The 57671-nt window shown below is 60.0% G+C and carries 52 protein-coding genes (1 of these 52 running past the window's edge); 39 read left to right on the plus strand and 13 right to left on the minus strand.

What is annotated here, in order from left to right; translation table 11 throughout:
- The first annotated feature begins 78 nt into the window (after nucleotides 1-78).
- Entirely contained in the window at nucleotides 79-1647 is a 1569-nt protein-coding gene (locus J5M72_RS09600; RefSeq protein WP_207865334.1) for a SulP family inorganic anion transporter, read from the plus strand.
- Nucleotides 1648-1654: 7 nt separating this feature from the next.
- Here the strand turns inward: J5M72_RS09600 and aroE are convergent, their stop codons facing one another.
- Both aroE and hemF read right to left on the minus strand, forming a co-directional pair.
- Nucleotides 1655-2476, minus strand: a complete 822-nt coding sequence (gene aroE, locus J5M72_RS09605) for a shikimate dehydrogenase (protein WP_207865335.1) — start codon at nucleotides 2474-2476, stop codon at nucleotides 1655-1657.
- 9 nt (nucleotides 2477-2485) lie between these two features.
- Nucleotides 2486-3400: an oxygen-dependent coproporphyrinogen oxidase gene (gene hemF / locus J5M72_RS09610; protein ID WP_169428228.1), complete on the minus strand. Its 915-nt coding sequence runs from the start codon at nucleotides 3398-3400 to the stop codon at nucleotides 2486-2488.
- A 153-nt stretch (nucleotides 3401-3553) separates the two neighbouring features.
- Between hemF and J5M72_RS09615 the strand changes: the two genes are divergently transcribed.
- Nucleotides 3554-4531, plus strand: coding sequence for a quinone oxidoreductase (locus tag J5M72_RS09615; protein ID WP_207865336.1), 978 nt, complete (start codon nucleotides 3554-3556; stop codon nucleotides 4529-4531).
- Nucleotides 4532-4580: 49 nt separating this feature from the next.
- On the opposite strand, the gene J5M72_RS09620 is transcribed toward J5M72_RS09615, so the two are convergent.
- From J5M72_RS09620 to J5M72_RS09630, 3 genes are all read right to left on the minus strand, one after another.
- On the minus strand, nucleotides 4581-5138 hold the full coding sequence (locus tag J5M72_RS09620; protein ID WP_169428226.1) for an L-threonylcarbamoyladenylate synthase: 558 nt from the start codon (nucleotides 5136-5138) through the stop codon (nucleotides 4581-4583).
- A 54-nt stretch (nucleotides 5139-5192) separates the two neighbouring features.
- Nucleotides 5193-6293, minus strand: a complete 1101-nt coding sequence (gene dprA, locus J5M72_RS09625) for a DNA-processing protein DprA (RefSeq protein ID WP_207865337.1) — start codon at nucleotides 6291-6293, stop codon at nucleotides 5193-5195.
- Between the two features lie 79 nt (nucleotides 6294-6372).
- A complete protein-coding gene (locus tag J5M72_RS09630) occupies nucleotides 6373-7398 on the minus strand; it encodes a LysM domain-containing protein (protein WP_207865338.1) in 1026 nt (341 codons plus the stop codon).
- Nucleotides 7399-7567: 169 nt separating this feature from the next.
- Here J5M72_RS09630 and def point away from each other — a divergent pair, with 169 nt between their 5' ends.
- From def to J5M72_RS09655, 5 genes are read left to right on the plus strand one after another with little or no spacing between them, the layout of a single operon-like run.
- On the plus strand, nucleotides 7568-8074 hold the full coding sequence (def, locus tag J5M72_RS09635; RefSeq protein ID WP_039764933.1) for a peptide deformylase: 507 nt from the start codon (nucleotides 7568-7570) through the stop codon (nucleotides 8072-8074).
- A 57-nt stretch (nucleotides 8075-8131) separates the two neighbouring features.
- Nucleotides 8132-9091: a methionyl-tRNA formyltransferase gene (fmt, locus tag J5M72_RS09640; protein ID WP_207865339.1), complete on the plus strand. Its 960-nt coding sequence runs from the start codon at nucleotides 8132-8134 to the stop codon at nucleotides 9089-9091.
- Nucleotides 9088-10398: a 16S rRNA (cytosine(967)-C(5))-methyltransferase RsmB gene (gene rsmB, locus J5M72_RS09645; RefSeq protein ID WP_207865340.1), complete on the plus strand. Its 1311-nt coding sequence runs from the start codon at nucleotides 9088-9090 to the stop codon at nucleotides 10396-10398. The genes fmt and rsmB overlap by 4 nt, the downstream gene beginning before the upstream one ends.
- A gap of 22 nt (nucleotides 10399-10420) precedes the next feature.
- Nucleotides 10421-11797 carry a Trk system potassium transporter TrkA gene (gene trkA / locus J5M72_RS09650; RefSeq protein WP_085713086.1) on the plus strand — a complete coding sequence of 459 codons (1377 nt, stop codon included), beginning with the start codon at nucleotides 10421-10423 and terminating at the stop codon, nucleotides 11795-11797.
- A gap of 20 nt (nucleotides 11798-11817) precedes the next feature.
- Complete coding sequence (locus tag J5M72_RS09655) at nucleotides 11818-12132, plus strand: tetratricopeptide repeat protein (RefSeq protein ID WP_169428222.1); 315 nt, start codon at nucleotides 11818-11820, stop codon at nucleotides 12130-12132.
- 50 nt (nucleotides 12133-12182) lie between these two features.
- Here J5M72_RS09655 and J5M72_RS09660 read toward each other — a convergent pair whose 3' ends face one another.
- Both J5M72_RS09660 and tag read right to left on the minus strand, forming a co-directional pair.
- Nucleotides 12183-13070 carry a lysophospholipid acyltransferase gene (locus J5M72_RS09660; protein ID WP_169428221.1) on the minus strand — a complete coding sequence of 296 codons (888 nt, stop codon included), beginning with the start codon at nucleotides 13068-13070 and terminating at the stop codon, nucleotides 12183-12185.
- Between the two features lie 40 nt (nucleotides 13071-13110).
- A complete protein-coding gene (gene tag, locus J5M72_RS09665; RefSeq protein ID WP_007954111.1) occupies nucleotides 13111-13668 on the minus strand; it encodes a DNA-3-methyladenine glycosylase I in 558 nt (185 codons plus the stop codon).
- A gap of 81 nt (nucleotides 13669-13749) precedes the next feature.
- Here tag and glyQ point away from each other — a divergent pair, with 81 nt between their 5' ends.
- From glyQ to J5M72_RS09685, 4 genes are all read left to right on the plus strand, one after another.
- Nucleotides 13750-14703 carry a glycine--tRNA ligase subunit alpha gene (gene glyQ, locus J5M72_RS09670; RefSeq protein WP_207865341.1) on the plus strand — a complete coding sequence of 318 codons (954 nt, stop codon included), beginning with the start codon at nucleotides 13750-13752 and terminating at the stop codon, nucleotides 14701-14703.
- Complete coding sequence (gene glyS, locus J5M72_RS09675) at nucleotides 14700-16754, plus strand: glycine--tRNA ligase subunit beta (RefSeq protein ID WP_207865342.1); 2055 nt, start codon at nucleotides 14700-14702, stop codon at nucleotides 16752-16754. The genes glyQ and glyS overlap by 4 nt, the downstream gene beginning before the upstream one ends.
- A 4-nt stretch (nucleotides 16755-16758) precedes the next feature.
- Nucleotides 16759-17298, plus strand: coding sequence for a D-glycero-beta-D-manno-heptose 1,7-bisphosphate 7-phosphatase (gene gmhB, locus J5M72_RS09680; protein WP_169428219.1), 540 nt, complete (start codon nucleotides 16759-16761; stop codon nucleotides 17296-17298).
- Nucleotides 17299-17380: 82 nt separating this feature from the next.
- Entirely contained in the window at nucleotides 17381-18160 is a 780-nt protein-coding gene (locus J5M72_RS09685) for a lysophospholipid acyltransferase family protein (RefSeq protein ID WP_169428218.1), read from the plus strand.
- A gap of 157 nt (nucleotides 18161-18317) precedes the next feature.
- Here the strand turns inward: J5M72_RS09685 and J5M72_RS09690 are convergent, their stop codons facing one another.
- Entirely contained in the window at nucleotides 18318-19859 is a 1542-nt protein-coding gene (locus tag J5M72_RS09690) for a PAS domain-containing sensor histidine kinase (protein WP_207865343.1), read from the minus strand.
- A 165-nt stretch (nucleotides 19860-20024) separates the two neighbouring features.
- Between J5M72_RS09690 and J5M72_RS09695 the strand changes: the two genes are divergently transcribed.
- A complete protein-coding gene (locus J5M72_RS09695; protein ID WP_169428216.1) occupies nucleotides 20025-20744 on the plus strand; it encodes a response regulator transcription factor in 720 nt (239 codons plus the stop codon).
- 62 nt (nucleotides 20745-20806) lie between these two features.
- On the opposite strand, the gene gyrB is transcribed toward J5M72_RS09695, so the two are convergent.
- The 4 genes from gyrB to dnaA are packed head-to-tail and all read right to left on the minus strand — an operon-like array spanning nucleotide 20807 to nucleotide 27014.
- The gene (gene gyrB, locus J5M72_RS09700) at nucleotides 20807-23224 is read right to left on the minus strand and encodes a DNA topoisomerase (ATP-hydrolyzing) subunit B (RefSeq protein WP_085686140.1); all 2418 of its coding nucleotides are present in this window, start codon (nucleotides 23222-23224) and stop codon (nucleotides 20807-20809) included.
- 5 nt (nucleotides 23225-23229) lie between these two features.
- Nucleotides 23230-24333, minus strand: a complete 1104-nt coding sequence (gene recF / locus J5M72_RS09705; RefSeq protein WP_007911886.1) for a DNA replication/repair protein RecF — start codon at nucleotides 24331-24333, stop codon at nucleotides 23230-23232.
- Between the two features lie 14 nt (nucleotides 24334-24347).
- Nucleotides 24348-25451 (minus strand): DNA polymerase III subunit beta, encoded by a 1104-nt coding sequence (dnaN, locus tag J5M72_RS09710; RefSeq protein ID WP_085733897.1) that lies wholly within the window; start codon nucleotides 25449-25451, stop codon nucleotides 24348-24350.
- 39 nt (nucleotides 25452-25490) lie between these two features.
- On the minus strand, nucleotides 25491-27014 hold the full coding sequence (gene dnaA, locus J5M72_RS09715) for a chromosomal replication initiator protein DnaA (protein WP_085713096.1): 1524 nt from the start codon (nucleotides 27012-27014) through the stop codon (nucleotides 25491-25493).
- A 565-nt stretch (nucleotides 27015-27579) separates the two neighbouring features.
- Here dnaA and rpmH point away from each other — a divergent pair.
- The 27 genes from rpmH (at nucleotide 27580) to J5M72_RS09850 (ending at nucleotide 56779) form a co-directional block, all read left to right on the plus strand.
- Nucleotides 27580-27714 (plus strand): 50S ribosomal protein L34, encoded by a 135-nt coding sequence (gene rpmH / locus J5M72_RS09720; RefSeq protein ID WP_003213577.1) that lies wholly within the window; start codon nucleotides 27580-27582, stop codon nucleotides 27712-27714.
- Nucleotides 27715-27730: 16 nt separating this feature from the next.
- Entirely contained in the window at nucleotides 27731-28132 is a 402-nt protein-coding gene (gene rnpA, locus J5M72_RS09725; protein WP_011336726.1) for a ribonuclease P protein component, read from the plus strand.
- A complete protein-coding gene (gene yidD, locus J5M72_RS09730; protein ID WP_010565858.1) occupies nucleotides 28125-28370 on the plus strand; it encodes a membrane protein insertion efficiency factor YidD in 246 nt (81 codons plus the stop codon). The genes rnpA and yidD overlap by 8 nt, the downstream gene beginning before the upstream one ends.
- A 2-nt stretch (nucleotides 28371-28372) precedes the next feature.
- Nucleotides 28373-30055: a membrane protein insertase YidC gene (gene yidC, locus J5M72_RS09735; RefSeq protein ID WP_207865344.1), complete on the plus strand. Its 1683-nt coding sequence runs from the start codon at nucleotides 28373-28375 to the stop codon at nucleotides 30053-30055.
- Nucleotides 30056-30136: 81 nt separating this feature from the next.
- Nucleotides 30137-31507, plus strand: coding sequence for a tRNA uridine-5-carboxymethylaminomethyl(34) synthesis GTPase MnmE (mnmE, locus tag J5M72_RS09740; protein ID WP_169432577.1), 1371 nt, complete (start codon nucleotides 30137-30139; stop codon nucleotides 31505-31507).
- 553 nt (nucleotides 31508-32060) lie between these two features.
- Entirely contained in the window at nucleotides 32061-33959 is a 1899-nt protein-coding gene (gene mnmG, locus J5M72_RS09745; RefSeq protein WP_207865345.1) for a tRNA uridine-5-carboxymethylaminomethyl(34) synthesis enzyme MnmG, read from the plus strand.
- Complete coding sequence (gene rsmG, locus J5M72_RS09750) at nucleotides 33956-34600, plus strand: 16S rRNA (guanine(527)-N(7))-methyltransferase RsmG (RefSeq protein ID WP_169432575.1); 645 nt, start codon at nucleotides 33956-33958, stop codon at nucleotides 34598-34600. Before mnmG ends, rsmG begins: the two co-directional genes overlap by 4 nt.
- 18 nt (nucleotides 34601-34618) lie before the next feature.
- Nucleotides 34619-35416 carry a ParA family protein gene (locus J5M72_RS09755; RefSeq protein WP_085713099.1) on the plus strand — a complete coding sequence of 266 codons (798 nt, stop codon included), beginning with the start codon at nucleotides 34619-34621 and terminating at the stop codon, nucleotides 35414-35416.
- A 9-nt stretch (nucleotides 35417-35425) separates the two neighbouring features.
- A complete protein-coding gene (locus J5M72_RS09760) occupies nucleotides 35426-36298 on the plus strand; it encodes a ParB/RepB/Spo0J family partition protein (protein ID WP_011336720.1) in 873 nt (290 codons plus the stop codon).
- A gap of 148 nt (nucleotides 36299-36446) precedes the next feature.
- Nucleotides 36447-36854: a F0F1 ATP synthase subunit I gene (locus J5M72_RS09765; RefSeq protein ID WP_003229783.1), complete on the plus strand. Its 408-nt coding sequence runs from the start codon at nucleotides 36447-36449 to the stop codon at nucleotides 36852-36854.
- Between the two features lie 16 nt (nucleotides 36855-36870).
- A complete protein-coding gene (atpB, locus tag J5M72_RS09770; RefSeq protein WP_007954148.1) occupies nucleotides 36871-37740 on the plus strand; it encodes a F0F1 ATP synthase subunit A in 870 nt (289 codons plus the stop codon).
- 134 nt (nucleotides 37741-37874) lie between these two features.
- Complete coding sequence (gene atpE / locus J5M72_RS09775; protein ID WP_003097235.1) at nucleotides 37875-38132, plus strand: F0F1 ATP synthase subunit C; 258 nt, start codon at nucleotides 37875-37877, stop codon at nucleotides 38130-38132.
- Nucleotides 38133-38191: 59 nt separating this feature from the next.
- Nucleotides 38192-38662: a F0F1 ATP synthase subunit B gene (locus tag J5M72_RS09780; RefSeq protein WP_007954149.1), complete on the plus strand. Its 471-nt coding sequence runs from the start codon at nucleotides 38192-38194 to the stop codon at nucleotides 38660-38662.
- Nucleotides 38663-38674: 12 nt separating this feature from the next.
- Entirely contained in the window at nucleotides 38675-39211 is a 537-nt protein-coding gene (locus J5M72_RS09785; RefSeq protein ID WP_007911956.1) for a F0F1 ATP synthase subunit delta, read from the plus strand.
- A gap of 21 nt (nucleotides 39212-39232) precedes the next feature.
- Nucleotides 39233-40777 carry a F0F1 ATP synthase subunit alpha gene (gene atpA / locus J5M72_RS09790; protein ID WP_041073579.1) on the plus strand — a complete coding sequence of 515 codons (1545 nt, stop codon included), beginning with the start codon at nucleotides 39233-39235 and terminating at the stop codon, nucleotides 40775-40777.
- Nucleotides 40778-40827: 50 nt separating this feature from the next.
- Nucleotides 40828-41688 (plus strand): F0F1 ATP synthase subunit gamma, encoded by an 861-nt coding sequence (atpG, locus tag J5M72_RS09795; protein ID WP_008084419.1) that lies wholly within the window; start codon nucleotides 40828-40830, stop codon nucleotides 41686-41688.
- Between the two features lie 27 nt (nucleotides 41689-41715).
- Nucleotides 41716-43092 carry a F0F1 ATP synthase subunit beta gene (gene atpD, locus J5M72_RS09800; RefSeq protein ID WP_007954162.1) on the plus strand — a complete coding sequence of 459 codons (1377 nt, stop codon included), beginning with the start codon at nucleotides 41716-41718 and terminating at the stop codon, nucleotides 43090-43092.
- Nucleotides 43093-43137: 45 nt separating this feature from the next.
- The gene (locus tag J5M72_RS09805; RefSeq protein ID WP_007954164.1) at nucleotides 43138-43563 is read left to right on the plus strand and encodes a F0F1 ATP synthase subunit epsilon; all 426 of its coding nucleotides are present in this window, start codon (nucleotides 43138-43140) and stop codon (nucleotides 43561-43563) included.
- Nucleotides 43564-43681: 118 nt separating this feature from the next.
- Nucleotides 43682-45049, plus strand: a complete 1368-nt coding sequence (glmU, locus tag J5M72_RS09810) for a bifunctional UDP-N-acetylglucosamine diphosphorylase/glucosamine-1-phosphate N-acetyltransferase GlmU (protein WP_207865346.1) — start codon at nucleotides 43682-43684, stop codon at nucleotides 45047-45049.
- 132 nt (nucleotides 45050-45181) lie between these two features.
- Nucleotides 45182-45958, plus strand: a complete 777-nt coding sequence (locus J5M72_RS09815; protein WP_169432572.1) for a DeoR family transcriptional regulator — start codon at nucleotides 45182-45184, stop codon at nucleotides 45956-45958.
- A 2-nt stretch (nucleotides 45959-45960) separates the two neighbouring features.
- Nucleotides 45961-47793: a glutamine--fructose-6-phosphate transaminase (isomerizing) gene (gene glmS, locus J5M72_RS09820; RefSeq protein WP_207865347.1), complete on the plus strand. Its 1833-nt coding sequence runs from the start codon at nucleotides 45961-45963 to the stop codon at nucleotides 47791-47793.
- Between the two features lie 404 nt (nucleotides 47794-48197).
- A complete protein-coding gene (gene hutU / locus J5M72_RS09825; protein WP_207865348.1) occupies nucleotides 48198-49889 on the plus strand; it encodes a urocanate hydratase in 1692 nt (563 codons plus the stop codon).
- A 2-nt stretch (nucleotides 49890-49891) separates the two neighbouring features.
- On the plus strand, nucleotides 49892-51424 hold the full coding sequence (gene hutH / locus J5M72_RS09830) for a histidine ammonia-lyase (RefSeq protein ID WP_207865349.1): 1533 nt from the start codon (nucleotides 49892-49894) through the stop codon (nucleotides 51422-51424).
- 111 nt (nucleotides 51425-51535) lie between these two features.
- Nucleotides 51536-52942, plus strand: a complete 1407-nt coding sequence (locus tag J5M72_RS09835) for an amino acid permease (protein ID WP_207865350.1) — start codon at nucleotides 51536-51538, stop codon at nucleotides 52940-52942.
- Nucleotides 52943-53045: 103 nt separating this feature from the next.
- Entirely contained in the window at nucleotides 53046-53972 is a 927-nt protein-coding gene (locus J5M72_RS09840) for a LysR family transcriptional regulator (protein WP_207865351.1), read from the plus strand.
- Nucleotides 53973-54076: 104 nt separating this feature from the next.
- A complete protein-coding gene (locus tag J5M72_RS09845; RefSeq protein ID WP_207865352.1) occupies nucleotides 54077-54703 on the plus strand; it encodes a glutathione S-transferase in 627 nt (208 codons plus the stop codon).
- Between the two features lie 45 nt (nucleotides 54704-54748).
- The gene (locus J5M72_RS09850; protein ID WP_207865353.1) at nucleotides 54749-56779 is read left to right on the plus strand and encodes a pyridoxamine 5'-phosphate oxidase family protein; all 2031 of its coding nucleotides are present in this window, start codon (nucleotides 54749-54751) and stop codon (nucleotides 56777-56779) included.
- A gap of 4 nt (nucleotides 56780-56783) precedes the next feature.
- Here the strand turns inward: J5M72_RS09850 and J5M72_RS09855 are convergent, their stop codons facing one another.
- Nucleotides 56784-57671: the 3' portion of a glycosyltransferase family 4 protein gene (locus J5M72_RS09855; protein ID WP_169432564.1), read on the minus strand. 243 nt of this gene lie beyond the right edge of the window; the window shows 888 of its 1131 coding nt (coding positions 244-1131); the start codon falls outside the window, past its right edge; its stop codon occupies nucleotides 56784-56786.

The following is a 57671-nucleotide window of genomic DNA, read 5'->3' on the forward strand; positions in this document are numbered from 1 at the left end:
GGGTTAGGGTGAGGGGGCTTTTCCTGACTGACACCCTGATACCCTTCACACACCACCAATCCCAAACCGAGAGGATCCATGGCCCTCCCCAGCCGCCGCTCACTTTTCCCCTTTCTGGCCTGGCTGCCCCGGCAGACCCGCGCCAGCGTCGGGCGAGACCTGGTCGTCGGTCTCAGCGGGGCGATTCTCGCGTTGCCCCAGTCGATTGCCTACGCACTGATCGCCGGTCTCCCACCGGAATACGGGCTCTACGCCGCCATCGTGCCGGTGTTGATCGCTTGTCTGTGGGGCTCGTCGTGGCATCTGATTTGCGGGCCGACGGCCGCGATTTCGATTGTGCTGTTCGCCAGTGTCAGTCCACTGGCCGTGCCGGCGTCGCAGGACTACATCACCCTGATCCTGCTGCTGACCTTCCTTGCCGGGATTTTCCAGTGGCTGCTCGGTCTGTTGCGCTTCGGCGCGCTGGTGAATTTCGTCTCGCATTCCGTGGTGCTGGGTTTCACCCTCGGCGCGGCGGTGGTGATTGCCATCGGCCAGTTGCCGAATCTGCTGGGGCTGGATCTGCCGGCCAAGGCCACGGCGCTGGCCAGCCTGATGGATCTGCTGCGCCATCTCGGGGCGGTGGATAAACCGTCGCTGGTCCTCGGTGTCGCCACGGTGGTGGTCGGTGCGTTGCTCAAACAATGGCTGCCACGCTGGCCGACGCTGTTGATGACCTTGGTGCTCGGCAGTCTGGTGGTGTGGCTGTGGCCGGCGATGTTTGGTCACGTTCACTTGGTCAGCGCGTTTGTCGGGCGCTTGCCGCCGTTCAGTGGATTGCCACTGGATATGGACCTGATCCTGCGCCTGCTGCCCAGCGCCGTGGCAGTGGGCATGCTCGGGCTGGTCACCAGCCTGTCGATTGCCCGTTCGATTTCCGCGCGCTCGCAACAGCTGCTCGACGCCAACCAGGAAGTCCGCGCGCAGGGGCTGTCGAACATTGTCGGGGCGTTCTTTTCGGGATCGTTGTCCGCCGGCTCATTCACCCGATCCGGGCTGAGCTATGAGGCAGGGGCCTGTTCGCCGCTGGCCGGGGTGTTTTCGGCGTTGTGGGTGGCGTTGTTCGCGATTTTCGGTGCCGGACTGATCGCGCATATTCCGATCCCGGCCATGGCCGGCAGCATTCTGCTGATCGCCTGGGGACTGGTGGATCATCGCGGCATTCGTGCGTTGCTGCGGGTCAGCCGGGCCGAGTTCGTGGTGATGAGCCTGACCTGCGTCGCCACGTTGCTGCTGGAATTGCAGACGGCCATTTACGCCGGGGTGCTGGCGTCGCTGTTTTTCTACCTAAAGCGCACGTCGCAGCCGAGAGTGCAGCATTGGCGCGATGGCGAAGACGATGTACTGCGGGTCGGCGGCTCGATCTTTTTCGGCGCCAGCCACTATCTGCAAGTGCGCTTGCAACGGATGCATGGCGCGCGGGTGGTGATCGAGGCGCAACAGATCAACTTCATCGACTATTCAGGCGTGGAAATGCTCCATCAGGAAGCCCGGCGCCTGTTGCGCCAGGATCGCAGCCTGACCTTGCGTCAGGCGCGACCGCAGGTGGTGGAGGAGTTGCGCAAACTCGAAGGGGCGGAGAAATGCCCGATACGCTTCGAGGACTGAGGGCGCCTTACAGCGCCAACTGCCGACGCAATTCCGCCAGTACCGGCGCAGTGTCGGGACGTACGCCACGCCACAGGAAAAAGGCTTCGGCAGCCTGTTCGGCCAGCATGCCCAAACCATCCATCACCACGCCTGCGCCGTGTTCGCTGGCCCAGCGGCAAAACGCGGTTGGCTCCTTGCCGTACATCATGTCGTAGCACAGCGTCTTGCCCGGCTCGATCAGGCTTGGGGCAATCGGCGGCACATCGCCGGTGAGGCTGGCAGACGTGGCGTTGATGATTACGTCTACCGGTTCGCGCAACCAGTCGTAACCACTGGCCGACACCGGCCCCAGGTCGCAAAACAGTTCGGCCAGCAGCTCGGCCTTGTCCACTGTGCGGTTGGCGATGATCACCGAGGCCGGTTTCTCCGCCAGCAACGGCTCCAGCGCACCGCGTACCGCGCCACCGGCGCCGAGCAGCAGAATGCGTTTGCCGGTGAGGCTGAACCCGGCGTTGACCGTCAGGTCCCGCACCAGCCCGGCACCGTCGGTGTTATCACCGAGCAAGGTGCCGTCGGCCAGTTTGCTCAAAGTGTTCACCGCGCCGGCGCGTTGGGCACGGTCGGTCAGGCTGTTGGCCAGGCGGCAGGCATCTTCCTTGAACGGAACGGTCACGTTGGCACCGCGACCGTCCTGGAAAAACGCCGTGGCGCAGCCGGAAAAATCGTCGAGCGGTGCCAGCAGGGTGCTGTAATCGAGGCTTTGCCCGGTCTGTTCGGCGAACAGTTTGTGAATCATCGGCGACTTGCTGTGGCCGATCGGGTTACCGAAAACGACGTAACGATCCATCAGAAGTCCTCAGGCCCGGGCCAGCCAGTCGCGGTCTTGCAGGAAGTACTCGGTCAGGCGCGCTTCTTCGCTGCCCGGCTCGGCTTTCCAGTCGTAGGCCCAACGCACTTGCGGCGGCAGCGACATCAGGATCGACTCGGTGCGCCCGCCCGATTGCAGGCCGAACAGGGTGCCACGGTCGTAAACCAGGTTGAACTCGACGTAGCGACCGCGGCGGAATTCCTGGAACTCGCGCTGTTTGGCGGTGAAGGCGTCGTTCTTGCGCCGTTGCACGATCGGCAGGTAAGCGTCGATGTACGCATCGCCGATGGCGCGCATGAAGGCGAAACTGGTGTCGAAGTCCCACTCGTTCAGGTCATCGAAGAACAGGCCGCCGATGCCGCGCGGCTCGTGGCGATGCTTGATGTGGAAATAGGTGTCGCACCAGGCCTTGTAGCGCGGGTAGACGTCCGGGCCGAACGGCGCGCAGGCCTGCTCGGCGACGCGGTGCCAGTGGATGCAGTCTTCCTCGTTGCCGTAGTACGGGGTCAGGTCGAAGCCACCGCCGAACCACCAGACCGGTTCTTCACCTTCCTTCTCGGCGATGAAAAAGCGCACATTGGCGTGGGACGTCGGCACATGCGGGTTGTGCGGGTGGATCACCAACGACACGCCGAGGGCTTCGAAACCGCGCCCGGCCAGTTCCGGTCGATGGGCGCTGGCGGACGGTGGCAGACCGCTGCCGAAGACGTGGGAAAAGTTGACGCCGCCCTTTTCGATCACCGTGCCGTTCTCGATCACCCGGGTGCGACCGCCGCCGCCGGCCGCACGAGTCCAGGCGTCTTCGACGAAGCGCGTGCCGCCGTCTTCAGTTTCCAGCGCGGCGCAGATGCGGTCTTGCAGGTCGAGCAGATAGGCCTTTACGGCGTCGGTGCGGGTCGTCATGGCATCACCTTGGATCGGGCATCGCCCCGTGGGCAAGGGGGGCGGCGCAAATGGGCGCGTAGCATACCATCGCAGGCCGGCACGCCGCAGTTGACGAAGATCAAGCATGGGGGTTCGATAGGGGCCTTCCAAATCATCCCAAGGAGTAGGCAGATGGCCAAGCGAATCCAGTTCCGCGCCCACGGCGGCCCCGAAGTGCTCGAATACGTTGACTATCAGCCCGCCGAACCCGGCCCGCAGCAGGTTCGCGTGAGCAACAAGGCCATCGGTCTGAACTTCATCGACACCTACTACCGCAGCGGTCTGTACGCGCCACCGGCCTTGCCGTCGGGTTTGGGGGCGGAAGGCGCGGGCATCGTCGAAGCAGCGGGCAGCGAGGTCACCCGGTTCAAGGTCGGTGACCGCGTGGCTTATGGCAGTGGTCCACTGGGTGCTTATAGCGATGTCCACGTCCTGCCCGAAGCGAATCTGGTGCACCTGCCGGACGCCATCAGTTTCGAAACCGCGGCCGGCGTGATGCTCAAGGGCCTGACCGTGCAGTACCTGCTGCGCCAGACCTATGAACTCAAGGGCGGCGAAACCATTCTGTTCCACGCGGCGGCCGGCGGCGTCGGTTTGCTCGCCTGCCAATGGGCCAAGGCTTTGGGCGTGAAGCTGATCGGCACCGTCAGCTCGCAAGCGAAAGCCGAATTGGCCAAGGCCCATGGCGCCTGGGAAACCATCGACTACAGCCACGAAAACGTCGCCCAGCGGGTGCTGGAATTGACCGACGGGAAGAAAGTCCCGGTGGTCTATGACGGCGTCGGCAAGGACACCTGGCCGGCATCGCTGGACAGCGTGGCGCCCCGTGGCCTGTTGGTGAGCTTCGGCAACGCCTCGGGTGCGGTGGACGGGGTGAACCTGGGGATTCTCGCGGCAAAAGGTTCGCTGTACGTGACCCGGCCGACGCTGGCGACCTACGCCAACAACGCAGAGAACCTGCAACGCATGGCGGACGAGCTGTTCGGGATGATCACCAGCGGCAAGCTGAAAGTGGATATCAGCCAGCGTTATCCACTGGCTGAGGCGGCCAAGGCGCAGACCGAGTTGTCAGCGCGGCGCACGACGGGTTCGACTGTTCTGTTGCCATAAAACCGATGGTGGCGGGGAGCAAGCTCCCCGCCACCAGGCTTTTCGGATTTCAGGACGGGCGTACAACCCTGCCGGTCGCCAGATCGCGAATCAGGCTCGGGTTTTTGCGCCCACCGAGCACTCCACCCAACACCAGATCGACCTGACCACGGAAATACTGCTCGACCCGCAATCGACTCTTCGCCGCCGGCCGGCCCTGCGGATTGGCCGAGGTCGAGATCAACGGCCCCACCAGCGAGCACAGATCCCGCACCTGCGGATGATCGCTGACCCGCAGCGCCACGGTGTCATGCACCCCGGTCACCCACTCCGGCAACAGGTTCTGATGCGGCACCAGCCAGGTGTTCGGCCCTGGCCAAGTGCTGGCCATGCGATCGATCCAGTCCTGGGGGAAGTCCTCGAACAGGAAGTCGAACTGACGAATGTTGTCGGCGACCAGAATCAACCCCTTGTCCACCGATCGGTTCTTGATCGCCAACAGACGATCCACCGCTTCTTCATTCCAAGGATCGCACCCCAGCCCCCAGACGGCTTCGGTTGGATAGGCAATCACCGCCCCGGCGCGAATCTCTCGTGCGGCTTGTTGCACACGCCAACTGTTGACCATGAAAAACTCTCCGCAAACAGGTTTTGCGCAGTTTACCGATCTTCAATGTAAAACCTAGCTTACCCGCGCAAACCAGCGGCCGTTTTCGCACACGGCGCGGCCCTCCATCTCCAGTTCGGTCAATGCCGCCAGTACTTTTGGCAACGCCCAGCCACTGCTGTCGGCCAGGCCCTCGCTGGTATGGGGCGCCGCGTGCAGCAGGCGCAGCAACGGATTGTCCGTAGCCGTTGCAGAGGTGGATCCCGACAAGTGCTGCCAGCCACGCAGGGCTTCGAGGATGTGTTCGATGGTTTCCACCAGCACCGCTCCATCACGGATCAACTGATGACAACCCCGGGCGCCGGGGTGATGGATCGAACCCGGAATGGCGTACACCTCGCGACCCTGTTCCGCCGCCAGCCGCGCGGTGATCAGCGAACCGCTGGCAACACTGGCCTCGACCACCAGTACGCCGAGTGACAAGCCGCTGATGATCCGGTTGCGCCTGGGGAAGTTGCTCGCCGTCGGCCCGGCGTCCAGTGGAAACTCCGAAATCAACGCACTGCCCGAGGCAATCATCGTGTCCGCCAGCCGCCGGTTGCGCTGTGGATAAAATTTTTCCAGACCGGTGCCCAGCACACCCACGGTTTGCCCGCCAACGTCGAGCGCGCCTTGGTGCACGGCGGCATCGATGCCCAGCGCCAGGCCACTGGTGATGACAAAACCGGCTCCGGCCAGACTGCGGGAAAATGCCGTGGCGGTGTCCATGCCCGGTCGTGAAGCGCGGCGACTGCCGACCATCGCCAGTTGCGGTTTTTCCAGGATCCGTGGGTCGCCAGCGACGAACAGCAAGGGTGGCGGGTCGGGAATCTGCGCCAGCAAAGCCGGGTAATCCGGGTGATCCCACATCAACAAATGTTGCTCCGGCCGCTCTAGCCAGCGCAATGCGTGGCTGGCGCCGTCGCGAACTTCAGGACAGCGGCGGGCCTCGGCACAAGCCGCCGGCAAACCCAGCGAGCGCCAGGCGCTGGCGGGCGCGCTGATTGCCTTCGAGGCACAGCCGAAGGCTTCGAGCAGTTTGGTGAAACGCTTGGGACCGATTTCCGGCAAGCGGTGCAGGCGCAGGCGCGCTTCGAGCTCCGCCGGCGAAACCGATGGAGAGACAGGCATCATCATGGATCATCCTTGATCGTTATAAGGCCCGAACCTTTCGGAACAAGCTGTGGATAACTCTGTTGGTAACTTGTGAAGCCAGCTAAGGATTTCGCACCTTGTCCAGCACCGCCAGCGAGCGCGATGCGTTCAACACCAGGCCATAACTGAGCTTGTCGTAGGTGCGGAACACCATCAGCAATCCGGCGCGCTCGTCGGGGATTTTCAGCGGCTGGCCGGTGATCCGGTCACGCACGGTTTCCCCGGTTTTCATCACCACCAGCACGTTGCCTTCGGCCAGACCGTCGCGCTTGCCCTTGTTCAGTGTCACTACATCCATCGCGCCGATCTGCGTGACGCCGCGTGGCACGTCGATGATCAGGCCATTGATGTCGGTGGTGGGAGCGCTGGGCATGAACGTCGAGTTGATCGAACGCTCTTCGCCACTGAACAGACGGTCGCCGAGGCGCACTTCCTGTGTGGTGCGTTGCAGGGCGAGGGTGGCGACGTCGCCTTCGGTGGCGACGATTTCACCGCCGCCGATATCGTCGGCGTTGATCCCCAGAAACTCCTTGCTCTGCGGATCGGTGTAGACCTTGCCCTGGCGGAAGATGCCGTAGACCGGCTGGTTCGGGTCGAAATGCCCGCGGGCGAAGATCCGGTCGCCGGTGCCGCTGAGCACCCGCTCGGCATCGCCGGCGACGATGTACGGCGCCTTGTCGAAGTCCTCGACCTTGTCGACGATGCGGTTGCTCAGCAGAAAGCTGTTGATGGATTTGAGCGGAATGCTCGGAATCGCCTCCGCTACCGGACTGGTACGGATGCGTGGCGACAGCTTGATGGTGCCGCGCGACTCCCCGCGATTGAGGGTCAGGCGTGGCTGGCCGTTGACGTAGCTGAGCGTCAGCGTGTCGCCGGGATAGATCAGGTTGGGGTTTTCGATCTGCGGATTGGCCCGCCACAGCTGTGGCCACTGCCACGGTTCGCGCAAATATTTACCGGAGATGTCCCAGAGCGTATCCCCCGAAACCACCGTGTATTGCTGTGGAAAACCTTCCTTGAGTTGCACTTGCCCGTGCGCAGCGCCGGCCGAGGCCAGAAACAGCAGGGCGAGTAGTGATTTCCTCATGCGGTGAATCCCTTTATTATGTGCGTTCGCGTGAAACGCCAGAGCCCCCGTGGCTCGCTCCCTGCTCTATGCTTGAAAGCAAGGAGCTACGTTTCACAACGGTAGCCTGCATCTTCGGACCCGCCAGGCCATCGCCCGACTTTACCTCACACGTGCAGCAATCAAGCTTATGGCCATTTTGAACATCCTCGAATTTCCGGACCCGCGTCTGCGCACTATCGCCAAACCTGTGGCTGTAGTGGACGACGAAGTGCGTCAGCTGGTCGATGACATGTTTGAAACAATGTATGAAGCGCCGGGCATCGGCCTCGCCGCGACCCAGGTCAACGTGCACAAACGTATCGTCGTGATGGACCTTTCCGAAGACCGCACCGAACCCCGGGTGTTCATCAACCCCGAGTTCGAACCGCTGACCGACGAAATGGAGCAATACCAGGAAGGCTGCCTCTCGGTGCCGGGCTTCTACGAAAATGTCGACCGCCCGCAGAAGGTCAAAATCAAGGCTCTGGACCGTGACGGCAAGCCTTACGAACTGATCGCCGAAGGCCTGCTCGCGGTGTGCATCCAGCACGAATGCGACCACCTCAACGGCAAGTTGTTCGTCGATTACCTGTCCACGCTCAAACGCGACCGGATCAAGAAGAAACTGGAAAAGCAGCACCGCCAGAACGCTTGATGCCCCTCTCCAAAGGCTTGCTGCGGCAAGCCTTTTTCTTTTTATGAGATTCCCCCCATGACTGAGCCACTGCGCATCGTTTTTGCCGGCACCCCGGAATTCGCCGCCGAACACCTCAAGGCCCTGCTGGACAGCCCTTACGAGATCGTTGCGGTCTACACCCAACCGGATCGCCCGGCCGGTCGTGGGCAAAAACTGATGCCGAGCCCGGTCAAACAGCTCGCCCTGGAAAACAATATCCAGGTGTTGCAGCCACCGACCCTGCGCAACGCTGACGCTCAGGCCGAGCTTGCTGCGCTGAAACCGGATTTGATGGTGGTGGTTGCCTACGGCCTGATCCTGCCGCAAGCGGTGCTGGATATTCCGCGCCTGGGCTGCATCAACAGCCATGCCTCGCTGCTGCCACGCTGGCGCGGTGCGGCGCCGATCCAGCGCGCCGTGGAAGCGGGCGACGCCGAAAGCGGTGTGACCGTGATGCGCATGGAAGCCGGCCTCGATACCGGGCCGATGCTGCTTAAAGTCGTGACCCCGATCAGCGCCGAAGACACCGGTGGCAGCCTCCATGACCGTCTCGCCGAAATGGGCCCGCCTGCCGTGGTGCAAGCGATTGCCGGTCTGGCCGCTGGCACCCTGGAAGGCGAAGTGCAGAACGACGAACTCGCCACCTACGCGCACAAACTGAACAAGGACGAAGCACGCATCGACTGGAGCCGCCCGGCCGTTGAGCTGGAACGTCTGGTCCGCGCCTTCAACCCGTGGCCGATCACCCACAGCACGCTCAACGGCGAAGCGCTGAAAGTGCTGGCGGCAACACTGGCCGACGGCAAAGGCGCGCCGGGCACCATCCTCGGCGCCAGCAAGGACGGCCTGCTCGTCGCGTGCGGCGATCAGGCGCTGTGCCTGACCCGTCTGCAATTGCCCGGCGGCAAGGCGCTGAACTTCAGCGATCTGTTCAACAGCCGTCGTGAGAAATTCGCCACCGGCACCGTGCTGGGCGCAGCGGTGGACGCGCAATGAACCCGCGTCTGGCCGCCGCCAAGGCACTCGCTGCAGTCCTGAGCGGCAAGGCTTCGCTCAACAGCTCCCTGCCGACGCAACTGGACAAGGTCGAGGATCGCGATCGCGGCTTCACTCAGGATCTGGCATTTGGCACCGCCCGTTGGCAGCCACGTTTGTCGGCGCTGGCGGAAAAACTGCTGCAGAAGCCGTTCAAAGCGGCGGACGCCGATGTCGAGGCGTTGCTGCTGGTCGGTCTCTATCAACTGCTCTACACCCGCGTCCCGCCACACGCCGCCATCGGCGAAACCGTCGGTTGCGCCGACAAGCTGAAAAAGCCTTGGGCCAAAGGTCTGCTCAACGCCGTGCTGCGCAATGCCCAGCGTGAAAGTGAGGCGATCTTCGCCGAGCTGGAACGCGATCCGGTGGTGCGCACCGCTCACCCGCGCTGGCTGCAAAAATCCCTGAAGGCTTTCTGGCCTGAACAGTGGGAAGCCATCTGCGAAGCCAACAACGCACATCCGCCGATGATTCTGCGGGTCAATCGCCGTCATCGCAGCCGCGACGCCTACCTCGGTCTGCTGACTGAAGCGGGTATCGCCGCCCAGCCGTGTACGTTCAGCCGCGACGGCATCGTGCTGGAGGCCGCTGCCGATGTGCGCAGCCTGCCAGGCTTCGCCGAAGGCTGGATCAGCGTGCAGGACGAAGCTGCACAATTGGCCGCCGACCTGCTCGACCTCGCGCCGGGCCAGCGAGTGCTGGACGCCTGCTGTGCGCCGGGCGGCAAGACGTGCCACATCCTCGAAGCCGAACCGGCCCTCGCCGGTGTGGTGGCGGTGGACCTGGAAGCCAAGCGTCTGGTGCGAGTGAAGGAAAACCTCGAACGCCTCGGTCTGAGCGCCGAACTGATCGCCGCCGACGGTCGCGACACGGCCGCATGGTGGGACGGCAAACCGTTCCAGCGGATCCTGCTCGACGCGCCGTGCTCGGCCACCGGGGTGATCCGTCGTCATCCGGACATCAAGCTGACCCGCCAGGCCGACGACATCGCAGCCCTCGCGCAACTGCAAGGCGAGTTGCTCGACGCCATGTGGAAAACCCTCGAAGTGGGCGGCATCCTGCTCTACGCCACCTGCTCGACCCTGCCGACCGAGAACACCGAAGTCATCGCCGCGTTCCTTGAGCGCACGCCGGGCGCCCGGGAACTGGATCTGGCCACGCAGGCCGGGATCAAACAGCCCCACGGTCGCCAATTGCTGGCCCAGCAGGGCGGGCATGACGGGTTCTACTACGCCAAGCTGATCAAGATCGCTGCCGCGCGCGGCTAAACGGATTCAACGGAGTGACTGGATGAAAATCATCATCCTCGGAGCGGGACAGGTCGGCGGTTCGCTGGCTGAACATCTGGCCAGCGAAGCCAACGACATCACCGTGGTCGACACCGATGGCGACCGTCTGCGCGACCTTGGCGACCGCCTCGATATCCGCACCGTGCAGGGCCGTGGCTCGCTGCCGACCGTGCTGCGTCAGGCCGGTGCCGACGACGCCGACATGCTGGTGGCGGTGACCAACAGCGACGAAACCAACATGGTCGCCTGCCAGGTCGCCCACACCCTGTTCCACACCCCGACCAAGATCGCCCGGGTGCGCGAAGCCTCGTACCTGACCCGCGAGGAGCAACTGTTCCAGAACGAAGCGATTCCGGTCGACGTGCTGATCAGTCCCGAGCAGGTCGTCACAAACTACATCAAACGCCTGATCCAGCACCCTGGCGCCTTGCAGGTGATCGACTTCGCCGAAGGCCAGGCGCAACTGGTCGCGGTGCGCGCCTACTACGGCGGGCCGCTGGTGGGTCAGCAACTGCGCCAGTTGCGCGAGCACATGCCGAATGTGGAAACCCGGGTAGCCGCCATTTTCCGCCGCGACCGTCCGATTCTTCCTCAAGGCGACACGGTGATCGAGGCCGACGACGAAGTCTTCTTCATCGCCGCCCGTGAGAACATTCGCGCTGTGATGAGCGAAATGCGCCGCCTCGACGAAACCTACAAGCGCATCGTCATCGCCGGCGGCGGGCAGATCGGCGAACGCCTGGCCGAGGCCATCGAAAGCCGCTATCAGGTGAAGATCATCGAGATGAACCCGGCGCGCTGTCGTTATCTCTCCGACACCCTCGACAGCACCGTGGTGCTGCAGGGCAGTGCGTCGGATCGCGACTTGCTGCTGGAAGAGAACATTGCCGACGCCGACATCTTCCTCGCGCTGACCAACGATGACGAAGCCAACATCATGTCGTCGCTGCTGGCCAAGCGTCTGGGGGCGAAGAAGGTGATGACGATCATCAACAACCCGGCCTACGTCGACCTGATCCAGGGCGGCGACATCGACATCGCCATCAGCCCGCAACTGGCGACCATCGGTACCTTGCTGGCCCATGTGCGGCGCGGCGATATCGTCAGCGTACACTCCCTGCGCCGGGGTGCGGCTGAGGCCATCGAAGCGGTGGCTCATGGCGATTCGAAGTCGAGCAAGGTCATCGGCAAGGCCATCGAAAACATCGCACTGCCGCCGGGCACCACCATCGGCGCGATCATCCGCGATGAAGAAGTGATCATCGCCCATGACGACACGGTGATCGCAGCGGGCGACCATGTGATCCTGTTCCTTGTGGATAAAAAGCACATTCGCGATGTGGAGAAGCTGTTCCACGTGGGCCTGAGTTTCTTCTGAGCGACCAAGAGGCGAGACCGATGATCGAATCCCTGGAAAAAATGCTCGCCAAGGGTGTGGATAACTCGCTGCTGCGCTTCGGACTCGGCAAGGGTTATCTGGATCTGGGAGAAAACGCGAAGGCGGCCGAGCATTTCCAGCGGTGTGTCGGCTTCGATCCGAAGTATTCGGCTGCTTGGAAACTGCTAGGCAAGGCGCAACTGGCGCTGGGTGATCTGGCGGCTGCGCGGCAGGCCTGGGAGCAGGGTCTGGAAGCGGCCCGGGCCCATGGCGACAAGCAGGCCGAGAAGGAAATGACGGTGTTTCTGAAGAAGCTCGATCGGCAGAAGCCGTGACGGCTGTGGATAACCCATTTTTCAGGTTATCCACAATTGCATAGCGCCGCTCAGTACCAGCGCGCCTCGCCCGGCGGACGCTTCTTGAAGCGTTTCATGCTCCACATGTACTGGCTCGGATAAGCCGCCACATAACGCTCGACCACTTGGCTCATCGCTGCGCAGGAGGTTTCGGTGTCGGTGCTGTACATGGCTTCCGGCGCCGCTTCGAGGATCACCTTGTAGCCGGAACCGTCCGGCAGGCGCAGGGCATGCAGGAACACCCCGACGGCTTTGCCGCCAGCGAGCATGTTCGGCACGAACTTGCTGGTCAGGGCCTGAGTGGCGAAGAACGGCACGAAGATCCCGGCCGATTCCGCCGGCTCCGGGTCCGCAGGAATCCCCACCTGACCGCCCTTGCGCACCTCCTTGATGACACTGAGGATGCCTTCCTTGGTCGACGCCGCCACGCGGTTGCCCAATTGCACCCGCTGCTTGCGCAGCAATTCATCCACAGCCTTGAGCTTGGGCGGGCGGTAGAAAATGATCGGTTTGCACTGGCTGCAATAGAAGTGATTGAGCACTTCCCAGTTGCCCAGGTGACTGGTGATGCCAACCACACCTTTACCCGACGCCAGCGCCTCCTTGAGGATGTCGAGGCCTTCGACTTCGCGCACCAGGTCGATGGAACGCTGGGCCGGCCAGATCCAGGCGCAAGCGCTTTCGGTCAGGGACTTGCCGATGTCCTTGAGGCTCTGGCCGACCAGACGCTCGCGTTCGGCCGGGTCCATCTGTGGAAAACATTTAGCGAGGTTGATCCGCACCACATCGCGGGAACGGTTGGGGGTTTTCCACATGATCCAGCCGATCGCCGAACCCACGGCCTGCACGGCCCGCCACGGAAGCAGGGCAAACAGCCGCAGAGCGCCAACCAGCATGGCGCCTTTAAACTTTTCCACAGGTCACTCCTGATCTTGTGCTGTGCGCGAGGCGGCCATTCTAACCGGCGTTGACGAGCTGCGCGTAGCGGTCGCAGTCCTGAGTGTGATCCATGACCATGCCCGAGGCCTGCATCAGCGCGTAGCAGATGGTCGGTCCGACGAAGGTGAAACCGGCCTTTTTCAGGCCTTTGCTCATGGCCACGGCTTGCGGGGTGATGGCCGGGACTTCGCTGCGATCCTTGAAATGATTGATCACCGGCCGGTTATCCACAAACGACCAGAGGAACGCCACCGGGTCTTCCAGCGCCAGCCAGGCCTGGGCGTTGCGCCGGGCGGCATTGAGTTTGAGACGGTTGCGGATAATCCCCGGATCGAGCATCAGTTCGTCGATTTCCGCGTCGCTCATCTGCGCCACGCGCTGTACGTCAAAGCCGAACAACACCTCGCGATATCGCTCGCGCTTGCGCAGCACGGTGATCCACGAAAGCCCGGCCTGGAACCCTTCGAGCAAAAGCAACTCGAACAAACCCTGCGCATCGCGTAGCGGCGTGCCCCACTCCTGATCGTGGTAAGCCATGTACAGCGGATCTTCGTTGCACCAAAAGCAGCGTGGCATAAGGCTCCAGGGGGTGGAGGTGCGACTGAATCGGGTATACTCCCGCTCTTTAAATCGCAGCCCAAGAAACAGGTGAATTTCGTGAGCCAGCCTACGCCAGCCGTGCGTACCTTCCAAGACTTGATCCTCGCGCTCCAGCAATACTGGGCCGAGCAAGGTTGTGTGGTACTTCAGCCCTACGATATGGAAGTAGGCGCCGGCACTTTCCACACCGCGACATTCCTGCGCGCCATCGGCCCGGAAACCTGGAACGCCGCTTACGTGCAGCCAAGCCGCCGTCCGACTGACGGCCGTTACGGCGAAAACCCGAACCGTCTGCAGCACTACTACCAGTTCCAGGTGGTCCTGAAGCCGAACCCGGACAACTTCCAGGAACTGTACCTGGGCTCCCTCAAGCATGTCGGCCTGGACCCGCTGGTCCACGACATCCGCTTCGTCGAAGACAACTGGGAATCGCCGACCCTCGGCGCCTGGGGTCTGGGCTGGGAAGTCTGGCTGAACGGCATGGAAGTGACCCAGTTCACTTACTTCCAGCAGGCGGGCGGCATCGAGTGCTACCCGGTGACCGGCGAGATCACCTATGGCCTCGAACGTCTGGCCATGTACCTGCAAGGCGTGGACTCGGTCTACGACCTGGTCTGGGCTGACGGTCCGTTCGGCAAAGTGACCTACGGCGACGTGTTCCACCAGAACGAAGTGGAGCAGTCCACCTACAACTTCGAACACGCCAACGTCGACAAGCTGTTCGAACTGTTCGACTTCTATGAAAGCGAAGCCAAGCGCCTGATCGAACTCGACCAGCCGCTGCCGTTGCCAAGCTACGAAATGGTCCTGAAGGCCTCGCACACCTTCAACCTGCTGGATGCACGCCGGGCGATCTCGGTGACTGCGCGTCAGCAATACATTCTGCGCGTTCGCACCCTGGCGCGTTCCGTCGCCCAAGCCTACCTGCTGGCCCGCGCCAAGCTGGGCTTCGCGATGGCAACCCCGGACCTGCGTGACGAAGTACTGGCCAAGCTGGAGGCTGCACAATGAGTGCTCAAGATTTTCTGGTTGAACTGGGCACCGAAGAACTGCCACCCAAAGCCCTGAACACCCTGGCCGAAGCGTTCCTGGCCGGTATCGACAAGGGCCTGCAAGCTGCCGGTCTGAATTACGAGACCAAAACCGTCTACGCCGCGCCGCGTCGTCTGGCTGTGCTGATCACCGCGCTGGCCACCCAGCAGCCGGATCGCAGCATCAACCTCGACGGCCCGCCACGTCAGGCGGCGTTCGATGCCGACGGCAACCCGACTCAAGCGGCACTGGGCTTTGCCAAGAAGTGCGGCGTCGAGCTGAGCGAAATCGATCAGAGCGGTCCGAAACTGCGCTACAGCCAGAACATCGCCGGCAAGCCGACCGCCAGCCTGTTGCCGACCATTGTCGAAGACTCGCTGAACGACCTGCCGATCCCGAAACGCATGCGTTGGGGTGCTCGCAAGGAAGAGTTCGTACGTCCGACCCAATGGCTGGTGATGCTGCTCGGCGACCAGGTCATCGACTGCACGATCCTCGCGCAGAAGGCTGGCCGTGAATCCCGTGGCCACCGTTTCCACCACCCGCAAAGCGTGCGCATCGGTTCGCCGTCGAGCTACCTGGCCGACCTGCGTGCCGCCTACGTGCTGGCCGACGCCAACGAGCGTCGCGAGATCATCAGCAAGCGCACCGAAGAGCTGGCGACCCGTCAGGAAGGCACCGCGATCGTGCCGCCGGCGCTGCTCGACGAAGTGACTGCGCTGGTCGAGTGGCCGGTGCCGCTGGTGTGCTCGTTCGAGGAACGTTTCCTCGACGTGCCGCAGGAAGCGCTGATCACCACCATGCAGGACAACCAGAAGTACTTCTGCCTGCTGGATGCCGATGGCAAGTTGCTGCCACGCTTCATCACTGTGGCCAACATCGAATCCAAAGACCCGCAGCAGATCATCGCCGGTAACGAGAAGGTGGTTCGCCCACGTCTGACCGACGCCGAGTTCTTCTTCAAGCAGGACAAGAAGCAGAAGCTCGAAGCGTTCAACGATCGCCTGCAGAACGTGGTGTTCCAGGAAAAACTCGGCAGCGTCTACGACAAGGCCGAGCGAGTTTCCCGACTGGCGGCTTACATCGCGGCGCGCATCGGCGGCAACGCTTCGTGGGCTGCCCGCGCAGGTCTGCTGTCCAAATGCGACCTGGCCACCGAAATGGTCGGCGAGTTCCCTGAGATGCAAGGTGTCGCCGGCTACTACTACGCCCTCAATGACGGCGAGCCGCAAGACGTTGCGCTGGCGCTGAACGAGCAATACATGCCACGCGGTGCCGGCGCTGAACTGCCAGCCACCCTGACCGGTGCGGCTGTGGCCATCGCCGACAAGCTCGACACCCTGGTCGGCATCTTCGGCATCGGCATGCTGCCGACCGGCAGCAAAGACCCGTATGCCCTGCGCCGTGCGGCACTGGGCGTGCTGCGGATCCTGATCGAGAAACAACTGGATCTGGACCTGAACGACGCCGTGGCATTCGCCGTGAATGCGTTCGGTGCCAAGGTCAAGGCTGCCGGCCTGAACGACGCGGTACTGGAATTCATCTTCGACCGTCTGCGTGCGCGTTACGAAGACGAAGGCGTGGATGTCGCCACCTACCTGTCGGTACGTGCCCTGAAGCCGGGTTCGGCGCTGGACTTCGACCAGCGTGTGCAAGCGGTTCAGGCCTTCCGCAAACTGCCGGAAGCGGCAGCCCTGGCGGCGGTGAACAAGCGTGTGTCGAACCTGCTGAGCAAAGTCGAAGGCTCCGTGCCGACCGAAGTCCAGGCCAAGTACTTCGACAACGCCAACGAGTTCTCGCTGTACTCGGCGATCCAGCAGGCTGACCAGGCTGTACAGCCAATGGCTGCTGCGCGTCAGTACAACGAATCGCTGGCACGCCTGGCCGCCCTGCGCGAGCCGGTCGACGCGTTCTTCGACGCGGTGATGGTCAATGCCGAAGACGCCAATGTGCGGGCCAACCGTTACGCGCTGCTGGCGCGTCTGCGTGGCCTGTTCCTGGGCGTTGCCGACATTTCGCTGCTGGGTTGAGGGATTGCTGTTGAAACTGCTGATTCTCGATCGGGACGGAGTGATCAATTACGACTCCGACGCTTACATCAAGTCGGTGGAGGAGTGGATTCCGCTGCCCGGCTCGATCGAAGCGATTGCGCAGTTGAGCAAGGCCGGCTGGACGGTGGCGGTCGCCACCAACCAGTCAGGCATTGCTCGCGGCTATTACGACCTCGTCACCCTCGATGCCATGCACGCGCGCCTGCGCACGCTGGTGGCGGAGCAGGGCGGTGAAGTCGGGCTGATCGTGTATTGCCCGCATGGACCGGACGAGGGTTGCGACTGCCGCAAGCCGAAACCCGGCATGTTGAAAACCATTGCGCAGCATTACAACGTGGCGCTGACGAATGTCTGGTTCGTCGGCGACAGCCTTGGTGACCTGGAGGCCGCCAAAGCCGTCGATTCACAGCCCGTTTTGGTAAAGACCGGGAAAGGCGAAAAGACTCTGGGCAAGACCCTTCCGGTCGGCACCCTGATTTTTGACGATCTGGCGGCGATTGCCGCAGAACTTATCCACAACTAGAGTACTTCTGAAGTTCCTGACCAGGGATTGATCGGGAGTGCGCTTGAACAGTCGGGCATCGCCCGTAACGGTAAACGTCGCCATGTCGATACTGCAGGCCATCAGAATCTTCCTCTTTTACCTGCTGCTGGGCACCACCGCTCTGCTGTGGTGCAGCCTGAGCTTTTTTATCGCGCCCTTTCTGCCGTTCAAGGCGCGCTATCGCTTCATCAATGTGTACTGGTGCCGTTGCGCCTTGTGGTTGACCAAGGTGTTCCTCGGTATCCGTTACGAAGTCAAAGGCGCGGAAAACGTGCCTGACCGGCCCTGCGTGATTCAGTCGAACCACCAGAGCACCTGGGAGACGTTCTTTCTCTCCGCTTATTTCTCGCCCTTGAGCCAGGTGCTCAAGCGCGAATTGCTGTATGTGCCGTTCTTCGGCTGGGCCATGGCCATGCTGCGGCCGATCGCCATTGATCGCGACAACCCGAAAGCCGCCCTCAAGCAGGTCGCGGCGAAGGGTGATGAACTGCTCAAGGACAATGTCTGGGTGCTGATCTTCCCTGAAGGCACTCGCGTTCCCCACGGCACCATCGGCAAGTTCTCCCGCAGTGGCAGCGCATTGGCGGTGAATGCGGCACTTCCAGTGCTGCCGATTGCGCACAATGCCGGCAAGTTCTGGCCGAAAATCGGCTGGGGCAAAAAACAGGGTGTGATCACCGTGGTCATCGGTAAACCGATGTACGCCGAAGGATCCGGCCCCCGCGCCATCGCCGATCTGAACGACCGGGTGCAGGCTTGGAACGAGCAGGCTCAACGGGAAATGGGTTCGTTGCCACCGGCACCACAAGCCCCGGCAGCCAGCGACCAACTGACTGTCTGAATTTTGTGGATAACCTGTGTACGGTTTGTTGGCAATATTCCAAAAACATCAATTAAGTTACTGATTTTTATATATATTTCTGAAGCTGATAAAACACCGTAAAAGGTGCATAAGTTTTTTTCGGAAGTAAGAAAACCGGCTGATATAGCCGGTTTTTTTATGCCTGCTCTTCGGCGATCAGCGGCAGCTCCAGGCGGAATGTGGTGCCCTGATCGATAACGCTGAGGCATTCGATCCGCCCACCGTGATGATCCACCACGGCCTTGACCATCGATAACCCCAGCCCCACGCCATCAATGCCCTTGGCCGAAGAAAACCGCCGATATTGGCTGAACAGATCAGGCAGTTCTTCAGCCGCAATGCCTTTGCCCTGATCGGTCAGTTCGCATTGCAGCCAGTCATCGTGGCAGCGAATACGTAACCTGACCATGGACCCGACCGGGCTGTACTTGATCGCGTTTTCCAGCAGATTGAACAGCGCCCGGGTCAGCAAGCCCTGGTCCGCCAGCACCAGACGCTCCTGAGATTGTTCGTCCATATCGTTAAGCAGCTCGATGCGCTTCTGCTGGGCGATGGGCAGCGCCTGATCCAGGACGTCCATTACCAGCATCGCAAACAGACTCGGCTGGAACTGATAGGCCTTGGATTCGGCCCGAGCCAGCAATACGAAACCATCGGTCAACTCCAGCGCTCGCCGCACCTGGCGTTCAATCTGCTCGAACAACGGCGAATCTGTCCCGGCCTGATGCCGGTGTACGTCGAGCAGAGCGAGAATCGCCGAATGCGGGGCGCGCAGATCGTGGGACAGAAAGCGCAGCAGCACGCCGCGCTGTTCTTCAGCGGCACGCTCGGCGCTCAGATCGGTAAGGCTCAGCAGCCAGCCAATCGGCGTGTCGCCGTCCACCGGTAACAATGCTGCACGTTCCAGCCGCAGGCTGCGCTCCTTGTGATCTCGGAACTCCACTAGAGGCAGGTCGGACAACAGTGGACGCGACGCTGTGGATAAATCCGGATAGCCAAGACTCGCCAATCGATCGAGGACTTCATCACCGACCAGATCACTGCCGAACAAGTCACGCGCCTTGCGGTTACCCAACAGGATCTGACCTTTTGGATCACTGATCAGGGTCGCGACCGGCAGATACTCCAGGCCATCGGCGATGAAGCGACGGGTGTCACGGGTACGGCTCATGGCTTGCTCAAGGGCCATGATCTGGCCTTGCAATCGGTCGCCACTGGCAAATTGTGTACGGCGACGTTCGGGGAACACCTTCGGTTCATCGTCCAGCCGTGACAATTCCCAGCCGAAGTAAGTCAGCACGACACTCAGCCGTCGCCAGTTCCAGATCAGATAACCGAACAGCATTCCCAGCACTGCTGGCGTAGGGGACCACCAACGCTGAACTTCAGCCAGGCCTGCGCTGGTCAGCAGCACGCCAACCATGCCGATCAGAGTGAGCCAAAGCGCCAGGCGCGGTCGCCACAGCAACAATCCCAACACAATGGCCACCAGCACGGTGGACAGCACTGCGCTGGTGACAGGCGCCGGATCATGCAGATTGATCTGCGCCCGCCAGGACAACAATGCAGTCAGCGGCAACAGCACTAGACTTATCCACACCCACTCGCGCACCAGTTGCCGAAACAGGCGTTGAACCTGACTTTGCACACGGCTTTCGTGGCGGCGTCGGTTAATCATGGAAAACAGGGCAGGGCGGGTTGAATGGTTTCATAGGCGACAGGTCTGAGGACGTGGACCCGAAGAATCATAGCGGCTCGACCCAGGGTGTGCCGCTTACTTTCACTGCTTTGGTCAAGCCTCTGGTGTTGACCACCCATTACCAAGCGACAAGGAATCCCGCGTATGCGCGTTGCGATACTGGACGATGAACCCGCCGAATTGCGCCGGGTCGAGCAGACCCTGCAACAAATGGCCGAGGCCGGCGAACAACCCTGGTCGCTGCACAGTTTCGAACGCGCCGAAGACCTGCTGCGGCAACTGCGCCGGGAAACCTTCGACCTGCTGATCCTCGACTGGCAACTGCCCGACCTCACCGGGCTGGCACTGCTGCGCTGGACCCGCGAACACATGGAAGCGCCGCCGGCGGCCATCATGTTGACCAGTCGCGACGGCGAGAGCGATATCGTCCAGGCATTGAATGCGGGAGCCGACGATTATGTCAGCAAGCCCTTTCGTCCAAACGAGTTGAAGGCACGAGTCACCGCCGTACTGCGTCGGCACAGCCATCAACGCCCATCCGTCGCCAATGTTCTGCGTTTCAATGATCTGGTGTTCGACGACGCCGAACTGACCGTCACCCGCGAAGGCAAGCCGATCATGATGACCGAGCGCGAGTATCGGCTCGCACATTGCCTGTTCAGCAACCTCGGCCGGCCGTTGTCACGGGACTACCTGTACGAAAGATTTTGGCCCCATGAAGAAATGGCCTCGTCGCGGCCGCTGGACACTCATATCTATCGGCTGCGTAACAAGCTGGGGCTGACGGCGGATCGGGGTTGGCAGTTGCTGACGATTTATGGGTATGGGTATCGGTTGGAGAGCGTGGTGTCTGCCGGCGAGTGAACCGCAGGCAATAAAAAAGGCCAACGCGGATGCGTTGGCCTTTTTGCTGGTGCCGACCCGGATCAGAAATCCAGGTTGGAAACCGCCAGAGCGTTGCTCTCGATGAAGTCACGGCGTGGTTCGACCGCATCACCCATCAGGGTGTTGAAGATCTGGTCTGCACCGATGGCGTCTTCGATGGTGACTTTCAGCATGCGGCGCACGCTTGGGTCCATGGTGGTTTCCCACAGTTGATCCGGGTTCATTTCGCCCAGACCTTTGTATCGCTGAATGGTATGGCGCTTGGTGCTTTCGGCCATCAGCCAGTCCAGGGCTTCCTTGAACTCGGTGACCGCTTTCTTGCGCTCGCCACGCTGGATGTACGCACCTTCGTCGAGCAGGGTGCTCAGTTGAGCGCCGAGGGTGACGACGGTCTTGTAGTCGTTGCTGCCGAAGAAGTCGCGGTTGAAGGTGACGTAGTTCGACAGGCCGTGGGAGATCAGTTCGACCTCCGGCAGCCACACGCCACGTTCACGGTCTTCACGCAGGCTGGCCTTGTAGACCAGGCCGGACTTCTCGACGGTGCGCAGACGAACTTCGTACTGGGCCAGCCAGTCTTGCATCTTGGCGTGGTCGCCGAGCATTTCCAGGCTTACGGCCGGCAGGTAGATGAAGTGCTCAGTCAGCTCCTGCGGGTACAGACGCGACAGACGCTTGAGGGTCTTCATCACCATACGGAAGTCGTTCACCAGACGTTCCAGCGCTTCGCCGGAAATGCCCGGGGCGTCTTCGTTCAGGTGCAGGCTCGCATCTTCCAGGGCCGACTGCGTCATGTACTCTTCCATGGCGTCGTCGTCTTTGATGTATTGCTCTTGCTTGCCTTTCTTGACCTTGTACAGCGGCGGCTGGGCGATGTAGATGTAGCCGCGCTCGATCAGCTCCGGCAACTGACGGAAGAAGAAGGTCAGCAGCAGGGTACGGATGTGCGAACCGTCGACGTCAGCATCGGTCATGATGATGATGTTGTGATAGCGCAGCTTGTCGATGTTGTACTCTTCGCGACCGATACCGCAGCCCAGCGCGGTGATCAGGGTGCCCACTTCCTGGGACGAGATCATCTTGTCGAAACGGGCTTTCTCGACGTTGAGGATCTTGCCCTTCAGCGGCAGGATGGCCTGGGTCTTGCGGTTACGTCCCTGCTTGGCAGAGCCGCCCGCGGAGTCACCTTCCACGAGGTACAGTTCGGACAGCGCCGGGTCTTTTTCCTGACAGTCAGCAAGCTTGCCCGGCAGGCCGGCGATGTCCAGCGCGCCTTTGCGGCGGGTCATCTCACGGGCCTTGCGCGCCGCTTCACGGGCACGGGCGGCGTCGATCATCTTGCCGACGACCAGCTTGGCTTCGTTCGGATTTTCCAGCAGGAAGTCGGAGAAGTATTTGCCCATTTCCTGTTCGACCGCGGTCTTCACTTCGGAAGACACCAGCTTGTCTTTGGTCTGGGAGCTGAACTTCGGATCCGGCACCTTCACCGAGATGATCGCGGTCAGGCCTTCACGGGCATCGTCACCGGTGGTGGCGACTTTGTGCTTCTTCGCCAGACCTTCCTGCTCGATGTAGTTGTTCAGGTTACGCGTCAGTGCGGAACGGAAGCCCACCAGGTGAGTACCGCCGTCGCGCTGCGGAATGTTGTTGGTGAAGCACAACAGGTTCTCGTTGAAGCTGTCGTTCCACTGCAGGGCGATTTCCACGCCGATGCCGTCTTCACGCTGGATGTTGAAGTGGAACACCTGGTTGACCGCAGTCTTGTTGGTGTTCAGGTATTCAACGAATGCACGCAGGCCGCCTTCATACTTGAACAGCTCTTCCTTGCCGCTGCGCTCGTCCTTGAGGACGATGCCAACACCGGAGTTGAGGAAGGACAGCTCACGAATGCGCTTGGCCAGGATGTCCCAGCTGAAGTGAATGTTCTTGAAGGTTTCCTTGGAAGCCTTGAAGTGGATCTGGGTACCGGTGGTTTCGCTGTCGCCAACGATCGCCATCGGTGCCTGAGGTACGCCGTGGACGTAGGTCTGTTCCCAGATCTTGCCGCTGCGGCGAACGGTCAGGACCAGCTCTTCGGACAGCGCGTTCACTACCGAAACACCTACACCGTGCAGACCGCCGGATACCTTGTAGGAGTTGTCGTCGAACTTACCGCCGGCGTGGAGGACGGTCATGATGACCTCGGCGGCGGAAACGCCTTCCTCTTTGTGCACGTCGACCGGGATGCCACGGCCGTTGTCTTTGACGGTGATGGACTCATCCGGGTGGATGATGATGCTGATGTCGTCGCAATGGCCGGCGAGGGCTTCGTCGATCGAGTTGTCGACCACCTCGAACACCATGTGGTGCAGACCGCTGCCATCGTCGGTGTCACCAATGTACATACCGGGACGTTTGCGCACGGCATCCAGGCCTTTCAGCACTTTAATGCTCGATGAGTCGTACGTATTTTCTTCGCTCAATGCCTTCACTCCCGATGGTCGTGGGTCTGGGTGATACGGCCCTGTTCCACGTGGAACAGAGCGACTGGCGTTTCCGTCTGCCAGCCTTCCCTCAATAATTCGTGATCTACACAGGTGATAAAGACCTGGCAGCGTAAGTCTTCCAGCAAGCGGCACAGCGCGCGACGGTGGCTCTCGTCCAGTTCGGACGGCAAGTCATCCACCAGATAAATACACTGGCCGCGTCGGGCCTGGCTCACCAGATGCCCCTGGGCAATGCGCAAGGCACAAACCACCAGCTTCTGCTGACCCCGGGACAAGATGTCCGCGGCATTGTGAGCGCCCAATCGAAGACGCAAGTCAGCACGTTGCGGTCCGGCCTGGGTATGACCCATTTGCTGGTCCCGCTGCAGGGATCCGGCAAGTACGGCACTCAATTCCCGGTCCTTGTCCCAGCCTCGGTAATAGCTGAGCGTCAAACCTTCGAGCTCAACCAGTTCGCTCAAGGTTTGTTCAAAGACTGGTTTCAAGGCTTTGATGTAAGCGCGGCGGTATTCATCGATTTCAGCGCTGGCCTGGCACAGTTCCCTGTCCCAAACCGCTTGCGAAACGGCGTCAAGTGTACCATGTCGCAGCCAGGAGTTTCTCTGGCGCAAGGCCTTCTGCAACCGCTGCCAGGTAGCCATGAACCGTGGCTCGACGTGGAACACACCCCAGTCGAGGAATTGCCGGCGAATCTTCGGTGCACCTTCCAGCAGGCGGAAGCTGTCCGGGTTGATCAACTGCAGCGGCAGAATCTCCGCCAGTTGCGCGGCACTGCGGGCGTTCTGGCCATCGATGCGAATCTGAAACTCGCCCTGGCGATCACGAGAGATCCCCAATGCGCTGTGGCCACCTTCGGCAAGCTCGACCTGACCGAATACGGTACAGGCGAGTTGCTCATACTGGATGACGGGCAACAGTCGGGTGCTGCGGAACGAGCGGGCAAGCCCCAGCAGGTGAATGGCTTCCAGAACACTGGTTTTGCCGCTGCCGTTGGCGCCGTAAAGAATGTTGATTCGGGGGGAAGGGGAGAAGGTCACCGGGTGCAGATTGCGCACCGCGGTGACCGAGACGCGACTTAGCGACATCCAGAGTCAGCTGATTACAGACGCATCGGCATGACAACGTAAGCCGAATCGTCGTTGTCGGACTCTTGCACCAGCGCACTGCTGTTGGAGTCAGACAGGATCAGGCGAACCTGCTCGGTGGTCATCACGCCCAGCACGTCGAGCAGATAGCTCACGTTGAAGCCGATTTCCAGAGAGCCGCCGTTGTATTCCACGCCCACTTCTTCTTCCGCTTCTTCCTGCTCCGGGTTGTTGGCCTGGATTTTCAGCTGACCACTGGCCAGTTGCAGACGAATGCCGCGGTACTTCTCGTTGGACAGAATCGCGGTACGGCTGAACGCTTCGCGCAGCGCCTGGCGATCGCCCAGAACCAGTTTGTCGCCGCCCTTCGGCAGAACACGCTCGTAGTCAGGGAATTTGCCGTCGACCAATTTCGAGGTGAAGGTGAATTCTCCGGTGGTCGCGCGGATGTGGTGCTGACCCAGGACGATGCTGACGTTGCCGTCCGGCTCGGTGAGCAGACGCGCCAGTTCGAGAATACCTTTGCGCGGCACGATCACCTGGTGGCGATCCTGCTGACCGATGTCGGCCTGCATCGAGCACATGGCCAGACGGTGACCGTCAGTGGCCACGGCGCGGATCACACCGGTCGACACTTCCAGCAACATGCCGTTGAGGTAGTAACGCACGTCCTGTTGGGCCATGGCGAAACTGGTGCGTTCGATCAGGCGACGCAGCTTGCTCTGATCCAGGCTGGTAGTCAGCGAACCCGGGCCTTCTTCCACAGTCGGGAAGTCATTGGCCGGCAGGGTCGACAGGGTGAAGCGGCTACGGCCGGCCTTCACCACCAGCTTCTGCTCGTCGACCTTGATGTCGATCAGGGCATCGTTCGGCAGGCTCTTGCAAATGTCCATCAGCTTGCGCGCCGGCACGGTGATGGAACCTGTTTCAGCCGGCTCTTCGAGTTGCACGCGACCGACCAGCTCGACTTCCAGGTCGGTACCGGTCAGCGACAGTTGCTGGCCATCGACAACCAGCAGCACGTTGGACAGTACCGGCAAGGTCTGTCGGCGCTCGACGACGCCTGCGACCAGTTGCAGGGGTTTCAACAGGGCTTCGCGTTGAATGGTGAAATGCATGGTCTAGTCCCTTGCCTTAATAAGCTGCGCTGGTGTTCATCAAGTGGTCAGTGTACGCAGCAGGTTCTTGTAGTCCTCGCGGATGTCCGCGTCGGATTCCTTAAGTTCGTTGATCTTGCGGCAGGCATGCAACACCGTCGTGTGGTCGCGACCGCCAAACACATCGCCGATTTCCGGCAGGCTGTGGTTGGTCAGTTCCTTGGACAGTGCCATGGCCACCTGACGCGGACGAGCAACCGAGCGCGAACGGCGCTTGGACAGCAAGTCGGAGATCTTGATCTTGTAGTACTCGGCGACGGTGCGCTGAATGTTATCCACAGAGACCAGTTTGTCCTGCAACGCCAACAGGTCTTTCAGGGATTCGCGGATCAACTCGATGGTGATGTCGCGGCCCATGAAGTGCGAGTGGGCGATCACGCGTTTCAGCGCGCCTTCCAGCTCACGGACGTTGGAGCGAATACGCTGGGCAATGAAGAATGCAGCATCGTGAGGCAGCTCGACTTTGGCCTGGTCGGCCTTCTTCATCAAGATGGCCACACGGGTTTCCAGCTCCGGCGGCTCGACGGCGACCGTCAGGCCCCAACCGAAGCGGGATTTGAGGCGCTCTTCAAGGCCTTCGATTTCTTTCGGGTAGCGGTCACTGGTGAGAATGACCTGCTGACCACCTTCCAGCAGGGCGTTGAAGGTGTGGAAAAACTCTTCCTGGGAACGCTCCTTGCGGGCGAAGAACTGAATATCGTCGATCAGCAGGGCGTCCACCGAACGGTAGAAACGCTTGAACTCGTTGATCGCGTTCAGTTGCAGCGCCTTGACCATGTCGGCCACGAAACGCTCGGAATGCAGGTACACGACCTTGGCATTCGGATTCTTCTTTAATAGGTGGTTACCCACCGCATGCATCAAGTGCGTTTTACCCAGGCCGACGCCGCCATAAAGGAAGAGCGGGTTGTAGCCGTGTTTTGGGTTGTCTGCCACTTGCCAGGCCGCCGCACGGGCGAGCTGGTTGGATTTACCTTCGACGAAGTTTTCAAAGGTGAAGGTGCGGTTCAGGTAGCTGGTGTGCTTGAGCGCGCCTTCGACCTGCACGGTGCGCTGTTCGGCACGCACTGGTGCTTGCTGGGAAGCAGCGCCCGCCATCGGATCGAAGCTGTCGCGGGACGGCTCTTCGCTGACTTCCTCGGTTTTCTGCGTCGCGCGCTTGGCCGGGGTTGGAGCTGGCGCTGGTGCCGGAGCGCTGACGGGGGCGGCATTGGCCTGAGCCAGGGATGCAGCAGCGGCGGCCAATGGCGCATTGGGCGCGGCACGCGGCGCAGAGCTGCGCTTGCTGCCTATTAATAAGGAGAGCGACGGCGCGAGGCCATTGCCATGCTCATCCAGCAGTTCAAGGACGCGCCCCAGGTACTTTTCGTTGACCCAGTCCAGAACAAAACGGTTCGGTGCGTAGACACGCAACTCGTCGCCTTCGGCTTCGACCTGTAACGGACGGATCCAGGTGTTGAATTGTTGGGCCGGCAGCTCTTCGCGCAAAAGCTCCACGCACTGCTGCCAAAGTTCCACTGACACGGAAATCCCCTAATTGAAAGCCGGTGAGGCAAAAACAAGCGGCCATTGTAGCGGCCGGACGTTCACTTATCCACATGCAGGTTGCCCGGTAGACATGATTTATCAATGCCTTAACCAATGAAAAAGCGACCAGCGGTGTGTGAATAAGCTCTGTGGATAACCGTAGCTGAGGGCACTGGACAACTGGGGGCGAAACTCGGTGGATAAACCGCCTGTGGATAACAGCACTTTCCACACACAGGTTATCCGATAGCGCAGCACAGGCTGAACACGGTTTTCCACTGTAGTTGTCATTCTCTGTACATCGCGTGGAACAAGGCCTCAGAGCAGTTATCCACAGAAGGTGGCGGTCCTAGCTTTTACAAGCTTTACAGAAAAGCTTTAAATAATTCCCTTCTTTATTTTTATGTCTGGCAGACAAGGTTTCGAGCTTCGGGGCATCAGAGATCTATTTATAAGGAAACGCTGGTTGGAAATTGACCTATGGACTTGCTTTCTCTAGAATCCCCGGTCTCTTAAAACGGGGGCCATTCCGGCCCGTTGTGGACGAACCAGGTAACACGACATGAAACGTACTTTCCAACCAAGCACTATCAAACGCGCTCGTACCCACGGTTTCCGTGCTCGCATGGCTACCAAGAACGGTCGTGCCGTACTGTCGCGTCGTCGCGCCAAAGGCCGCGCACGTCTGGCAGTTTGATAATCCGGCACTGGAGGTGAGTCAGGACTTCAGTCGGGAAAAGCGTCTGCTTACTCCCCGGCATTTCAAGGCAGTCTTTGACTCCCCTACCGGCAAGGTTCCGGGGAAAAATCTCCTGCTCCTTGCGCGCAACAACGATCTCGATCACCCCCGTCTAGGACTGGTTATCGGGAAAAAGAGCGTAAAGCTCTCCGTCGAGCGCAATCGTCTCAAACGTCTTATGCGCGAATCGTTTCGCCTGCACCAGGATTCACTGGTCGGCTGGGACATCGTTATCGTCGCGCGCAAAGGTTTGGGCGATGTAGAAAACCCCGAATTGATTCAGCATTTCGGCAAACTCTGGAAGCGTCTGGCACGCAACAAGCCGGTACCAGCAGTCAAAACCGAAACTGTAGGGGTAGACAGTCCAGATGCGTAAACTGGCACTCGTTCCGATCCAGTTTTACCGCTACGCCATTAGTCCTCTGATGGCTGACCACTGTCGTTTCTACCCCAGTTGTTCCTGCTACGCGTTGGAAGCCATCGAAAATCATGGCCTTCTGCGCGGTGGCTGGCTGACCTTTCGTCGTTTAGGTCGCTGTCATCCGTGGAATCCCGGTGGTTATGACCCGGTTCCACCTATCCCTACCTCCCGTTCTTCTTCGATGGCCGAGTAATCATGGATATCAAACGCACGATCCTGATCGTCGCCCTGGCAATCGTGTCCTACGTCATGGTTCTTAAATGGAACCAGGATTATGGCCAAGCTGCCCTGCCGACTCAGAATGTTGCTTCCAGTACGACTGCATCCGGTTTGCCGGACACCGTTCCTGGCAATAACACTTCCGCCAGTGACGATATTCCGCATGCCGCAAGCGATACCAGCGCACCTGCAGAAGCGCCGGTCGCTGCCAGCAAGGATCTGATCCAGGTCAAAACCGATGTGCTCGATCTCGCGATCGATCCACAGGGCGGTGACGTTGCGCAACTGACCTTGCCACTGTATCCACGTCGTCAGGATCGTCCGGATGTTCCGTTCCAGCTGTTCGACAACGGCGGCGAGCGTACTTATCTGGCTCAAAGCGGTCTGATCGGCACCAACGGTCCGGACGCCAGCCCGGCCGGTCGTCCGGTTTACGCGTCGGAGAAGAAAAGTTATCAACTGGCTGACGGTCAGGACCAATTGGTCGTCGACCTGAAATTCAGCAAGGACGGCGTCAACTACATCAAGCGTTTCACTCTGAAGCGCGGACTGTATGACGTGACCGTGACCTACCTTGTGGATAACCAGAGTGCTCAACCCTGGACCGGTTCGATGTTTGCGCAGTTGAAGCGTGACAACAGTGCCGATCCTTCGTCGACCACAGCTACCGGCACCGCGACTTACCTGGGCGCCGCCCTGTGGACAAGTTCCGAGCCGTACAAGAAAGTGTCCATGAAGGACATGGACAAAGGTCAACTCAAGGAAACCGTTACCGGTGGTTGGGTAGCCTGGCTGCAACACTACTTTGTGACGGCATGGGTTGCTCCGAAGGGCGAAAACAATATCGTCCAGACCCGTAAAGACAGCAAAGGCAACTACATCATCGGTTACACCGGTCCTTCCCTGACCGCTGCGCCGGGTGCAAAAGTTGAAACCAGCGCCATTCTTTACGCAGGCCCGAAAAGCCAGGCGGTTCTGAAAGAGTTGTCCCCAGGTCTGGAACTGACCGTCGACTACGGCATTCTGTGGTTCATTGCCCAGCCGATCTTCTGGCTGCTGCAACATATCCACGCCATCGTCGGCAATTGGGGCTGGTCGATCATCTTCCTGACCATGCTGATCAAAGGGATCTTCTTCCCGCTGTCGGCCGCCAGCTACAAGTCGATGGCCCGCATGCGCGCCGTGGCACCGAAACTGGCTGCACTGAAAGAGCAACATGGCGATGACCGGCAGAAAATGTCGCAAGCCATGATGGAGCTGTACAAGAAAGAGAAGATCAATCCGCTGGGTGGCTGCTTGCCGATCCTGGTGCAGATGCCGGTTTTCCTTTCGCTGTACTGGGTTCTGCTGGAAAGCGTTGAAATGCGCCAGGCGCCTTTCATGCTGTGGATTACCGACCTGTCGATCAAGGATCCGTTCTTCATCCTGCCGATCATCATGGGCGCGACCATGTTCATCCAGCAGCGTCTGAACCCGACTCCTCCGGATCCGATGCAGGCCAAAGTGATGAAAATGATGCCAATCATCTTCACCTTCTTCTTCCTGTGGTTCCCGGCGGGTCTGGTGCTGTACTGGGTTGTGAACAACTGCCTGTCGATTGCTCAACAGTGGTACATCACGCGTAAGATCGAAGCGGCGACGAAAAAAGCCGAGGCGTAACTTACTCTGTGGATAACACCACTCAAAACGCCCCCTAGTGGGGCGTTTTGCTATCTGCCATTTTTGTCTGGATACCGGTTTATGAGCGCACCTCGTGAAACCATCGCAGCCGTTGCCACTGCTCAGGGCCGTGGCGGCGTGGGCATCGTTCGAATTTCCGGGCCGCTGGCCAGCGTCGCGGCCAAAGCCATCAGCGGCCGTGATTTGAAACCCCGGTTTGCCCACTACGGTCCCTTCTTCAGTGACGATCAACAGGTCCTGGATGAAGGTCTGGCACTGTATTTCCCCGGGCCGAACTCGTTCACCGGCGAAGATGTGCTTGAACTCCAGGGTCACGGTGGACCGATCGTCCTGGACATGTTGCTCAAGCGTTGCCTGGAACTGGGCTGCCGTCTGGCCCGGCCGGGTGAATTCAGCGAGCGCGCTTTCCTCAATGACAAACTCGACCTGGCTCAGGCCGAGGCCATCGCCGACCTGATCGAAGCCAGTTCTGCACAGGCTGCACGTAATGCCTTGCGTTCCTTGCAGGGTGCATTTTCCCAACGTGTGCATAACCTCACCGAACAGCTGATCGGCTTGAGGATTTATGTCGAAGCAGCCATCGATTTTCCGGAAGAAGAGATCGACTTCCTCGCCGATGGCCATGTGTTGAGCATGCTCGACAAGGTCCGTGACGAGTTATCCACCGTATTGCGCGAAGCCGGCCAGGGTGCATTGCTGCGTGACGGCATGACAGTGGTGATCGCCGGTCGTCCGAATGCCGGCAAATCGAGTCTGCTCAATGCACTGGCCGGTCGAGAAGCTGCCATCGTGACGGAAATCGCCGGCACGACCCGGGACATCCTGCGCGAACATATCCACATCGATGGCATGCCGCTGCATGTCGTAGACACCGCCGGATTGCGCGATACCGACGACCATGTGGAAAAAATCGGTGTAGAACGTGCGTTGAAAGCCATTGGCGAAGCCGATCGGGTACTGCTGGTGGTTGATGCCACGGCTCCGGAAGCGGCCGATCCTTTCGCGTTGTGGCCCGAATTCCTTGAAACCAGGCCAGATCCGGCAAAGGTCACCCTGATTCGCAATAAAGCAGATCTCACCGGTGAAGCGATTGCCCTGGAAGTCAGCGACGATGGCCACGTAACCATCAGCCTGAGCGCCAAGGCTGCCGGCGAAGGTCTTGATCTGTTGCGCGATCACCTGAAGGCCTGCATGGGTTACGAGCAGACTTCAGAAAGCAGCTTCAGCGCACGCCGTCGCCACCTGGAAGCTTTGCGTCACGCCAGCGCGGCGCTGGAACACGGTCGTGCACAGCTGACTCTGGCAGGGGCTGGCGAACTATTGGCAGAAGATCTGCGTCAGGCTCAGCAATCCCTTGGGGAAATTACCGGAGCGTTCAGCTCCGATGATCTGCTCGGGCGGATCTTTTCCAGTTTCTGCATCGGTAAATAACCCTTCGGTTGTCCACAGACAGGTCCATTGGCGACCTGTCTGGTTCTCCTCTTCCCATTCCTTTCCTTCCAGTGCCGGGCAGATTCCTTCTCCCTGAGCGGATTTCCCCTGTCCGCTACGTGCTCGTTCATTCGATTTCTGTGGATTAAGCCCTGTGAATAACTGCCGCTGAGGGCAGTTGATAACAGGGCCAGAAAACTGAACATAACTGCCTCTGTGGATAACACCCCCATTCATCCACAGGCTTACACCGGTTATCCAAGGGCTTCATTGCGACATGGCCACAGGGTTTTGAATCTCTGTACACATTGAAAATAAAGGTCTGTAGAGATCTATCCACAGAAATCATGGGCAGTAAGAATAAGCTTTAAAACAAAGGTTTTATAAATTTCTCTCTTTTTTATTCTTTTAACCGCGAGTTCTCCACAGCTGGTTAAATTTTGTGCAAAGGGTTCTTTAGGAAGGGCGAAGTCCCTATACTTGTCGACCAGGTCCAGAAACCTGATCTCAAACTATTCCTGAATTACCTACTTAAGCAGGCACGAGGTGCGTGGTGGATTTCCCTTCCCGTTTTGAAGTGATCGTCATCGGCGGCGGTCATGCCGGTACCGAGGCAGCACTGGCCTCAGCACGCATGGGTGCAAAAACCCTTCTGCTGACGCACAACGTGGAAACCCTCGGTGCCATGAGTTGCAACCCGGCCATCGGCGGCATTGGCAAAAGCCATCTGGTCAAGGAAATCGACGCCCTCGGCGGTGCGATGGCCACGGCCACCGATCTGGGCGGTATCCAGTTTCGCGTGTTGAACAGCCGCAAAGGCCCGGCCGTGCGTGCAACACGTGCACAGGCCGACCGGATTCTTTACAAGGCCGCTGTCCGCGAAATTCTGGAAAACCAGCCGAACCTGTGGATATTTCAGCAGGCCGCCGACGACCTGATCGTCGAGCAGGAACAAGTACGCGGTGTCGTCACGCAAATGGGTCTGCGTTTCTTTGCCGATTCCGTGGTGTTGACCACCGGTACCTTCCTCGGCGGACTTATCCACATCGGTTTGCAGAATTTTTCCGGCGGGCGCGCCGGTGATCCGCCGTCGATCGCCCTTGCGCATCGTCTGCGTGAATTGCCGCTGCGCGTCGGTCGCCTGAAAACCGGTACGCCACCGCGTATCGACGGCAAGTCTGTGGATTTCTCGGTGATGACCGAGCAACCTGGCGATACGCCGATCCCGGTGATGTCGTTCATGGGCAACAAGGAACAACATCCGCGGCAAGTCAGTTGCTGGATTACCCACACCAACGCCCGCACCCACGAAATCATCGCGGCGAACCTCGATCGTTCGCCGATGTATTCGGCAGCAGGCGAGATCGAAGGCATCGGTCCGCGTTACTGCCCGTCGATCGAAGACAAGATCCACCGCTTTGCCGACAAGGAAAGCCATCAGGTATTCATCGAGCCGGAAGGCCTGACCACCCATGAGCTGTATCCGAACGGGATATCCACAAGCCTGCCGTTCGACGTGCAATTGCAAATCGTGCAATCGATCCGCGGCATGGAAAACGCGCACATCGTGCGTCCGGGTTATGCGATCGAGTACGACTACTTCGATCCGCGCGACCTGAAGTACAGCCTGGAAACCAAAGTCATCGGCGGTCTGTTCTTCGCTGGCCAGATCAACGGCACCACCGGTTACGAAGAAGCCGGCGCCCAGGGGTTGCTGGCTGGCGCGAACGCTGCACTGCGTGCGAAAGGCAAAGAAGCCTGGTGCCCGCGTCGCGATGAAGCGTACATCGGGGTATTGGTCGACGACCTGATTACCCTCGGTACCCAAGAGCCGTACCGCATGTTCACTTCCCGTGCCGAGTACCGCCTGATCCTGCGTGAGGACAACGCCGACCTGCGTCTGACCGAAAAAGGCCGCGAACTGGGTCTGGTCGATGACGCGCGCTGGGCAGCGTTCTGCAAGAAGCGCGAAAGTATCGAACTCGAAGAGCAGCGCCTGAAAAGCACCTGGGTTCGCCCAGGCACTGCCCAGGGCGATGCGATCGCGGAAAAATTCGGTACACCGCTGACTCACGAATACAACTTGCTCAATCTCTTGAGCCGTCCGGAAATCGACTACGCTGGTCTGGTCGAAGTGACCGGACAGGGGGCCGAAGATCCACAGGTTGCCGAACAGGTCGAGATCAAGACCAAGTACGCCGGTTACATCGACCGCCAACAGGACGAAATCGCCCGTCTGCGTGCAAGCGAAGACACGAAACTGCCTGTGGATATCGATTACACCAACATTTCCGGTCTCTCCAAGGAGATCCAGAGCAAGCTCGGTGCCACGCGTCCAGAGACGCTTGGCCAGGCTTCGCGGATCCCGGGTGTAACCCCGGCAGCGATTTCGCTGTTGATGATTCATTTGAAAAAACGCGGCGCGGGCCGTCAGTTGGAGCAAAGCGCTTGAGTTCTAAGGTCACTTCGCAACACGCCGAAGAGTTATCCACAGGAGCCCGCGAGCTCGGTGTCAATCTCACTGAAACCCAGCACGCATTGCTGCTGGGTTATCTGGCCCTGTTGATCAAATGGAACCAGGCCTACAACCTGACCGCCGTTCGCGATCCCGACGAAATGGTTTCCCGGCACTTGCTTGATAGCCTCAGCGTGATGTCGTTCATCGAAAACGGCCGCTGGCTGGACGTCGGCAGTGGCGGTGGCATGCCGGGGATCCCTCTGGCGATCCTGTATCCGGACTCGCAAGTGACCTGCCTGGACAGCAACGGCAAGAAAACCCGCTTCCTGACCCAGGTCAAACTCGAACTCAAACTGGACAACCTGCAAGTTATCCACAGTCGCGTCGAAGCATTCCAGCCTGCCCAGCCATTCAACGGGATCATCTCCCGGGCGTTCAGCAGCATGGAGAACTTCACCAACTGGACTCGCCACCTGGGCGATGCCGATACACGCTGGCTGGCAATGAAGGGCGTCCATCCGGCCGATGAGCTGGTAGCATTGCCGGCAGACTTCAAACTCGATAGCGAACACGCCCTGGCCGTACCCGGTTGCCAAGGCCAACGCCATCTGCTGATACTGCGCCGCACGGCATGATTGGGAACACAAGCAAGAATGGCTAAGGTATTCGCGATAGCGAACCAGAAGGGTGGTGTGGGCAAGACCACCACCTGCATCAACCTCGCAGCATCCCTGGTCGCGACCAAGCGCCGGGTGCTGTTGATCGATCTCGATCCACAGGGCAACGCCACCATGGGTAGCGGTGTGGATAAACATGGCCTGGAAAACTCGGTCTACGACCTGCTGATCGGCGAATGCGATCTGGCGCAGGCCATGCACTTCTCGGAACACGGCGGTTATCAACTGCTGCCGGCCAACCGCGACCTGACGGCCGCCGAAGTGGTGCTGCTGGAAATGCAGATGAAGGAGAGCCGTCTGCGCAGCGCGCTGGCGCCAATCCGTGAAAACTACGATTACATTCTGATCGACTGCCCGCCGTCGCTGTCGATGCTCACGCTGAACGCACTGGTCGCCGCTGACGGGGTGATTATCCCCATGCAGTGCGAATACTTTGCGCTCGAAGGTCTGAGCGACCTTGTGGATAACATCAAGCGCATCGCCGAACTGCTGAACCCGAACCTGAAGGTCGAAGGCCTGCTGCGGACCATGTACGACCCGCGCCTGAGCCTGATGAACGATGTATCGGCCCAGCTCAAGGAACACTTCGGCGATCAGCTGTACGACACGGTGATCCCGCGCAACATTCGCCTGGCCGAAGCACCGAGCTACGGCATGCCGGCGCTGGCTTACGACAAGCAATCGCGTGGCGCGCTGGCCTATCTGGCCCTGGCGGGCGAGATGGTTCGCCGTCAGCGCAAAAATTCACGCATCGCCGCTGCCCAGCCAACTTAAGGAATCCCCATGGCCGTCAAGAAACGAGGTCTCGGACGAGGACTGGATGCACTGCTGAGCGGTCCGACTGTCAGCTCGCTGGAAGAACAAGCGGCGCAGGCTGACAGCCGTGAGTTGCAGCACCTGCCGCTGGACCTGCTGCAACGCGGCAAGTATCAGCCACGCCGGGACATGGATCCGCAGGCACTGGAAGAGCTGGCGCAGTCGATCAAGGCTCAGGGCGTGATGCAGCCGATCGTGGTTCGCCCGATTGGTGGTGGCCGATTTGAAATCATTGCCGGTGAACGTCGCTGGCGTGCCAGCCAGCAGGCCGGGCAGGAAACCATCCCGGCCATGGTCCGTGATGTGCCGGATGAAACCGCGATCGCCATTGCACTGATCGAGAACATCCAGCGCGAAGACCTGAACCCGATCGAAGAAGCGGTGGCCCTGCAGCGCCTGCAGCAGGAATTCCAGCTCACTCAGCAACAGGTGGCCGAGGCTGTGGGTAAGTCCCGCGTCACCGTGGCCAACCTGTTGCGCCTGATTGCGCTGCCGGAAGTCATCAAGACCATGCTGTCCCACGGCGACCTGGAAATGGGTCATGCCCGTGCATTGCTCGGTCTGCCGGACAATCAGCAGGTGGAAGGGGCGCGACATGTTGTCGCACGCGGTCTCACCGTGCGCCAAACTGAGGCACTGGTTCGTCAGTGGTTGAGTGGCAAACCCGAGCCTGTGGAACCTGCAAAACCGGACCCGGATATCGCTCGCCTCGAGCAACGTCTGGCCGAGCGCCTAGGCTCTGCGGTGCAGATCCGCCACGGGAAGAAGGGAAAGGGTCAGTTGGTGATCGGTTACAACTCCCTCGATGAGCTTCAGGGTGTGCTTGCACACATCCGCTGAAACAATTCCTCTTGTAGCGCGCAGTCGGAAATCACTACCTGACAGTTGAATAGGGGCAGAACCGCCCCTATACTCTGCGCGCATTTTGTCGGCACAAATTATGCCAAGTTATTGAATTTCGGCAGCCGACCATTGGAGAGCAAAAGTGATGGAAACCCGCAAGCCAAACCGCCTGCCGTTCCATCGCCTGGCGGTTTTTCCGGTGTTGATGGCTCAATTTGTCATTTTGCTCATTGCCGCTTTGGCGCTCTGGCAATGGCACGGAGTCGTTGCCGGATACTCGGGACTTTGCGGAGGCCTGATAGCCTTGCTGCCCAATGTTTATTTCGCTCACAAGGCATTTCGGTTTTCCGGCGCCCGAGCAGCCCAGTCCATCGTCCGGTCTTTCTATGCCGGCGAGGCAGGCAAACTGATTTTGACGGCAGTGCTGTTTGCACTGGTGTTTGCAGGTGTGAAGCCACTGGCGCCGATCGCTGTATTCGGCGCCTTCGTGCTGACTCAGTCGGTCAGCTGGTTCGCTCCCCTGCTGATGAGAACAAGACTTTCGAGACCTTAGGGCGTTTGAGGCAACCATGGCAGAAACAACCGCTTCGGGCTATATCCAGCACCACTTGCAGAACCTGACCTTCGGTCAGCTACCCAACGGCGGCTGGGGCTTTGCCCACACCGCAGCAGAAGCCAAGGAAATGGGCTTCTGGGCTTTCCACGTCGATACCCTCGGCTGGTCGGTCGCGCTGGGTCTGATCTTCGTCCTTCTTTTCCGCATGGCGGCCAAGAAGGCGACTTCCGGTCAGCCGGGTGCACTGCAGAACTTCGTTGAAGTGCTGGTCGAATTCGTCGATGGCAGCGTGAAAGACAGCTTCCATGGCCGTAGCCCGGTGATCGCACCGCTGGCACTGACCATCTTCGTCTGGGTGTTCCTGATGAACGCCGTCGACCTGGTACCGGTCGACTGGATTCCTCAGCTGGCCATCCTGATCTCCGGCGACCACCACATCCCGTTCCGTGCCGTGTCGACCACCGACCCGAACGCGACTCTGGGCATGGCGTTCTCGGTTTTCGCACTGATCATTTTCTATAGCATCAAGGTCAAGGGCCTCGGCGGCTTCATCGGCGAGCTGACCCTGCACCCGTTCGGCAGCAAGAACATCTTCGTTCAGGCGCTGCTGATCCCGGTGAACTTCCTGCTGGAATTCGTGACCCTGATCGCCAAACCGATCTCTCTGGCTCTGCGTCTGTTCGGCAACATGTATGCCGGCGAACTGGTGTTCATCCTGATCGCTGTGATGTTCGGCAGCGGCCTGCTCTGGCTCAGCGGCCTGGGCGTTGTTCTGCAGTGGGCGTGGGCTGTGTTCCACATCCTGATCATTACCCTGCAGGCGTTCATCTTCATGATGCTGACCATCGTCTACCTGTCGATGGCGCACGAAGAAAACCATTAAGACCAGTCTCGACTAGTCTGATGTCCTTCCCGGTAAAACGGGGAGGGGCTCCTCACGGGGCACCATGAAACGATTTGTTTTACCGCTTTAATCTAAAAAACCTAAACCATACGACGTAAAAGTCGGGAGGAAAGATGGAAACTGTAGTTGGTCTAACCGCTATCGCTGTTGCACTGTTGATCGGCCTGGGCGCACTGGGTACCGCAATTGGTTTCGGCCTGCTGGGCGGCAAGTTCCTGGAAGGCGCAGCGCGTCAGCCAGAAATGGTTCCAATGCTGCAAGTTAAAATGTTCATCGTTGCCGGTCTGCTCGACGCCGTAACCATGATCGGTGTTGGTATCGCTCTGTTCTTCACCTTTGCGAACCCGTTCGTTGGTCAGATCGCTGGCTAATTACCCGGATTCTTCCGAGTAATTTGATGTGATGGACAACGTAACTGCGAGGTGTTGGCGTGAACATTAATGCGACCCTGATTGGCCAGTCCGTTGCGTTCCTGATTTTTGTACTGTTCTGCATGAAGTTCGTATGGCCTCCGGTCATCGCAGCTCTGCATGAACGTCAAAAGAAGATCGCTGATGGTCTGGACGCTGCCAGCCGTGCAGCTCGCGACCTGGAGTTGGCCCAAGAGAAAGCGGGTCAGCAACTGCGCGAAGCGAAAGCTCAGGCAGCTGAAATCATCGAGCAAGCCAAGAAACGCGGTAACCAGATTGTCGAAGAGGCCGTTGAAAAGGCCCGCGTCGACGCTGACCGTGTGAAGGTTCAGGCTCAAGCCGAGATCGAACAGGAACTGAACAGTGTCAAAGACAAGCTGCGCGCCCAAGTGGGCTTGCTGGCTGTCGGCGGCGCCGAGAAGATCCTGGGTGCCACAATCGATCAAAACGCGCACGCAGAGCTGGTTAACCAACTGGCTGCTGAAATCTAAGCGAGGGCGATCATGGCAGAACTGACCACGTTGGCCCGACCTTACGCTAAGGCGGCCTTCGAGCACGCTCAGGCCCACCAGCAACTGGCCAATTGGTCAGCCATGCTCGGCCTGGCAGCAGCGGTGTCGCAAGACGACACCATGCAGCGCGTGCTCAAGGCCCCGCGACTGACGAGCGCAGAAAAGGCCGCCACGTTCATTGACGTGTGCGGCGACAAGTTTGATGCCAAGGCACAGAACTTCATCAATGTCGTTGCCGAAAACGACCGTCTCCCGCTTCTGCCGGAGATCGCCGCTCTGTTCGACCTGTACAAGGCCGAGCAAGAGAAATCGGTAGACGTTGAAGTGACCAGTGCTTTTGCATTGAACCAAGAACAGCAAGACAAACTCGCCAAGGTTCTCAGTGCACGACTCAACCGGGAAGTGCGCCTGCAAGTTGCGGAGGATGCTGCCCTTATAGGTGGTGTCGTTATCCGCGCCGGCGACCTGGTTATCGATGGCTCGATTCGCGGCAAAATCGCGAAACTTGCCGAAGCATTGAAATCTTGAGTTTGAAGGGGCAGCAGAGCAATGCAGCAACTCAATCCTTCCGAAATAAGTGAAATTATCAAGGGCCGCATCGAAAAGCTCGATGTGACCTCCCAAGCCCGTAACGAAGGCACTGTCGTCAGCGTATCTGACGGTATCGTGCGGATTCACGGTCTGGCCGACGTCATGTACGGCGAGATGATCGAGTTTCCGGGCGGCGTCTACGGTATGGCCCTCAACCTGGAGCAAGACTCCGTAGGTGCCGTTGTACTGGGCGCATACACCAGTCTGGCTGAAGGCATGAGCGCCAAGTGCACTGGCCGCATCCTCGAAGTTCCGGTTGGTAAGGAACTGCTGGGTCGCGTTGTCGACGCACTGGGTAACCCTGTTGACGGCAAAGGTCCACTGGGCAACACCGAGACCGACGCGGTCGAGAAAGTTGCTCCGGGCGTGATCTGGCGTAAGTCGGTAGACCAGCCTGTACAGACTGGCTACAAGGCTGTCGATGCCATGATCCCTGTCGGCCGTGGCCAGCGTGAGCTGATCATCGGTGACCGTCAGATCGGTAAAACCGCTCTGGCGATCGACGCGATCATCAACCAGAAAGACAGCGGCATTTTCTGCGTCTACGTGGCAATCGGTCAGAAACAATCGACCATCGCCAACGTGGTTCGCAAGCTGGAAGAAAACGGTGCACTGGCTAACACCATCATCGTTGCAGCGAGCGCTTCGGAATCTGCAGCACTGCAATTCCTGGCACCGTACTCCGGTTGCACCATGGGTGAATTCTTCCGCGACCGCGGTGAAGACGCGCTGATCGTTTATGACGATCTGTCCAAGCAAGCAGTGGCTTACCGCCAGATTTCCCTGCTGCTGCGCCGTCCACCAGGCCGTGAAGCTTACCCAGGCGACGTGTTCTATCTCCACTCCCGTCTGCTGGAGCGCGCATCCCGCGTTTCGGAAGAATACGTTGAGAAGTTCACCAACGGCGCAGTGACCGGAAAAACCGGTTCCCTGACCGCACTGCCGATCATCGAAACCCAGGCTGGCGACGTTTCCGCGTTCGTTCCGACCAACGTGATTTCCATCACCGACGGTCAGATCTTCCTGGAATCGGCCATGTTCAACTCGGGCATCCGCCCTGCAGTGAACGCCGGTGTTTCGGTATCCCGTGTGGGTGGTGCCGCTCAGACCAAGATCATCAAGAAGCTGTCCGGTGGTATCCGTACCGCTCTGGCTCAGTACCGTGAACTGGCGGCATTCGCCCAGTTCGCTTCTGACCTGGACGAAGCGACCCGCAAGCAACTTGAGCATGGTCAGCGCGTTACCGAGCTGATGAAGCAGAAGCAATACGCACCAATGTCGATCGCTGACATGGCGCTGTCGCTGTATGCCGCTGAGCGTGGGTTCCTGACTGACATTGAAATCGCCAAGATCGGCAGCTTCGAACAAGCGCTGATTGCTTTCTTCAACCGCGATCACGCCGATTTGATGGCGAAGATCAACGTTAAAGGTGACTTCAATGACGAAATCGACGCTGGCCTGAAGGCTGGTATCGAGAAGTTCAAGGCCACCCAAACCTGGTAAGCCGCAGCGGGAGCCGCAAGGCTCCCGCTTGCTAACCTGATAGGTGTTACATGGCAGGCGCAAAAGAGATTCGCAGTAAGATTGCGAGCATCAAAAGCACGCAAAAAATTACCAGCGCCATGGAAAAAGTGGCGGTCAGCAAAATGCGCAAGGCACAAATGCGCATGGCTGCTAGCCGTCCTTATGCGGAGCGTATCCGCCAGGTAATTGGGCATCTGGCCAACGCCAACCCGGAATACCGCCATCCGTTCATGATCGACCGCGCCATCAAGCGTGTCGGCTATGTCGTGGTGAGCAGTGACCGTGGTCTGTGCGGCGGCTTGAACACCAACCTGTTCAAGGCCCTGGTCAAGGACATGGCGGTAAACCGCGAAAACGGCGTCGAGATTGATCTGTGTGTCGTTGGTAGCAAGGGTGCGGCCTTTTTCCGCAACTTCGGCGGTAACGTCGTTGCAGCTATCAGCCACCTGGGTGAAGAGCCGTCGATCAATGATCTGATCGGCAGCGTCAAGGTGATGCTGGATGCCTATCTGGACGGCCGTATTGACCGCCTGTCCGTGGTATCCAACAAGTTCATCAACACCATGACGCAACAGCCTACCGTGGAGCAGTTGATTCCACTGGTAGCGACCCCGGATCAGGATCTCAAGCACCACTGGGACTACCTCTACGAACCAGACGCCAAAGAGCTGCTTGACGGCTTGATGGTGCGTTACGTGGAGTCGCAGGTGTACCAGGCGGTGGTCGAGAACAACGCGGCCGAACAAGCTGCGCGGATGATCGCGATGAAGAACGCTACCGACAACGCCGGTGATTTGATCAGCGATTTGCAGCTGATCTACAACAAGGCGCGTCAGGCTGCGATCACCCAAGAGATCTCGGAAATCGTCGGCGGCGCTGCCGCGGTTTAACGGTTCAAATATTCAGAGGATCCAGCTATGAGTAGCGGACGTATCGTTCAAATCATCGGCGCCGTTATCGACGTGGAATTTCCACGCGACAGCGTACCGAGCATCTACGACGCCTTGAAGGTTCAAGGCGCCGAAACCACTCTGGAAGTTCAGCAGCAGCTGGGCGACGGCGTGGTTCGTACCATTGCGATGGGCTCCACCGAAGGCTTGAAGCGCGGTCTGGACGTCAACAACACTGGCGCAGCCATCTCCGTACCGGTCGGTAAAGCGACTCTGGGCCGGATCATGGACGTACTGGGCAACCCGATCGACGAAGCTGGCCCGATCGGCGAAGAAGAGCGCTGGGGTATCCACCGCGCCGCTCCTTCCTTCGCAGAACAAGCGGGCGGCAACGAGCTGCTGGAAACAGGCATCAAGGTTATCGACCTGGTTTGCCCGTTCGCCAAGGGCGGTAAAGTCGGTCTGTTCGGTGGTGCCGGTGTAGGCAAGACCGTAAACATGATGGAACTGATCCGTAACATCGCCATCGAGCACAGCGGTTATTCCGTGTTCGCCGGTGTGGGTGAGCGTACTCGTGAGGGTAACGACTTCTACCACGAGATGAAGGACTCCAACGTTCTCGACAAGGTAGCCCTGGTCTACGGTCAGATGAACGAGCCACCGGGAAACCGTCTGCGCGTAGCGCTGACCGGCCTGACCATGGCCGAGAAGTTCCGTGACGAAGGTAACGACGTTCTGCTGTTCGTCGACAACATCTATCGTTACACCCTGGCCGGTACCGAAGTATCCGCACTGCTGGGCCGTATGCCTTCGGCAGTAGGTTACCAGCCGACCCTGGCTGAAGAGATGGGCGTGCTGCAAGAGCGCATCACTTCGACCAAGCAAGGTTCGATTACTTCGATCCAGGCCGTATACGTACCAGCGGACGACTTGACTGACCCGTCGCCAGCGACCACGTTTGCTCACCTGGACGCTACTGTCGTTCTGTCCCGTGACATCGCTTCCCTGGGTATCTACCCGGCGGTAGACCCACTGGACTCGACTTCGCGTCAGCTGGACCCGAACGTGATCGGCAATGATCACTACGAGACCGCTCGTGGCGTTCAGTACGTGCTGCAGCGTTACAAAGAACTGAAGGACATCATCGCGATCCTGGGTATGGACGAGCTGTCGGAAGCCGACAAGCAGTTGGTAAACCGTGCTCGTAAGATCCAGCGCTTCTTGTCGCAGCCGTTCTTCGTGGCTGAAGTCTTCACCGGTGCTTCGGGTAAATACGTTTCCCTGAAAGACACCATTGCTGGCTTCAAAGGCATCCTCAACGGTGACTACGACCACCTGCCAGAACAAGCGTTCTACATGGTCGGCGGCATCGAAGAAGCGATCGAGAAAGCCAAGAAACTGTAATCCCGGCGCCCGGCAACGGGCGCTAATTTAGGTTGAGGCAATCAGATGGCTATGACAGTCCATTGCGATATCGTCAGCGCGGAAGGGGAAATCTTCTCCGGCCTGGTCGAGATGGTGATTGCGCACGGTGCTCTGGGTGATCTTGGTATCGCTCTGGGCCACGCGCCGCTGATCACGAATCTCAAGCCGGGTCCGATCCGCCTGATCAAGCAAGGCGGGGAAGCCGAGGTGTTCTACATCTCCGGTGGTTTCCTCGAGGTTCAGCCGAACATGGTCAAGGTTCTTGCCGACACTGTGCAACGTGCCGCCGACCTGGATGAAGCTCAGGCTCAAGCAGCTCTCAAGGCTGCCGAGGCCGCTCTGCATGAGAAGAGCGCAGATTTCGACTACGGAGCTGCGTCCGCACGTCTGGCCGAGGCCGCAGCCCAGCTGCGCACCGTCCAGCAGATCCGCAAGAAGTTTGGCGGTTGATCCGTCAGTCCGCTTGTTGTGCGATTGATAAAAAAGGGTAGCCTCGGCTACCCTTTTTTCTTTTCCGAATTCTACAAACCCGGTCGCAGTTGCTGACCACCCAGGATTGGTAGCAGTCATGTCTCTTGAAATCGTAATCCTCGCGGCCGGTCAAGGCACCCGCATGCGTTCGGCACTGCCGAAAGTGCTGCACCCGATTGCCGGCGATTCCATGCTCGGCCATGTTATCCACAGCGCCCGTCAACTCGATCCGCAGCGCATTCACGTGGTCATCGGTCATGGCGCCGATGTGGTGCGCGAACGTCTGGCTGCCGATGACCTCAATTTCGTGCTGCAGGACAAGCAATTGGGCACCGGCCACGCAACTGCCCAGGCCGTACCGTTCATCAAGTCCGACACCGTTCTGATTCTCTATGGTGACGTGCCGCTGATCGAAGTCGAAACCCTGCAGCGTCTGCTTGAGCATGTCGTTCCTGGCCAGATGGGATTGCTGACCGTCGAACTGGATGACCCGACCGGTTACGGCCGCATCGTGCGCGATGCGAACGGTAAGGTTGCGGCAATCGTCGAGCACAAGGATGCCACTGAAGCCCAACGCGCGATCACAGAAGGCAATACCGGGATTCTCGCGGTACCTGCCAGCCATCTGGCGGACTGGATGGGACGCCTGTCGAACAACAACGCCCAGGGCGAGTATTACCTGACCGACGTGATTGAAATGGCGGTGGGCGACGGCCTGGTGGTCGCGACCGAGCAGCCTCACGATCCGATGGAGGTGCAGGGCGCCAATGATCGCAGGCAACTGTCCGAACTGGAGCGCCACTATCAGTTGCGCGCTGGCCGTCGGCTGATGGCTCAGGGGGTAACCCTGCGTGACCCGGCCCGCTTTGATGTGCGTGGTGAAGTGACCGTCGGTCGCGATGTGTTGATCGACATCAACGTCATTCTCGAAGGCAAAGTCGTCATCGAAGACGACGTGGTGATCGGCCCGAACTGTGTGATCAAGGACAGCACCTTGCGCAAAGGCGTTGTCATCAAGGCCAACAGCCATATCGAAGGTGCGGTGCTGGGTGAAAACAGCGACGCCGGCCCGTTTGCCCGTCTGCGTCCGGGCACTGTGCTCGAGGCCCGTGCCCATGTGGGTAACTTCGTCGAGCTGAAAAACGCCCGTATGGGCGAAGGCGCGAAAGCCGGGCACCTGACTTATCTGGGCGATGCCGAGATCGGTGCCCGTACCAACATCGGCGCTGGCACCATCACCTGTAATTACGATGGCGCCAACAAGTGGAAAACCGTGTTGGGCGAAGATGTGTTCATCGGTTCCAACAATTCGCTGGTGGCGCCTGTGGATATCTCTGCCGGTGCGACCACGGCGGCCGGTTCGACCATCACCCAGAATGTGGATAACGCTCAGTTGGCGGTCGGTCGTGCAAGACAGAAGAACATCGATGGCTGGAAGCGGCCGGAGAAGATCAAGAAGAGCTGAGTTATCCACAGTGCTTCAAGGCAAAGGATCGCTGCCCTCGGGCAGCGATTTTTTTTCGTCATCGGCTTGACGGTTCTGCTTCGATAGGTTTTGATTGCTTTCATTATCTTTCGAATCGAAACTTAGCTCGCCATGTCGAAACGCAATACACCCCAACGTCGCCACAATATTCTGGCCTTGCTCAATGAGCAGGGCGAAGTCAGTGTCGACGAGCTCGCCAAGCGTTTCGAAACCTCGGAAGTTACGATTCGCAAGGATCTGGCTGCACTGGAAAGCCACGGTCTGTTGCTGCGTCGGTATGGCGGGGCGATCACCATGCCTCAGGAACTGGTGGCAGACGTCAGTCAGAACGTTTCCAAATACAAGCAGGCGATTGCCCGTGCTGCGGTCACACGCATTCGCGAACACGCCCGCATCATCATCGACAGTGGCAGCACCACCGCTGCCATGATTCCGGAGCTCGGCCAGCAGCCGGGTCTGGTGGTGATGACCAATTCCCTGCATGTCGCCAATGCCCTGAGCGAACTCGAGCATGAACCGGTCCTGCTGATGACCGGCGGCACCTGGGATCCCCATTCGGAATCCTTTCAGGGCCAGGTCGCCGAGCAGGTACTACGCTCTTACGACTTCGATCAATTGTTCATCGGTGCCGACGGCATCGATCTGGTGCGTGGCACCACGACCTTCAATGAGTTGCTCGGCCTGAGCCGGGTGATGGCGGAAGTGGCGCGGGAAGTGGTCGTGATGGTCGAGGCCGACAAGATCGGCCGCAAGATTCCAAATCTGGAGCTGCCGTGGAGCAGTGTCCATACCCTAATCACCGATGATCGCCTGCCGCCGGAGGCACGGGATCAGATTCAGTCTCGCGGTATCAATTTGATTTGCGCGACGGTCAGTCAGGAGAAATAAGCATGTGTGGAATTGTCGGCGCGGTAGCTGAACGTAATATCACCGCCATCCTGGTCGAAGGCCTCAAGCGCCTCGAATACCGCGGTTATGACAGTGCCGGTGTGGCGGTGTACACCAATGACGGCATGCTGGAACGCACCCGTCGTGTGGGCAAGGTCAGCGAACTGGATGCTGCCCTGGCTGAACATCCGCTGGTGGGTCGTCTCGGCATCGCCCACACCCGCTGGGCTACTCATGGCGCGCCAAGCGAACGCAATGCTCACCCGCATTTCTCGGATAAGGTCGCGGTGGTGCACAACGGCATCATCGAAAACCATGAAGCGCTGCGCGAGCAACTCAAGGCGCAGGGTTACGTGTTCTCCTCCGACACCGACACCGAAGTCATCGCCCACCTGTTGACCGAAAAGCTCAAGGCGCTGCCGGACCTGACCGATGCCCTGAAGGCAACCGTCAAGGAACTGCATGGCGCCTACGGTCTGGCGGTCATTCACGCGCTGCAACCGGATCGTCTGGTCGCGGCTCGCAGCGGCAGCCCGCTGGTGATCGGTTTGGGCCTGGGCGAAAACTTCCTCGCTTCCGATCAACTGGCCCTGCGTCAGGTCACCGACCGTTTCATGTACCTGGAAGAGGGCGATATCGCCGAAATCCAGCGCGACAAGGTGCAGATCTGGGACGTGACCGGCAAAGCCGTCGAGCGCCAGACCGTCCAGTACACCGATGGCGCCGAAGCCGCCGACAAAGGCGAGTTCCGTCACTACATGCTCAAGGAAATCCACGAGCAGCCATCCGTGGTGCAACGCACGCTGGAAGGTCGATTGAGCTCGGATCAGGTACTGGTGCAGGCGTTCGGCCCGCAGGCCGCCGAACTGTTCGCCAAAGTGCGCAATGTGCAAATTGTGGCGTGCGGCACCAGTTACCACGCCGGCATGGTTGCCCGTTACTGGCTCGAAGAGCTGGCGGGGATTCCGTGCCAGGTCGAAGTCGCCAGTGAGTTCCGCTACCGCAAGGTGGTGGTGCAGCCGGACACTCTGTTCGTCACCATTTCCCAGTCCGGCGAAACCGCCGACACCCTGGCCGCCCTGCGCAACGCCAAGGAACTGGGTTTCCTGGGCAGCCTGGCGATCTGCAACGTCGGCATCAGTTCGCTGGTGCGCGAATCCGACCTGACCCTGCTGACCCAGGCCGGTCGCGAAATCGGTGTGGCCTCGACCAAAGCGTTCACCACGCAACTGGTCGGCCTGCTGCTGCTGACTCTGTCCCTGGGCCAGGTGCGCGGCACTCTGGAAAAAGGCGTTGAAGCCCGACTGGTTGAAGAACTGCGTCGCCTGCCGACTCGCCTGGGCGAAGCGCTGGCCATGGACAGTACGGTGGAAAAAATCGCCGAACTGTTCGCTGACAAAAACCACACCCTGTTCCTCGGTCGTGGTGCGCAGTATCCAGTCGCGATGGAAGGGGCTCTGAAACTCAAGGAAATTTCGTACATCCACGCCGAAGCTTACCCTGCCGGCGAACTGAAGCATGGCCCGCTGGCGCTTGTGGATAACGACATGCCGGTGGTCACCGTGGCGCCGAACAACGAACTGCTCGAGAAGCTCAAGTCCAACCTGCAGGAAGTTCGTGCCCGTGGCGGCGAACTGATCGTGTTCGCTGACGAGAAGGCGGGGATGACCAACGGCGAAGGCACCCACGTGGTGCAGATGCCGCACATCCACGACATTCTGTCGCCGATCCTCTACACCATCCCGCTGCAACTGCTGTCGTACTACGTCGCGGTGCTCAAAGGCACAGACGTGGACCAGCCGCGTAACCTGGCGAAGTCGGTGACGGTGGAATAAGTTATCCACACGCCGCACCAGACGACCACAGCCCGGAGACTCATCGGGGTCTCCAGGCTTTGGCATGTTTCCCACCTTTTGTTACCGAACACCCCAGCGCGGTGCAATGCCACGCTCCTGTAACAGTCTCTCTGATTTCAAAAAGCGCCCCTTCGAAAAAAATTCAATCACTCGATGCCCCGTGAATCCGGCCCCCAAGCGGTATCCGCAGGTTTTGCTGGATGGCTTCTCGACAAGTTGGCCGTTCAATTGCATATGCTTGTATGTACAAGTAAAGACGTATGCATACGAGTTGAAAAAAACCGAGCATCTCGTCCACTGATTCGCTTGTCGCGCATTGAAGCGCACAAGCCGCTTGCCCATCGCCAGGGTTGGTTTGAATTGATCGCTGAGGAGTCTTTTTCGTGACTGACAATAAGCCTACAAAATTCCGCAATGTTGAGATCCGTGCATCGCGCGGCAACAAGCTGACCGCCAAGAGCTGGCTGACCGAAGCGCCGCTGCGCATGCTGATGAACAACCTCGACCCGGAAGTGGCCGAGAACCCGAAAGAGCTGGTGGTTTACGGTGGCATCGGCCGCGCCGCGCGCAACTGGGAGTGCTACGACAAGATCGTCGAGAGCCTGACCAATCTGAACGACGACGAAACCCTGCTGGTGCAGTCCGGCAAACCGGTCGGCGTGTTCAAGACCCACAGCAATGCGCCGCGCGTGCTGATCGCCAACTCCAACCTGGTACCGCACTGGGCGACCTGGGAACACTTCAACGAACTCGACGCGAAAGGTTTGGCGATGTACGGCCAGATGACCGCCGGCAGCTGGATCTACATCGGCAGCCAGGGCATCGTTCAGGGCACTTACGAAACCTTCGTCGAGGCCGGTCGCCAGCATTACGATTCGAACCTGAAGGGCCGCTGGGTCCTGACCGCGGGCCTCGGCGGCATGGGCGGCGCCCAGCCGCTGGCTGCCACATTGGCCGGTGCCTGCTCGCTGAACATCGAATGCCAGCAGGTCAGCATCGATTTCCGCCTGAAAAGCCGTTACGTCGACGAACAGGCCAAAGACCTCGACGACGCCCTGGCGCGCATTGAAAAGTACACAAAAGAAGGCAAGGCGATCTCCATCGCGCTGCTGGGCAACGCCGCCGAAATCCTCCCGGAACTGGTCCGTCGCGGCGTGCGCCCGGACATGGTCACCGACCAGACCAGCGCCCACGACCCGCTCAATGGCTACCTGCCGGCCGGCTGGACCTGGGACGAATACCGCGCCCGCGCCAAGACCGAACCGGCCGCGGTGATCAAGGCTGCCAAGCAGTCGATGGCGGTGCACGTCAAAGCCATGCTGGACTTCCAGAAGCAAGGCATTCCGACCTTCGACTACGGCAACAACATCCGTCAGATGGCTCAGGAAGAGGGCGTGGAAAACGCCTTCGATTTCCCGGGTTTCGTGCCGGCCTATATCCGTCCGCTGTTCTGCCGTGGCATCGGCCCGTTCCGCTGGGCGGCGCTGTCGGGTGATCCGCAGGACATCTACAAGACCGACGCCAAAGTCAAAGAACTGATCCCGGACGACGCCCACCTGCACAACTGGCTGGACATGGCTCGCGAGCGCATCAGCTTCCAGGGTCTGCCGGCGCGGATCTGCTGGGTCGGCCTGGGCCAGCGCGCCAAGCTGGGTCTGGCGTTCAACGAAATGGTCCGTCGCGGCGAGCTGTCGGCACCGATCGTGATCGGTCGCGACCACCTCGACTCCGGCTCGGTGTCCAGCCCGAACCGCGAAACCGAATCGATGCAGGACGGCTCGGATGCGGTCTCCGACTGGCCACTGCTGAATGCTCTGTTGAACACCGCCAGCGGCGCGACTTGGGTGTCGCTGCACCACGGTGGCGGCGTCGGCATGGGCTTCTCGCAACACTCGGGCATGGTGATCGTCTGCGACGGTACGGATGAAGCGGCCGAGCGTATCGCTCGCGTGCTGCACAACGACCCGGGTACCGGTGTGATGCGTCACGCCGACGCCGGTTACCAGATCGCCATCGACTGCGCCAAGGAGCAGGGGCTGAACCTGCCGATGATTACTTCGGTTAAAGGAGCCTGAACATGACTGCGCTGAACCTGATCCCCGGCCAACTGAGCCTGTCCCAACTGCGTGACGTCTATCAGCACCCGGTCAAGCTGACCCTCGACAACAGCGCCAGCGCCCAGATCGAAGCCAGCGTCGCCTGCGTCGAGCAGATCCTCGCCGAGAACCGCACCGCCTACGGCATAAACACCGGTTTCGGCCTGCTGGCCTCGACCCGCATCGCCAGCGAAGACCTGGAAAACCTGCAGCGTTCGCTGGTGTTGTCCCATGCCGCCGGCGTCGGCCAGCCGATCAGCGATGAGCTGGTGCGCCTGATCATGGTGCTCAAGGTCAACAGCCTCAGCCGTGGTTTCTCCGGCATCCGGCGTGTGGTGATCGATGCGCTGATTGCGCTGATCAACGCCGAGGTTTACCCGCACATTCCGTTGAAAGGTTCGGTCGGTGCATCCGGCGACCTCGCGCCATTGGCGCACATGTCGCTGGTGCTGCTGGGTGAGGGCAAGGCGCGTTACAAGGGCGAGTGGATGGAAGCCACCGAAGCGCTGAAAGTCGCCGGTCTGACCCCGCTGACGCTTGCCGCGAAAGAAGGTCTGGCGCTGCTCAACGGTACGCAGGTGTCTACCGCATTCGCTTTGCGCGGTCTGTTTGAAGGTGAAGACCTGTTCGCCGGCGCGCTGGCACTGGGCGGTCTTACAGTTGAAGCGGTATTGGGCTCGCGCTCGCCGTTCGATGCCCGTATCCACGCCGCCCGTGGCCAGAAAGGCCAGATCGACACCGCCGCCGCTTATCGCGATCTGCTGGGCGAGCGCAGCGAAGTCTCCGACTCGCACCAGAACTGCGAAAAGGTCCAGGACCCGTACTCGCTGCGTTGCCAGCCACAAGTCATGGGCGCGTGCCTGACCCAGTTCCGTCAGGCCGCCGAGGTGCTGGTCATCGAGGCCAACGCCGTGTCCGACAACCCGTTGGTATTCGCGGCCGAAGGTGACGTGATTTCCGGCGGCAACTTCCACGCCGAGCCGGTGGCCATGGCCGCTGACAACATGGCGCTGGCCATCGCCGAAATCGGCTCCCTCAGCGAGCGCCGTATCTCGCTGATGATGGACAAGCACATGTCGCAACTGCCGCCGTTCCTGGTGGCCAATGGCGGGGTGAACTCCGGTTTCATGATCGCTCAGGTGACCGCTGCGGCCCTGGCCAGCGAGAACAAGGCACTGGCCCATCCGCATTCGGTGGACAGCCTGCCGACTTCTGCCAACCAGGAAGACCACGTGTCGATGGCCCCGGCCGCTGGCAAGCGTCTGTGGGAAATGGCCGAGAACACGCGCGGGATTCTCGCGGTGGAATGGCTGGCGGCGGTGCAGGGTCTGGATCTGCGCAACGGCCTGAAGACCTCGAGCAAACTGGAAAAAGCCCGGGGAATTCTGCGTCGCGAAGTGCCGTTCTACGAGAAGGACCGTTTCTTCGCGCCGGACATCAATGCGGCGACCGAACTGCTGGCTTCGCGGTGTCTGAACGAACTGGTTCCAGACAAGCTTTTGCCTAGCCTGTAAGGGCCTCTTCGCGGGCAAGCCCGCTCCCACAGTTGGAATGTCTACCACTGTGGGAACGGGCCTGCCCGCGAATCGATTTTTGCGTCGAATAACAATAAATAAGGACGAAAAATGCAGCAGCCAGCAAAAGGTTTGAAACGCGGGCTCTCGGCCCGACACATTCGCTTCATGGCCCTGGGATCGGCAATCGGTACCGGGTTGTTCTACGGTTCTGCCTCGGCCATCCAGATGGCCGGTCCAGCGGTTCTGCTCGCTTACCTGATCGGTGGCGCGGCGGTGTTCATGGTCATGCGCGCCCTGGGCGAGATGGCGGTGCACAACCCGGTCGCCGGCTCGTTCGGGCATTACGCGAGCACCTACCTCGGCCCCATGGCGGGCTTCATTCTCGGTTGGACCTACGCGTTCGAAATGGTCATCGTCGGCATGGCCGATGTGACCGCGTTCGGCATTTACATGGGCTTCTGGTTTCCGGAAGTCTCGCGCTGGATCTGGGTGCTGGGCATCGTTTCGGTGGTCGGCGGCCTGAACCTGTGCAACGTCAAAGTCTTCGGTGAAATGGAGTTCTGGCTGTCGTTGCTCAAGGTGGCGGCCATCGTTGCGATGATCCTCGGCGGCTTCGGCATCATGCTGTTCGGCATCAGCACCGCCCCCGGTCAGGCCACCGATATCAGCAACCTGTGGACCCAGGGCGGCTTCATGCCCAACGGCGTGGGCGGCCTGATCGCCTCGTTTGCCGTGGTGATGTTTGCCTTCGGCGGCATCGAGATCATCGGCGTGACCGCCGGTGAAGCCAAGGATCCGCACCGTGTATTGCCCAAGGCGATCAACGCCGTGCCGATGCGCATCCTGCTGTTCTACGTGCTGACAATGCTGGTGCTGATGTCGATTTTTCCGTGGCAGCAGATTGGCAGCCAGGGCAGCCCGTTTGTGCAGATTTTCGACCATCTGGGCATCAGCTCGGCGGCCACCATTCTGAACATCGTGGTGATCTCGGCGGCGGTGTCGGCCATCAACAGCGACATCTTCGGTGCGGGCCGCATGATGTACGGTCTGGCTCAGCAAGGGCATGCACCCAAAGGTTTTGCTCAGCTATCGCGCAATGGCGTGCCGTGGCTGACGGTGATTGTAATGAGCTGCGCGCTGTTGCTGGGCGTGTTGCTGAACTACCTGATCCCGGAAAACGTATTCCTGCTGATCGCTTCCATCGCAACCTTCGCCACGGTGTGGGTGTGGCTGATGATTCTGTTCACCCAAGTGGCTATGCGTCGTTCGATGACGGCCGAGCAGGTGGCGCAATTGAAATTCCCGGTACCGTTCTGGCCGTACGCACCCATGGCGGCGATTGCCTTCATGTTGTTCGTGTTCGGCGTGCTGGGTTACTTCCCGGACACTCAGGCGGCATTGATTGTCGGCGTGGTCTGGATCGGGTTGCTGGTGCTGGCGTATCTGACGTGGGTCAAGCCGGCGGCCGGGCAGGCTGCGCGAGTGACCCGCGATCAGCCGGTGTCTCAGCCTTGATCTGATCGCATGGCCACGTTGGGCTGCTCCAGCAGGTGATGCCCGTTGAGGATCGGGTACTGCCTATAATGCGAGGCGGCTTTTCATCCACTTCGGGGACACCATGGATCGCTTCCAGGAAATGCAGGTCTTCGCGGCCGTTGCTCAGGAACAGGGCTTTTCCGCTGCCGCGCGGCGCTTGGGTCTTTCCGCGGCCAGCGTCACCCGGGCGGTGGCGGCGCTGGAGCAGCGGATCGGTACGCAATTGCTGATTCGCACCACCCGCAGCGTGCACCTGAGTGAGGCGGGTCAGCGTTACCTGGAAGACTGTCGGAGGATTCTTGCCGAGGTGCAGGAAGCCGAAGACTCCGCTGCCGGCAGCCATACCCAGCCCCGTGGGCAATTGACGGTGACGGCGCCGGTGTTGTTCGGCGAGCTGTTTGTCACACCGGTGATGGCGGGTTATCTGACGCAATACCCGGACGTTTCCATCAACGCCCTGTTGCTGGATCGTGTGGTGAGCATGGTCGAGGAAGGCGTGGATGTGGCGATCCGCATCGGTGATTTGCCGGACAGCAACCAGCATGCGATCCGGGTCGGCGAGGTGCGTCGGGTGATCTGCGGTTCGCCGGATTATTTCGTCGCGCATGGGCGGCCAACCCATCCCCAGGCGTTGGCCGGCGTGCCAGTGGTGGCGACCTCGGCCATCGGTCAACTGCGCAACTGGCCGTTTCTGGAGGGCGGTGAACCCTTGAGCGTCAGGCCTGAGCCGCGACTGGTGGTCACCGCCAATCAGGCGGCTATCACCGCCGCTTGTTTGGGGCTTGGGTTGACTCGGGTGCTGTCTTATCAGGTGGCCGGCAAGATCGCCTCGGGTGAGCTGGAAATCGTCCTCGCCGAGTACGAGTTGCCGCCGCTGCCCATCCATGTGGTGTATCAGGGCGGGCGCAAGGCGCCGACCCGGGTGCGCAGTTTTGTCGATTACACCGTGAGCGCCTTGCGCGAGCATCCAGCCCTGAAAAACGCGGCGTTATTTCATCCAGAGAAATAATGGATTGCGTTTGCTGGTTATTCTGTTGTTTTCGCGATAGGTGGAAGATGGCTGCCACGGTTGTCGCCCATTTCGGGCGACGCAAACGTCCAGCGGAGTCGACCATGCAAGCGATCAAACTCTACAACTTCCCGCGTTCCGGCCACGCCCATCGGGTCGAGCTGATGCTGTCCCTGTTGCAACTGCCGACCGAGCTGATCTTCGTTGATCTGGCCAAGGGCGAGCACAAACAACCGCAATACCTGGCGATCAACAGCTTCGGGCAAGTGCCGGCCATTGATGACAATGGCGTGGTGCTGGCCGATTCCAATGCGATTCTGGTGTATCTGGCGCAGAAGTACGGCAACGGTCGTTGGCTGCCGAGCGACCCGGTCGGCGCAGCGCGTGTCCAGCGCTGGCTGTCGGCGGCAGCCGGGCCGATTGCCTTTGGCCCGGCTGCGGCGCGGCTTATCACGGTGTTCGGGGCGAAGTTCAACGCCGAGGAAGTCATCACCCGTGCGCACAACTTGCTCAAGGTGATGGATGTGGAACTGGGCAAAACCCCGTACCTGGTGGGCAACGAGCCGACCATCGCCGACATCTCGGCCTACAGCTACATCGCCCATGCACCGGAAGGCAATGTGTCGCTGGACGACTACGCCAATGTGCGCGCCTGGCTGGCGCGGATCGAAGCGCTGCCCGGTTTTGTCGGCATGCCGCGCACCGTCGCCGGCCTGCAAACCACTGCCTGACATTGATCACCCACACTGCGCCGACGGTGCAGGGGAGAGTCCGAGATGGAACGTTCACCGTGGCACGCTGGCGAGCAACAATTGCAGGCCCATGTCGGCGTTGCCGAACGCATGGAGGAATTCGGTCGTAAGGTGATTCGCACCTGGATGCCGGATCAGCACCGTCAGTTCTATCAGCAATTGCCCTTCATGCTGTACGGCGCCGTCGATGCCGAGGGGCGTCCATGGGCCAGTGTGCTGGAGGGCGAACCGGGATTCGCCCACTCTCCCGAGCCGACGCAAATGCAGTTCGCCAGCCTGCCGCCTGCCGATGATCCGGCGCAGTTGCAGGCCGGTGCCGCGATCGGCCTGCTTGGCATCGAGCTGCATACTCGCCGGCGCAATCGGCTCAATGGCCATATCGGCAGCCTCGGGGCGGACGGTTTTACGCTGACGGTGGATCAGTCGTTTGGCAACTGCCCGCAGTACATTCAGTTGCGCCAGTTTCAGCGGGTGCCACTGACGGATCCGCAGACCCGCAAGGCCGAACACCGTGACAGCCTCGATGACGCCGCCATTGCGTTGATCGAAAGTGCCGACACTTTCTTTGTCGCCAGTTACGTTGATGTCGACGGTGAGCGTTCAGTCGATGTTTCCCACCGTGGCGGTCAGCCCGGTTTTGTGCGGATTGAGGGCAATCGACTGACGATCCCGGATTTTGCCGGCAATCTGCACTTCAATACCCTCGGCAATCTGCTCCTCAATCCCTTGGCCGGGTTGCTGTTTATCGACTTTTCCACAGGCGATGTGTTGCAGCTCAGCGGCCGCACCGAGGTGATTCTCGAAGGGCCGCAGATCGAGGCTTTCCAAGGCGCCGAAAGGTTGTGGACATTCGAAGTTGAGAAACTGGTTCGGCGTCCGGCAGCGCTGGCTCTTCGCTGGCGCTTCGACGGTATGTCACCCACCAGCCTGCTGACCGGTAACTGGGCCCAGGCCGATGCACGGTTGCAGGCCAAGGCATTGGGGGACAGCTGGCGACCATTGCGGGTGGCCAGGATTGAAATGGAAAGCCGTCATATACGGTCGATTTATCTGGAGCCGGACGACGGTGCGGGGCTGCCGGTGTTTCTCGCCGGGCAGCATCTGCCGCTACGGTTCAACCTCGATGGCGAGATGCACATCCGTACCTACAGCCTGTCCGGCGCGCCGTCGGACGATTTTTTCCGAATCAGCGTCAAACGCGAAGGACGTGTGTCGACGCACCTGCATGAGCAGATTCGCGTAGGCGATGTGCTGGAGGCGCGCTTGCCTCAAGGGCATTTCACGGTCGCGGCGCTGGAACGCCGTCCACTGGTGTTGTTGGCGGCCGGAGTCGGCATCACGCCGTTGCTGTCGATGCTGCGTGAGGTGGTCTATCAAGGCCTGCGTACCCGGCGGATTCGTCCGACCCTGTTTGTTCAGAGTTCCCGCAGCCTCGCTGACCAGCCGTTTCGCGCAGAGGTGGATCGGTTGCTGGAGGACGCCGGTGACGCCGTGAAGGTGTTGCGAGTGCTCAGCCAGCCAGAGGACGATCTGGTGCAAGGCGAGGATTTCGATATTCGTGGCCGTATCGATGGCGATCTATTGCGCAATCTGCTGACCGACGAGGACTTTGATCAGGTCGACTTTGTGCTCTGTGGCCCCGGCGGTTTTACCCAGGGGATCTACGACACTTTGCGTGAACTGGATGTGCGCGACGACCAGATCCACGCCGAAACCTTCGGCCCCTCGACCCTCAAGCGCCAACCCGATCCGGATGCGATCGTGATCGAGCAACTGCCTGCCGCGACCACTTCGGTGCCGGTGGTCTTCGAGCGTTCGGCCAAGGAAGCGCGCTGGCAGCCCGACGGCGGCAGTCTGCTGGAACTGGCGGAAAGCCGTGGACTGCGTCCGGAATTCAGTTGCCGCGGTGGATCGTGCGGCACCTGCAAGACGCGGCTGATCAGCGGCGCAGTGAATTATCCACAGCCCCCGGCCGACGTGCCGGAGGAAGGGCAGGTGCTGATCTGCTGTGCGGTGCCGGCGCAAAGTACCCAGCCGCTGGTGCTGGATCTGTAAAGGATCAGGCGTAGGACAGCGCCTTTTCCTCCAGCAGTTCCTGATACAGCTCGTTCCACTTGCGGCCCATTTCGTCGGCTGTGAATAACTGCCGGTAACGGGCTTCAGCCTTGACGCCCATTTCGGCGGCGCGGGTCGGGTTTTCCCACAGGGTGCGCATCGCTTCGCGAAACGCCTGTGGATGACTCGGCGGCACCACCAGTCCGGTTTCGTTGTGGATATTGATGTAACTGGTGCCGGTGCCGATCTCGCTGGAGATCATCGGCTTGCCGTACATCGCGCCTTCGAGCAGCGAAATACCGAACGCTTCCGAGCGCAGGTGCGACGGGAAGACGATGGCGTAGCTCAGTTGCAGCAGGGCGACCTTGTCGTCATCGCTCACCCGTCCGAGGAAGTGAATGTTGCGCAGACCCAGCGCGGCTGCCTGAGCGTGCAGCGCCTGCTCCAACGGGCCGGCACCGACGATCACCACCGGATAGTCCACGTCTTTCAAGGCATCGAGCAGGATGTGCAGGCCCTTGTAGTAGCGCATCACCCCGACGAACAGGAAAAACTTATCCCCAAGCTGCTGGCGCCAGCGGTTCATGCGCTCGGCGTCAGGCTGTGGATAACCGGCCTTGTTCAGGCCATAGGGAATGACCCGGGTCTTGTCCTGGAACTGTTGCAATACATCACTGGTGTGCAGGTAATTCGGCGAAGCGGCAACGATCCGGTCGGCGCTGGAGAGGAAGCGGTTCATCAGCGGGCGATAAAGCTTGAGCAGGTTCTTCTGGCGGATGATGTCCGAGTGGTAGGTCACCACGCTTGGTTTGTCCATGCCGCTGGCGAAATGCACCAGATCCATGAACGGCCACGGGAAGTGATAGTTGATCACGTCGGCTTCGGCGGCCAG

This window comes from Pseudomonas sp. 58(2021), from assembly GCF_017491585.1.
Lineage (GTDB): Bacteria > Pseudomonadota > Gammaproteobacteria > Pseudomonadales > Pseudomonadaceae > Aquipseudomonas > Aquipseudomonas fluorescens_BT.

What these genes read in the sequence shown, in the direction of transcription:
- J5M72_RS09600 (WP_207865334.1), top strand. Translation starts at nt 79, where the DNA reads ATGGCCCTCCCCAGCCGCCGCTCACTTTTCCCCTTTCTGGCCTGGCTG.
- aroE (WP_207865335.1), bottom strand. Translation starts at nt 2,476, where the DNA reads ATGGATCGTTACGTCGTTTTCGGTAACCCGATCGGCCACAGCAAGTCG.
- hemF (WP_169428228.1), bottom strand. Translation starts at nt 3,400, where the DNA reads ATGACGACCCGCACCGACGCCGTAAAGGCCTATCTGCTCGACCTGCAA.
- J5M72_RS09615 (WP_207865336.1), top strand. Translation starts at nt 3,554, where the DNA reads ATGGCCAAGCGAATCCAGTTCCGCGCCCACGGCGGCCCCGAAGTGCTC.
- J5M72_RS09620 (WP_169428226.1), bottom strand. Translation starts at nt 5,138, where the DNA reads ATGGTCAACAGTTGGCGTGTGCAACAAGCCGCACGAGAGATTCGCGCC.
- dprA (WP_207865337.1), bottom strand. Translation starts at nt 6,293, where the DNA reads ATGATGATGCCTGTCTCTCCATCGGTTTCGCCGGCGGAGCTCGAAGCG.
- J5M72_RS09630 (WP_207865338.1), bottom strand. Translation starts at nt 7,398, where the DNA reads ATGAGGAAATCACTACTCGCCCTGCTGTTTCTGGCCTCGGCCGGCGCT.
- def (WP_039764933.1), top strand. Translation starts at nt 7,568, where the DNA reads ATGGCCATTTTGAACATCCTCGAATTTCCGGACCCGCGTCTGCGCACT.
- fmt (WP_207865339.1), top strand. Translation starts at nt 8,132, where the DNA reads ATGACTGAGCCACTGCGCATCGTTTTTGCCGGCACCCCGGAATTCGCC.
- rsmB (WP_207865340.1), top strand. Translation starts at nt 9,088, where the DNA reads ATGAACCCGCGTCTGGCCGCCGCCAAGGCACTCGCTGCAGTCCTGAGC.
- trkA (WP_085713086.1), top strand. Translation starts at nt 10,421, where the DNA reads ATGAAAATCATCATCCTCGGAGCGGGACAGGTCGGCGGTTCGCTGGCT.
- J5M72_RS09655 (WP_169428222.1), top strand. Translation starts at nt 11,818, where the DNA reads ATGATCGAATCCCTGGAAAAAATGCTCGCCAAGGGTGTGGATAACTCG.
- tag (WP_007954111.1), bottom strand. Translation starts at nt 13,668, where the DNA reads ATGCCACGCTGCTTTTGGTGCAACGAAGATCCGCTGTACATGGCTTAC.
- glyS (WP_207865342.1), top strand. Translation starts at nt 14,700, where the DNA reads ATGAGTGCTCAAGATTTTCTGGTTGAACTGGGCACCGAAGAACTGCCA.
- J5M72_RS09685 (WP_169428218.1), top strand. Translation starts at nt 17,381, where the DNA reads ATGTCGATACTGCAGGCCATCAGAATCTTCCTCTTTTACCTGCTGCTG.
- J5M72_RS09690 (WP_207865343.1), bottom strand. Translation starts at nt 19,859, where the DNA reads ATGATTAACCGACGCCGCCACGAAAGCCGTGTGCAAAGTCAGGTTCAA.
- J5M72_RS09695 (WP_169428216.1), top strand. Translation starts at nt 20,025, where the DNA reads ATGCGCGTTGCGATACTGGACGATGAACCCGCCGAATTGCGCCGGGTC.
- recF (WP_007911886.1), bottom strand. Translation starts at nt 24,333, where the DNA reads ATGTCGCTAAGTCGCGTCTCGGTCACCGCGGTGCGCAATCTGCACCCG.
- dnaN (WP_085733897.1), bottom strand. Translation starts at nt 25,451, where the DNA reads ATGCATTTCACCATTCAACGCGAAGCCCTGTTGAAACCCCTGCAACTG.
- rpmH (WP_003213577.1), top strand. Translation starts at nt 27,580, where the DNA reads ATGAAACGTACTTTCCAACCAAGCACTATCAAACGCGCTCGTACCCAC.
- yidD (WP_010565858.1), top strand. Translation starts at nt 28,125, where the DNA reads ATGCGTAAACTGGCACTCGTTCCGATCCAGTTTTACCGCTACGCCATT.
- yidC (WP_207865344.1), top strand. Translation starts at nt 28,373, where the DNA reads ATGGATATCAAACGCACGATCCTGATCGTCGCCCTGGCAATCGTGTCC.
- mnmE (WP_169432577.1), top strand. Translation starts at nt 30,137, where the DNA reads ATGAGCGCACCTCGTGAAACCATCGCAGCCGTTGCCACTGCTCAGGGC.
- J5M72_RS09755 (WP_085713099.1), top strand. Translation starts at nt 34,619, where the DNA reads ATGGCTAAGGTATTCGCGATAGCGAACCAGAAGGGTGGTGTGGGCAAG.
- J5M72_RS09760 (WP_011336720.1), top strand. Translation starts at nt 35,426, where the DNA reads ATGGCCGTCAAGAAACGAGGTCTCGGACGAGGACTGGATGCACTGCTG.
- J5M72_RS09765 (WP_003229783.1), top strand. Translation starts at nt 36,447, where the DNA reads ATGGAAACCCGCAAGCCAAACCGCCTGCCGTTCCATCGCCTGGCGGTT.
- atpB (WP_007954148.1), top strand. Translation starts at nt 36,871, where the DNA reads ATGGCAGAAACAACCGCTTCGGGCTATATCCAGCACCACTTGCAGAAC.
- atpE (WP_003097235.1), top strand. Translation starts at nt 37,875, where the DNA reads ATGGAAACTGTAGTTGGTCTAACCGCTATCGCTGTTGCACTGTTGATC.
- J5M72_RS09785 (WP_007911956.1), top strand. Translation starts at nt 38,675, where the DNA reads ATGGCAGAACTGACCACGTTGGCCCGACCTTACGCTAAGGCGGCCTTC.
- atpA (WP_041073579.1), top strand. Translation starts at nt 39,233, where the DNA reads ATGCAGCAACTCAATCCTTCCGAAATAAGTGAAATTATCAAGGGCCGC.
- atpG (WP_008084419.1), top strand. Translation starts at nt 40,828, where the DNA reads ATGGCAGGCGCAAAAGAGATTCGCAGTAAGATTGCGAGCATCAAAAGC.
- atpD (WP_007954162.1), top strand. Translation starts at nt 41,716, where the DNA reads ATGAGTAGCGGACGTATCGTTCAAATCATCGGCGCCGTTATCGACGTG.
- J5M72_RS09805 (WP_007954164.1), top strand. Translation starts at nt 43,138, where the DNA reads ATGGCTATGACAGTCCATTGCGATATCGTCAGCGCGGAAGGGGAAATC.
- glmU (WP_207865346.1), top strand. Translation starts at nt 43,682, where the DNA reads ATGTCTCTTGAAATCGTAATCCTCGCGGCCGGTCAAGGCACCCGCATG.
- J5M72_RS09815 (WP_169432572.1), top strand. Translation starts at nt 45,182, where the DNA reads ATGTCGAAACGCAATACACCCCAACGTCGCCACAATATTCTGGCCTTG.
- glmS (WP_207865347.1), top strand. Translation starts at nt 45,961, where the DNA reads ATGTGTGGAATTGTCGGCGCGGTAGCTGAACGTAATATCACCGCCATC.
- hutH (WP_207865349.1), top strand. Translation starts at nt 49,892, where the DNA reads ATGACTGCGCTGAACCTGATCCCCGGCCAACTGAGCCTGTCCCAACTG.
- J5M72_RS09835 (WP_207865350.1), top strand. Translation starts at nt 51,536, where the DNA reads ATGCAGCAGCCAGCAAAAGGTTTGAAACGCGGGCTCTCGGCCCGACAC.
- J5M72_RS09840 (WP_207865351.1), top strand. Translation starts at nt 53,046, where the DNA reads ATGGATCGCTTCCAGGAAATGCAGGTCTTCGCGGCCGTTGCTCAGGAA.
- J5M72_RS09845 (WP_207865352.1), top strand. Translation starts at nt 54,077, where the DNA reads ATGCAAGCGATCAAACTCTACAACTTCCCGCGTTCCGGCCACGCCCAT.
- J5M72_RS09850 (WP_207865353.1), top strand. Translation starts at nt 54,749, where the DNA reads ATGGAACGTTCACCGTGGCACGCTGGCGAGCAACAATTGCAGGCCCAT.